The sequence below is a fragment of the Nocardia sp. NPDC088792 genome, assembly GCF_044750615.1.
Classification (GTDB): Bacteria; Actinomycetota; Actinomycetes; order Mycobacteriales; family Mycobacteriaceae; genus Nocardia.
In genome coordinates this window covers 279,541-336,945 of the sequence record NZ_JBIVKC010000007.1, presented here as the reverse complement: position 1 = coordinate 336,945, position 57,405 = coordinate 279,541, and the positions used below count along the sequence as shown (strand labels likewise).

Annotated in this window: 52 protein-coding genes (2 of these 52 cut by a window edge); 27 read left to right on the top strand and 25 right to left on the bottom strand. The window is 67.2% G+C overall.

Annotated features, from left to right (window positions below):
• Together ACIP5Y_RS41530 and ACIP5Y_RS41525 are read left to right on the top strand one after the other, a co-directional pair.
• Positions 1–82: the final stretch of an RluA family pseudouridine synthase gene (locus ACIP5Y_RS41530; protein ID WP_397014186.1), read on the top strand. The gene continues 845 nt to the left of window position 1, outside the view; only the last 82 of its 927 coding nucleotides appear in the window; its start codon lies off the left edge, out of view; it ends in the stop codon at positions 80–82.
• 30 nt (positions 83–112) lie between these two features.
• A complete protein-coding gene (locus ACIP5Y_RS41525; RefSeq protein ID WP_400358643.1) occupies positions 113–847 on the top strand; it encodes a hypothetical protein in 735 nt (244 codons plus the stop codon).
• On the opposite strand, the gene ACIP5Y_RS41520 is transcribed toward ACIP5Y_RS41525, so the two are convergent.
• Positions 802–1,410, bottom strand: a complete 609-nt coding sequence (locus ACIP5Y_RS41520; RefSeq protein WP_400358641.1) for a winged helix-turn-helix transcriptional regulator — start codon at positions 1,408–1,410, stop codon at positions 802–804. The two genes, ACIP5Y_RS41525 and ACIP5Y_RS41520, sit on opposite strands and share 46 nt — an antisense overlap.
• 94 nt (positions 1,411–1,504) lie before the next feature.
• Between ACIP5Y_RS41520 and ACIP5Y_RS41515 the strand changes: the two genes are divergently transcribed.
• Positions 1,505–2,716, top strand: coding sequence for a pyridoxal phosphate-dependent aminotransferase (locus ACIP5Y_RS41515; protein WP_400358639.1), 1,212 nt, complete (start codon positions 1,505–1,507; stop codon positions 2,714–2,716).
• A gap of 11 nt (positions 2,717–2,727) precedes the next feature.
• Here ACIP5Y_RS41515 and ACIP5Y_RS41510 read toward each other — a convergent pair whose 3' ends face one another.
• Positions 2,728–3,372, bottom strand: coding sequence for a TetR/AcrR family transcriptional regulator (locus ACIP5Y_RS41510; RefSeq protein ID WP_400358637.1), 645 nt, complete (start codon positions 3,370–3,372; stop codon positions 2,728–2,730).
• A gap of 72 nt (positions 3,373–3,444) precedes the next feature.
• On the opposite strand from ACIP5Y_RS41510, the gene ACIP5Y_RS41505 reads away from it, so the two are divergent.
• The 7 genes from ACIP5Y_RS41505 (at position 3,445) to ACIP5Y_RS41475 (ending at position 10,372) form a co-directional block, all read left to right on the top strand.
• Positions 3,445–4,092 (top strand): hypothetical protein, encoded by a 648-nt coding sequence (locus ACIP5Y_RS41505; RefSeq protein ID WP_400358635.1) that lies wholly within the window; start codon positions 3,445–3,447, stop codon positions 4,090–4,092.
• A 72-nt stretch (positions 4,093–4,164) separates the two neighbouring features.
• On the top strand, positions 4,165–5,832 hold the full coding sequence (locus tag ACIP5Y_RS41500) for a DUF222 domain-containing protein (protein WP_400358633.1): 1,668 nt from the start codon (positions 4,165–4,167) through the stop codon (positions 5,830–5,832).
• A gap of 293 nt (positions 5,833–6,125) precedes the next feature.
• Positions 6,126–6,563, top strand: coding sequence for a MerR family transcriptional regulator (locus ACIP5Y_RS41495; protein ID WP_400358631.1), 438 nt, complete (start codon positions 6,126–6,128; stop codon positions 6,561–6,563).
• A gap of 73 nt (positions 6,564–6,636) precedes the next feature.
• Positions 6,637–8,103 carry a hypothetical protein gene (locus ACIP5Y_RS41490; protein WP_400358629.1) on the top strand — a complete coding sequence of 489 codons (1,467 nt, stop codon included), beginning with the start codon at positions 6,637–6,639 and terminating at the stop codon, positions 8,101–8,103.
• Between the two features lie 302 nt (positions 8,104–8,405).
• On the top strand, positions 8,406–9,128 hold the full coding sequence (locus ACIP5Y_RS41485; RefSeq protein ID WP_400358627.1) for an aquaporin: 723 nt from the start codon (positions 8,406–8,408) through the stop codon (positions 9,126–9,128).
• 55 nt (positions 9,129–9,183) lie between these two features.
• Entirely contained in the window at positions 9,184–9,810 is a 627-nt protein-coding gene (locus ACIP5Y_RS41480; RefSeq protein ID WP_400358625.1) for a DedA family protein, read from the top strand.
• Positions 9,800–10,372: a DUF1990 family protein gene (locus ACIP5Y_RS41475; RefSeq protein WP_400358623.1), complete on the top strand. Its 573-nt coding sequence runs from the start codon at positions 9,800–9,802 to the stop codon at positions 10,370–10,372. Before ACIP5Y_RS41480 ends, ACIP5Y_RS41475 begins: the two co-directional genes overlap by 11 nt.
• Here the strand turns inward: ACIP5Y_RS41475 and ACIP5Y_RS41470 are convergent, their stop codons facing one another.
• Both ACIP5Y_RS41470 and ACIP5Y_RS41465 read right to left on the bottom strand, forming a co-directional pair.
• Positions 10,373–11,173 (bottom strand): acyl-ACP thioesterase domain-containing protein, encoded by an 801-nt coding sequence (locus ACIP5Y_RS41470; RefSeq protein ID WP_400358622.1) that lies wholly within the window; start codon positions 11,171–11,173, stop codon positions 10,373–10,375.
• Between the two features lie 92 nt (positions 11,174–11,265).
• A complete protein-coding gene (locus tag ACIP5Y_RS41465) occupies positions 11,266–11,832 on the bottom strand; it encodes a UbiX family flavin prenyltransferase (protein WP_400358620.1) in 567 nt (188 codons plus the stop codon).
• 133 nt (positions 11,833–11,965) lie between these two features.
• Between ACIP5Y_RS41465 and ACIP5Y_RS41460 the strand changes: the two genes are divergently transcribed.
• On the top strand, positions 11,966–12,877 hold the full coding sequence (locus ACIP5Y_RS41460; protein ID WP_400358619.1) for an ADP-ribosylglycohydrolase family protein: 912 nt from the start codon (positions 11,966–11,968) through the stop codon (positions 12,875–12,877).
• A 126-nt stretch (positions 12,878–13,003) separates the two neighbouring features.
• Here the strand turns inward: ACIP5Y_RS41460 and ACIP5Y_RS41455 are convergent, their stop codons facing one another.
• Positions 13,004–13,831, bottom strand: a complete 828-nt coding sequence (locus ACIP5Y_RS41455; RefSeq protein WP_400358617.1) for a PhzF family phenazine biosynthesis protein — start codon at positions 13,829–13,831, stop codon at positions 13,004–13,006.
• A 143-nt stretch (positions 13,832–13,974) separates the two neighbouring features.
• The gene (locus ACIP5Y_RS41450; protein ID WP_400358615.1) at positions 13,975–16,446 is read right to left on the bottom strand and encodes an HAD-IC family P-type ATPase; all 2,472 of its coding nucleotides are present in this window, start codon (positions 16,444–16,446) and stop codon (positions 13,975–13,977) included.
• A gap of 303 nt (positions 16,447–16,749) precedes the next feature.
• On the opposite strand from ACIP5Y_RS41450, the gene rarD reads away from it, so the two are divergent.
• The gene (gene rarD / locus ACIP5Y_RS41445) at positions 16,750–17,658 is read left to right on the top strand and encodes an EamA family transporter RarD (protein ID WP_400358990.1); all 909 of its coding nucleotides are present in this window, start codon (positions 16,750–16,752) and stop codon (positions 17,656–17,658) included.
• Here rarD and ACIP5Y_RS41440 read toward each other — a convergent pair.
• From ACIP5Y_RS41440 to ACIP5Y_RS41430, 3 genes are read right to left on the bottom strand one after another with little or no spacing between them, the layout of a single operon-like run.
• Positions 17,652–18,701, bottom strand: coding sequence for an ABC transporter substrate-binding protein (locus ACIP5Y_RS41440; RefSeq protein ID WP_400358613.1), 1,050 nt, complete (start codon positions 18,699–18,701; stop codon positions 17,652–17,654). The genes rarD and ACIP5Y_RS41440 overlap by 7 nt on opposite strands.
• 3 nt (positions 18,702–18,704) lie before the next feature.
• Positions 18,705–19,592: an ABC transporter permease gene (locus ACIP5Y_RS41435; protein ID WP_400358611.1), complete on the bottom strand. Its 888-nt coding sequence runs from the start codon at positions 19,590–19,592 to the stop codon at positions 18,705–18,707.
• The gene (locus ACIP5Y_RS41430; protein WP_400358609.1) at positions 19,582–20,412 is read right to left on the bottom strand and encodes an ABC transporter ATP-binding protein; all 831 of its coding nucleotides are present in this window, start codon (positions 20,410–20,412) and stop codon (positions 19,582–19,584) included. Before ACIP5Y_RS41430 ends, ACIP5Y_RS41435 begins: the two co-directional genes overlap by 11 nt.
• A 162-nt stretch (positions 20,413–20,574) precedes the next feature.
• Between ACIP5Y_RS41430 and ACIP5Y_RS41425 the strand changes: the two genes are divergently transcribed.
• From ACIP5Y_RS41425 to ACIP5Y_RS41410, 4 genes are all read left to right on the top strand, one after another.
• Positions 20,575–22,293 carry an ATP-binding protein gene (locus ACIP5Y_RS41425; protein WP_400358607.1) on the top strand — a complete coding sequence of 573 codons (1,719 nt, stop codon included), beginning with the start codon at positions 20,575–20,577 and terminating at the stop codon, positions 22,291–22,293.
• Positions 22,275–22,973: a response regulator gene (locus ACIP5Y_RS41420; protein WP_400358605.1), complete on the top strand. Its 699-nt coding sequence runs from the start codon at positions 22,275–22,277 to the stop codon at positions 22,971–22,973. Before ACIP5Y_RS41425 ends, ACIP5Y_RS41420 begins: the two co-directional genes overlap by 19 nt.
• 255 nt (positions 22,974–23,228) lie before the next feature.
• Positions 23,229–24,623: an APC family permease gene (locus tag ACIP5Y_RS41415; protein WP_400358603.1), complete on the top strand. Its 1,395-nt coding sequence runs from the start codon at positions 23,229–23,231 to the stop codon at positions 24,621–24,623.
• A gap of 91 nt (positions 24,624–24,714) precedes the next feature.
• Positions 24,715–26,355 carry an alpha/beta fold hydrolase gene (locus tag ACIP5Y_RS41410; protein WP_400358601.1) on the top strand — a complete coding sequence of 547 codons (1,641 nt, stop codon included), beginning with the start codon at positions 24,715–24,717 and terminating at the stop codon, positions 26,353–26,355.
• A gap of 54 nt (positions 26,356–26,409) precedes the next feature.
• On the opposite strand, the gene ACIP5Y_RS41405 is transcribed toward ACIP5Y_RS41410, so the two are convergent.
• Complete coding sequence (locus tag ACIP5Y_RS41405; protein ID WP_400358599.1) at positions 26,410–27,027, bottom strand: class I SAM-dependent methyltransferase; 618 nt, start codon at positions 27,025–27,027, stop codon at positions 26,410–26,412.
• Between the two features lie 76 nt (positions 27,028–27,103).
• Positions 27,104–27,628 (bottom strand): MarR family winged helix-turn-helix transcriptional regulator, encoded by a 525-nt coding sequence (locus tag ACIP5Y_RS41400; protein ID WP_400358597.1) that lies wholly within the window; start codon positions 27,626–27,628, stop codon positions 27,104–27,106.
• A 70-nt stretch (positions 27,629–27,698) separates the two neighbouring features.
• Here ACIP5Y_RS41400 and ACIP5Y_RS41395 point away from each other — a divergent pair, with 70 nt between their 5' ends.
• Entirely contained in the window at positions 27,699–28,067 is a 369-nt protein-coding gene (locus ACIP5Y_RS41395) for an antibiotic biosynthesis monooxygenase family protein (protein WP_397014231.1), read from the top strand.
• 29 nt (positions 28,068–28,096) lie between these two features.
• Here ACIP5Y_RS41395 and ACIP5Y_RS41390 read toward each other — a convergent pair whose 3' ends face one another.
• The gene (locus ACIP5Y_RS41390) at positions 28,097–29,488 is read right to left on the bottom strand and encodes an alpha/beta hydrolase family protein (protein ID WP_400358595.1); all 1,392 of its coding nucleotides are present in this window, start codon (positions 29,486–29,488) and stop codon (positions 28,097–28,099) included.
• Positions 29,489–29,616: 128 nt separating this feature from the next.
• Here ACIP5Y_RS41390 and ACIP5Y_RS41385 point away from each other — a divergent pair, with 128 nt between their 5' ends.
• The 3 genes from ACIP5Y_RS41385 to ACIP5Y_RS41375 all read left to right on the top strand — a co-directional run bounded on the left by ACIP5Y_RS41385 (position 29,617) and on the right by ACIP5Y_RS41375 (position 35,814).
• Positions 29,617–30,867, top strand: a complete 1,251-nt coding sequence (locus tag ACIP5Y_RS41385) for a serine hydrolase domain-containing protein (RefSeq protein WP_400358593.1) — start codon at positions 29,617–29,619, stop codon at positions 30,865–30,867.
• A gap of 115 nt (positions 30,868–30,982) precedes the next feature.
• The gene (gene dnaE, locus ACIP5Y_RS41380; RefSeq protein ID WP_400358591.1) at positions 30,983–34,531 is read left to right on the top strand and encodes a DNA polymerase III subunit alpha; all 3,549 of its coding nucleotides are present in this window, start codon (positions 30,983–30,985) and stop codon (positions 34,529–34,531) included.
• A gap of 98 nt (positions 34,532–34,629) precedes the next feature.
• Positions 34,630–35,814: a beta-mannosidase gene (locus ACIP5Y_RS41375; protein ID WP_400358589.1), complete on the top strand. Its 1,185-nt coding sequence runs from the start codon at positions 34,630–34,632 to the stop codon at positions 35,812–35,814.
• 22 nt (positions 35,815–35,836) lie between these two features.
• Here the strand turns inward: ACIP5Y_RS41375 and ACIP5Y_RS41370 are convergent, their stop codons facing one another.
• From ACIP5Y_RS41370 to ACIP5Y_RS41345, 6 genes are all read right to left on the bottom strand, one after another.
• Positions 35,837–37,825: an ArnT family glycosyltransferase gene (locus tag ACIP5Y_RS41370; protein ID WP_400358587.1), complete on the bottom strand. Its 1,989-nt coding sequence runs from the start codon at positions 37,823–37,825 to the stop codon at positions 35,837–35,839.
• Positions 37,822–39,315 (bottom strand): glycosyltransferase, encoded by a 1,494-nt coding sequence (locus ACIP5Y_RS41365; RefSeq protein WP_400358585.1) that lies wholly within the window; start codon positions 39,313–39,315, stop codon positions 37,822–37,824. The genes ACIP5Y_RS41370 and ACIP5Y_RS41365 overlap by 4 nt, the downstream gene beginning before the upstream one ends.
• Positions 39,308–40,810 carry a hypothetical protein gene (locus ACIP5Y_RS41360; RefSeq protein ID WP_400358583.1) on the bottom strand — a complete coding sequence of 501 codons (1,503 nt, stop codon included), beginning with the start codon at positions 40,808–40,810 and terminating at the stop codon, positions 39,308–39,310. Before ACIP5Y_RS41360 ends, ACIP5Y_RS41365 begins: the two co-directional genes overlap by 8 nt.
• A gap of 9 nt (positions 40,811–40,819) precedes the next feature.
• A complete protein-coding gene (locus ACIP5Y_RS41355) occupies positions 40,820–42,823 on the bottom strand; it encodes a hypothetical protein (RefSeq protein WP_400358581.1) in 2,004 nt (667 codons plus the stop codon).
• Positions 42,824–42,864: 41 nt separating this feature from the next.
• Complete coding sequence (locus ACIP5Y_RS41350) at positions 42,865–43,494, bottom strand: MspA family porin (RefSeq protein WP_400358579.1); 630 nt, start codon at positions 43,492–43,494, stop codon at positions 42,865–42,867.
• A gap of 92 nt (positions 43,495–43,586) precedes the next feature.
• Positions 43,587–43,808, bottom strand: coding sequence for a hypothetical protein (locus ACIP5Y_RS41345; protein WP_400358578.1), 222 nt, complete (start codon positions 43,806–43,808; stop codon positions 43,587–43,589).
• Positions 43,809–43,895: 87 nt separating this feature from the next.
• On the opposite strand from ACIP5Y_RS41345, the gene ACIP5Y_RS41340 reads away from it, so the two are divergent.
• The gene (locus tag ACIP5Y_RS41340; protein ID WP_400358576.1) at positions 43,896–44,333 is read left to right on the top strand and encodes a nitroreductase family deazaflavin-dependent oxidoreductase; all 438 of its coding nucleotides are present in this window, start codon (positions 43,896–43,898) and stop codon (positions 44,331–44,333) included.
• A 256-nt stretch (positions 44,334–44,589) separates the two neighbouring features.
• On the top strand, positions 44,590–45,945 hold the full coding sequence (ilvA, locus tag ACIP5Y_RS41335) for a threonine ammonia-lyase IlvA (protein ID WP_400358574.1): 1,356 nt from the start codon (positions 44,590–44,592) through the stop codon (positions 45,943–45,945).
• Positions 45,946–46,027: 82 nt separating this feature from the next.
• Here the strand turns inward: ilvA and ACIP5Y_RS41330 are convergent, their stop codons facing one another.
• Complete coding sequence (locus tag ACIP5Y_RS41330) at positions 46,028–46,894, bottom strand: helix-turn-helix transcriptional regulator (protein WP_400358572.1); 867 nt, start codon at positions 46,892–46,894, stop codon at positions 46,028–46,030.
• Positions 46,895–47,034: 140 nt separating this feature from the next.
• Here ACIP5Y_RS41330 and ACIP5Y_RS41325 point away from each other — a divergent pair, with 140 nt between their 5' ends.
• Positions 47,035–47,757, top strand: coding sequence for an SDR family oxidoreductase (locus tag ACIP5Y_RS41325; protein WP_400358570.1), 723 nt, complete (start codon positions 47,035–47,037; stop codon positions 47,755–47,757).
• 22 nt (positions 47,758–47,779) lie between these two features.
• Here the strand turns inward: ACIP5Y_RS41325 and ACIP5Y_RS41320 are convergent, their stop codons facing one another.
• On the bottom strand, positions 47,780–48,436 hold the full coding sequence (locus tag ACIP5Y_RS41320; RefSeq protein ID WP_400358568.1) for a maleylpyruvate isomerase N-terminal domain-containing protein: 657 nt from the start codon (positions 48,434–48,436) through the stop codon (positions 47,780–47,782).
• A gap of 9 nt (positions 48,437–48,445) precedes the next feature.
• The gene (locus ACIP5Y_RS41315) at positions 48,446–48,991 is read right to left on the bottom strand and encodes an SDR family NAD(P)-dependent oxidoreductase (protein ID WP_400358566.1); all 546 of its coding nucleotides are present in this window, start codon (positions 48,989–48,991) and stop codon (positions 48,446–48,448) included.
• Here ACIP5Y_RS41315 and ACIP5Y_RS41310 point away from each other — a divergent pair.
• Both ACIP5Y_RS41310 and ACIP5Y_RS41305 read left to right on the top strand, forming a co-directional pair.
• Entirely contained in the window at positions 48,934–49,230 is a 297-nt protein-coding gene (locus tag ACIP5Y_RS41310; RefSeq protein WP_400358988.1) for a TetR-like C-terminal domain-containing protein, read from the top strand. The two genes, ACIP5Y_RS41315 and ACIP5Y_RS41310, sit on opposite strands and share 58 nt — an antisense overlap.
• Positions 49,227–49,712: a nitroreductase family deazaflavin-dependent oxidoreductase gene (locus ACIP5Y_RS41305; RefSeq protein WP_400358564.1), complete on the top strand. Its 486-nt coding sequence runs from the start codon at positions 49,227–49,229 to the stop codon at positions 49,710–49,712. The genes ACIP5Y_RS41310 and ACIP5Y_RS41305 overlap by 4 nt, the downstream gene beginning before the upstream one ends.
• Positions 49,713–49,761: 49 nt before the next feature.
• Here the strand turns inward: ACIP5Y_RS41305 and ACIP5Y_RS41300 are convergent, their stop codons facing one another.
• Positions 49,762–50,493, bottom strand: coding sequence for a TetR/AcrR family transcriptional regulator (locus ACIP5Y_RS41300; RefSeq protein WP_400358562.1), 732 nt, complete (start codon positions 50,491–50,493; stop codon positions 49,762–49,764).
• A 154-nt stretch (positions 50,494–50,647) separates the two neighbouring features.
• Between ACIP5Y_RS41300 and ACIP5Y_RS41295 the strand changes: the two genes are divergently transcribed.
• The gene (locus ACIP5Y_RS41295) at positions 50,648–51,001 is read left to right on the top strand and encodes a VOC family protein (protein WP_400358560.1); all 354 of its coding nucleotides are present in this window, start codon (positions 50,648–50,650) and stop codon (positions 50,999–51,001) included.
• Between the two features lie 9 nt (positions 51,002–51,010).
• Here ACIP5Y_RS41295 and ACIP5Y_RS41290 read toward each other — a convergent pair whose 3' ends face one another.
• Entirely contained in the window at positions 51,011–51,706 is a 696-nt protein-coding gene (locus tag ACIP5Y_RS41290) for a response regulator transcription factor (protein WP_400358558.1), read from the bottom strand.
• A 218-nt stretch (positions 51,707–51,924) separates the two neighbouring features.
• Here ACIP5Y_RS41290 and ACIP5Y_RS41285 point away from each other — a divergent pair, with 218 nt between their 5' ends.
• Positions 51,925–53,121 (top strand): DUF2235 domain-containing protein, encoded by a 1,197-nt coding sequence (locus ACIP5Y_RS41285; protein ID WP_400358556.1) that lies wholly within the window; start codon positions 51,925–51,927, stop codon positions 53,119–53,121.
• On the opposite strand, the gene treY is transcribed toward ACIP5Y_RS41285, so the two are convergent.
• Together treY and glgX are read right to left on the bottom strand one after the other, a co-directional pair.
• Entirely contained in the window at positions 53,107–55,515 is a 2,409-nt protein-coding gene (treY, locus tag ACIP5Y_RS41280) for a malto-oligosyltrehalose synthase (RefSeq protein WP_400358986.1), read from the bottom strand. The genes ACIP5Y_RS41285 and treY overlap by 15 nt on opposite strands.
• Positions 55,516–55,526: 11 nt before the next feature.
• Positions 55,527–57,405 carry the 3' portion of a glycogen debranching protein GlgX gene (gene glgX / locus ACIP5Y_RS41275; protein ID WP_400358554.1) on the bottom strand. It continues 239 nt past the right edge of the window, so the window shows 1,879 of its 2,118 coding nt (coding positions 240–2,118); its start codon lies beyond the right edge, outside the window; the stop codon is at positions 55,527–55,529.

The following is a 57,405-nucleotide window of genomic DNA, read 5'->3' as shown; positions in this document are numbered from 1 at the left end:
GGCCGACGGCCGCTGGATCGAGATCACCAGCGAATACCCGGCGGATCTGGAACACGCACTGGATGTCCTGCGCGGGGCATAGGCTGCGGACCGTGGATGTGAGCGAGACCGGATGAGCGGCGCAGGTGCCGATGACACGGAGGATTCCAGCGGCGCAAGCGCTTCCGGGGTGGCGAGAGCGCTGGCGCTGGTTCGGCATCCGGCGGTCCGCAATGCCGGATTCGCGGTCGCTGCCGTCCTGGTTGCGGTGCTGATCGTGGTCGCTGGGTGGGCGGTGCCGCCCAACAATGGCGTGATCGCCACCGATCGGCTCGGGCCGGAAGACGGTGTGGCGGTGACGGATTACGTCGCGCACGCGAAGACGACGTTGCAGGGGAACGATAAGGACCAGCGCTGGGCGCTGGTCTCGTTCACCGCTGGCATTACGGCCGAGCAGATTCCGGGGTTCACTTCCGGCGTGCGCGTGTCCGAGGTTGTCTTTCACATCTACATTCCGGGCGTCGCCACCCCGATCGTGACGGTCGATGTGCCCGCCGGTGACGCGGCCGCGGTGGACTCGGAGAAAGCTGCTGCCTACCAGGTGGATTCGCTGACGGCTTATGACGATCGCAGCAGCGCCGTCAAGAAGGTCGTCACCTCTCGCCTGCGGGCCGACTGCGCGTGCGTGGTGGGCCTCGTGGTTCGCACCCCGCTGGATCAGCTGCGAAACCTGGCCGCGCACAGTGGGGTTCGTGCGGTCGAGGCGCTACCGGCGGACGCTTCGACGTTCGCTGTGGCGCCGCTGCTGCCGGAGCAGCAGGATCACGTCGGTCCCGGTACGGACGGGGCTCCGGTGCCCGACAACTGATCTTCCACGGTGAGTTCGCGTGCGCCCGTGGCTATTTCGGTCGCCGTGGCGAGGTCGAAGTGGAGTTCGGTGCCGGCGGCCGTGGCGGGGCCGTCGTGGTGGGTGATGCCGTCGGCGGTGATGACATAGTGCAGTACGGTGTCGCCGATGTGCACGGTCACGATTCCGGCCGGGATCAGGCGGGCGATGGCCCGGCCGAGGGGGAGGGCGAACCAGTGTGCGCGTACCGCGTCGGTGGCGCGGCGTTCGCCGAGTTGCGCTGTGCCCCATAGGGAGAGCGCGTCGAGGACGGGCCGCAGCGCGCGCCCGTCGGGGGTGAGTTCGTAGAGCGCGGTCCCGGCGCGGGGCCCGGTTTTGCGGCGGATGAGAATCCCGTCACGTTCCAGATCCTTGAGGCGGGCGGCGAGCATATCGGTGCTGATGCCCGGGAGATCGGCGAACAGGTCGCTGTATCGGCGTGGACCCGAACACAATTCGCGGACGACCAGCAAACTCCAGCGGTCGCCGACGAGGTCGAGGGCGCGGCTGACGGCGCAGTAGTGGTCGTAGCTTCGGCGTGGCACGCTCTCCACTGTAACCAACAACTTGGAATATCCAAGTGCAAACTTGGAAGTTCCAAGTAGAGTGGTCGGCAACCGTTCCGAGAAGGGGATGTCCATGCAGGTCAAGCAGTCGAGCAAGTTGGCGGGAGTCTCGTACGAGATCCGTGGCCCGGTAGCCGATCACGCCGCGCGCCTGGAGGCCGAGGGCCACCACGTGGTGAAGCTCAATACCGGCAACCCGCTGCCGTTCGGATTCGAGGCGCCCGCGGAGATCCTCCAGGACATCGTCCGCAACCTGCCGGCTTCCAGCGGCTACTCCTCGTCGAAGGGCCTGCTGTCGGCGCGGCGCGCGGTGGTGCAGTACTACCAGACGCTCGGCCTCACCGAGGTCGACGTCGAGGACGTCTTCCTCGGCAACGGCGTCTCGGAACTGATCATGATGGCCATGACCGCCCTGCTGGAGAACGGCGACGAAGTCCTCGTTCCCGCACCGGATTTCCCGCTCTGGACCGCTGCGACCGCCCTCAACGGCGGCCGCCCCGTGCATTACATCTGCGATGAGGAATCCGACTGGTACCCCGATATCGCCGATATCGAATCCAAGATCACCGACCGCACCCGCGCCATCGTCCTCATCAACCCGAACAATCCCACCGGCGCCGTCTACCCGCCCGAGGTCCTGCGCCAGATCCTCGAGGTGGCCCGCCGTCATCACCTCGTCGTCTTCTCCGACGAGATCTACGACAAGATCACCTACGATGGCATCACCCACACCTCCACCGCCTCCCTGGCCCCCGACCTGCTCGTCCTGACCTTCTCGGGCCTGTCGAAGGCGTACCGCTGCGCCGGTTTCCGCTCCGGCTGGCTCGTCGTCACCGGCCCCACCCAGCACGCGGAGAACTATCTGGAGGGCCTCACCATGCTGGCCGGCCTCCGCCTCTGCGCGAATGTCCCGGCCCAGCAAGCGATCCAAGCCGCCTTGGGCGGCCACCAGAGCATCCACGACCTGACGTTGCCGACCGGCCGCCTCGGCGACCAACGCGATCGCGCCTGGGAGGCACTCAACGCCATCCCCGGCATCAGTTGCGTAAAGCCGAAGGGCGCCCTCTACGCCTTCCCCCGAATCGACCTGTCCGTCTACCCGATCCACAACGACGAGCAGTTCGTCCTGGACCTCCTCCTGCAAGAGAAGCTCCACATAGTCCAAGGCACCGGCTTCAACTGGCCCCGCCCCGACCACTTCCGGATTGTCACCCTGCCGCACGCCGACGACCTCGAAGCCATCATCGAACGCATCGGCCGCTTCCTGGCCACCTACCGCCAGTAGCGGAACATTGCCTACCCGGTAGCGACAGGATCGCGCCCGAGCAGCTCACGGGAAAGCGCCCCGGCCCACCAGCTTTCGACGCGCTCGGGCGACCAGCCGCGCTCACCGGTGAGCACGAGGTAGGCGTCGATATTGCAGATCACGGCATAGATATCGAGCGCGGCAGGCAGATCCAGCCCGGGGCGCAACGTCCCCCCGGGCCACGCCGAGAAGACCTGCCGGTGTGCATCATCGGCTCCGTGCCGGGCCTCCTCGTACACCGCCGCCAGCTCCGGTTCGGTGCGCGCCGCCTCGCGCAGCAGCACGATGAGATCGCCTGCCCGCTCGAACAATCGGCGGTCATAGCCCGCCATGGCCCCGAGATGCCGCACCGGATCGGCCGACGCCTCCAATTGCCCGATCATGCGCGGCGGATCGGCGGCCAGATCCGCCGCGTCGACGAGCGCCCGCACCAGTCCCTTCTTGTTCTCGTACGCCGCGTAGACGGTCGGTACGGAGACCCCCGCCGCCCGGGCCGCATCGCGAATGGTGGTCGCCGCCCATCCTTGGGTCACGAACAGTTCCCGTGCGGCCGAGGCGATTTCGGCATGCGTCTGCTTGGCCTGTGCGACGCGGCGTAGCGAGTCGTAAGGCCGTCGCCCGGTCTGTGGCTCCACCCTTGCCCTCTAAGGTTTTCCGATCCTATATTCAATATAGCTGCCGTAAAACCAATTAGGGGAGGGATTCCCATGAGGTCTGGCTTCACCGTCTGCGCGGGTCTGTCCGGCATCGGATTCGTAGTGCTCGCCATCGTCATCAATGCCGTCTATATACGAGGCCGACTACCGATGCCCGTGGCAGGCAACGGCTTCGAAGCGGTCGCCGCCAACTACGCCGAAGTCGGTACCGCCCTACGCCGGCCGTCGGTGGCCGCCCCCGCCGGCTGGCTCTTCCTCACGATCTTCGCCGCCGGACTGCTCGCCGTCTCCTGGCACGGGGGTTCCGGCCCGCAAGCCTGGGCCCTCGTGGGTTTCGCCGGGGTACTCATGCAGAACGTCACCTTCGCCTGCGTCGAAGCGCTACGTTTCGGCCTGGCCACCGCCGCCGCACAGCACCGAGAGTCCATGCCCGCCTTATGGACCCTGAGCAACGTCCTCTTCGGCTTCAACCAACTCTTCCTCGCCACCGCCCTACTGGGCTTCACCGCCACAGGAGTCCTCACCTCACCCTGGCAAACCACCGTCGGCTATCTGAGCGCGGCACTACTCTTCCTCTCCTCGTCTGCTGCCCCCTACAACGCCACCGCCACCTCCCGCCTCGCCTTCCTCGGCGGCATCGGATGGCTCGGCTGGGCCACCTGGATCATCGCCAACAGCATCGCCCTCGTCCGACTCTGACAATTCTGAAAAGCTTTGTATCACACTGGATTTAGGCTGGATTCGAACACTCGTTCGAGATATGATGGTGGTATGGACACCGGGGGGAACCAGTTCACCGCAGACGCCACAGCAGCTTTCGCTGCCGCGGTCGACGCGCTGACCGAGTTGAACCCGACACCGTTCACCGACGACCAGATCACCGAGATCCTGCGCGAAATCGAAACCAGCAAAAGGCGCCTGGTCGCCGTGGAACACCGACTGCTGGCCGAGGTCGACGAACGCCATATCCCCGAACGAGTGGGAGCCAAGAGCACCGCCCAATTCCTTGGCACGGTGCTGCGTCTGTCCCATGCCGAGGCTGCCGCGCGCGTGAATGCCGCGAAGCTGTTGGGTCCGCGTCTGATCGGTGGGGAGGAACTCGAACCCCTGCTGGCCCATACTGCTGCCGCGCAAGCCGCCGGTGAGATCTCGGTCGATCATGCGTGGCGGATCGCGAAGATCCTGAAGCGGCTGCCGATGCATGTGGATGCGATACAAGCCGAAGCGGTCGAACAACAACTCGCCGACTACGCGCGCACCGGCTGGCCCGATGACCTGCCCAAGATCGGTGACCGCATCCTGGCGTTCCTCGATCCCGACGGGATCCTGGTGCAGGACAAGGATCGCCAACGCATGCGCGAACTGATCATCGGCAAACAACGTGTCGACGGCATGTCGGCGATCCGCGGGGAGATCACCCCCGAACTGCGGGCCCTGCTCGATCCGGTGCTGGCGAAACTGGCGCGCCCAGGCATGTGTAACCCCGAGGACGCGCAAAGCCCCTGGACCACCGGTGATTCCGTCGGTGACGGGATCGACCCGGAAGTATTGCAGGGGTGCGTGAAACGCGACCTGCGCAGTGCCGGGCAGCGTAATCATGATGCGGTGTTGGCGTTGCTGCGCCCGGAAATGGGCCCGGCCCACCTGGGCCAGCATCGGGGGATGCCGGTCAGCACCGTGGTGACCATGACCGTCGCCGAACTCGAGACCGCGGCCGGGGTCGCTGTGACGGCGTCGGGTGGGCGGGTGTCGATCGAGGAGGCGTTGAAGCTGGCGCAGAAGTCGATTCCGTGGCTGGCGGTACTCAACCACACAGGTATGCCCTTGTATCTGGGTAAGGGCAAACGAATGACGGGCAAGGTGCCTCGTATGGCGAACTCGGCGCAACGGATAGCGCTGATCGCCGCCGAGCGCGGCTGCACCCGTCCGGGTTGTGATGCCCCCGCCACCATGTGCCAGGTGCACCACGTCACCGAGTGGGCCAAGGGTGGCCCGACCGATATCGACAACCTCACCCTGGCCTGCGACGCCTGCCACGCCCGAGTCCACGACGGGCCCGGTGGCTGGAAAACAGTGAAACTGGACCAAGATTCGAAGTATGCGGGTCGCACCGGCTGGATCGCACCCGCCCACATCGACCCGAGTGGGATCGCGCAGGTCAACCACCGCCACCACGAGAAGGAAGCGTTGGCGGAGTCGGCGGCGCGGATTCGGGCACGCACCGAGCGGGAATCTCGCCGCCATCGTGAATGGCTGGCGCGCCGGACGTGTTCGGGTGGGGCGCAAAGCGATGGGCCGGATGCCGGGACATCGACTGGATCGGCCACCGTGCCAGCGGCCGGACCGCAAGCCGGACCGCAAGCCGGACCGCAAGCCGGACCGCAAGCCGGGCGGCAAGGCGGGCCGGAGGGTGGGCTAGGGGCCGGGCTAGAGGTCTAGAGAGTGTGAAAGAGGCGCGACCAGTACACCAGCGTGGGGGAATGAGACATATCCCCGCACTGGTGTACCGGTCGTGCCTGTTTCGGTTTCCTTCGGGTTCCGGGGTTTTCGTGCCTTCGGTTTTCGGGTTTGTGTCTCGAGAAGGTGATGCGTGCAGCCCGTGGGCTGGGATAGCGAGTTACGGCTCCCTAACTCGGCGTCAGCCCCGGTCCGGCAGGGCAGACGACGCAACCACACCTCCGGCTCTTAATCTTTTATCTTTTGTCTTTGAACCCGCCGGTAGCATCCAGACCATGCTCGAAGTTGCAGAAAACTCCTCTTCCGACGTCGATCGGAACGGTATGAGCATCGCCGAGGCGGCTCGGCGCAGCGGGGTCAGCGTGCATACGCTCCGGTACTACGAGCGAGCCGGCCTGGTGGTGACGGACATCGATCGGACCGACACCGGTCGGCGCCGATACCAGCAGCTGGATCTGGACTGGATTCGGGTTTGCACTCGGCTGCGAGCTACCGGGATGTCTATCAAGGACATTCGCCGGTATGCGGAGCTGGTGGCGGCCGGCCGGGGAAACGAGAAGGAGCGGCTGGCGCTGCTGGAAGAGCATCGAGCCGGGGTGATCGCGAAGATCGCGGCGTTGGAGGACAACCTCGGACTCATAGATCACAAGATCGATGTCTATCGGGAGCGGCTGGCAGCGGGAGACGCCGGTCACCTCTGGGCGCCCGCCTGACACTCGCACGAGTGTGGAACGGCTAATGTTCATCGGGTTGCTGTTGGTATGCCGGTCTGTGGAATGAGGTGTGATGCACTGGGACCAGATGACCGCCACGCCCGATGACCTGCGGACGCGGACCACGCGGCTGCGCTGCGGTGTCAGTCAGCTCGGGATACTGGAGTCGATCCTGGAAGTGGCCGACGGGCCGTGGCTGGGCGCCATGGATGCCGATGGCCGCGGCACCGCCGAACTGCGGATGCATCTCGCGGGCCAGTATCGGCTCACCGCGGTGGTGAGCAGTGCCGGGAAGCTCAATCACGTGCACATGACCGCGCCCCGGCGGCGCGGCGGCGAGCGCATCCTGTCCTCGAAGGCGGCCCTCCGGCGCGGTTTCGACGAGAACCATAAGCTGCCCAAGCAGAACGCCTGGCTCGATTACGTCCTGGACTGGGTCAGCTCGGCCAGCCAGGCCGTCGGTCGCCCCGCCGTCATCCAATGGCGACTGGTCGGCGCCGACCGTTCCCTCAGTGCCATGGACGACACCATCGAAAGCCTCCGCGCCAGCCTCCGCGAACGCGAGCAACTCCGCGAGGACCTGGCCGGCGAAATAGCCGACCTCCGAGCCGAACTCGTAGCCCTCACCACCGGCGCGGACGCTACCCGGCCCACCGGCCGATCAGCCGAGCACGAAGACACCGCCGACCACTTCGCCGGCGCCCTCGGAGCCCTGCACGACATCTGGCACACCGCAGACGACTCACCCGCCCCCGAAAACCTCATTGCAGCCGAAGAACCTGCCGCGCTGGGAGATCCGGCGACGGCGGTCGATGAATTCGCCGAGTTCAAGCCTGCAGCCGCTGTCGAGAAGTCCACCGTGGTCGAAAGTGCGGCCGCCGCTGAGCAGCCGACCGGGTCCGTGGCCACCACCGAGGTCGAGGTGGCGGCCGTTGCCGGGGAATCCGTGATGGTCGACGATCCGGCTGCTGCCACCCAGCAATCGGTGGTGGTCGAAGGGCTGATCGACGCGGACGAGCCTCCCGCAGTTGAGGACTCGACTGTCGTAGACGAGTCGGCCGCGGCAGATCCGGCCGCGGCAGACGATCCGATCGCAGCAGCAGATCCGATCGCAGCAGACGATCCGATCGCAGCAGACGATCCGATCGCAGCACGCGATGTGATCGCGGCGGCAGATCCGGCCGCGGCAGACGATGTGATCGCGACAAACAATCTGATCGCGGTAGATGATTTGCCCGCCGCCGTTGAGCAGGCCGCCGCTGTTGAGCAGCCTTTCGAGGTTGGGCGGCCCGTCGAAGTTGATCAGCCTGTCGCGGTTGATCAGCCTGTCGCGGTTGAGCAGCCTGCGGGGGTCGAGGGGCTCGTTGCGGTGGAGAGGTCCAGCTCTGCTGATCTCGCGCCTTCGGTTGTTGCCGAGTTCGTGGCACAGTCCGCTTATGGATCGGAGTTTCCGGCTGCCTATGGGGTGGAGACTCCGGCCGCTGGTGAGCCTCGGATCGCTACCGCCGAGACCGGGAACCATTCTGCTGCTTCGGCTTAGCGTGGGCACGGCGCCGAAGTGGTAGGGGCGGCGGCTGTTTCGGCGGTCGAGGGTTCGGGTGGGATCGAGTCGAGGGGTTGGGTCGATGGTTCGGGCGGCAGTGGGGTGTCGGTGAGTTTGGGCTGATGCTGTGGGGGAGCGGGAGGTTGGGGTGAGGGCCTCGGAGTAGGGTGCGGGGGGCTGGCGGTACTTCGGTTCCGGGCCTTGAGCTGGGGATTGATATCTCATATATGTTCGAGCGAGGTGTCGAGCGAGGGGTGGGGGTCTGGCACTGTTGGTGGGTGTCTGATCAGGAGCTTGCGATGTTCGGGTTCGCTGGGGTGCAGACGCCGGTGGAACGTGGGGGTGGGCTGCCGCTGGGGCGGCGGGTGCTGGCCGAATTTCTCGGGACTGCGCTGCTGGTGACCGTGGTGGTGGGGTCGGGGATTGCGGCGCAACAGCTTTCGCCCGCCGATGTCGGGTTGCAGTTCTTCGAGAATACGACCGCTACCGTGTTCGGGCTGGCGGTGATCATTCTGGTGTTCGGGCCGATCTCGGGCGCGCATTTGAATCCGGTTGTGTCGGTGGCCGATTGGTTCGAGGGGCGGCGGCGCGGCAGCGGGCCGAGCGGGTTCGAGCTGACCGGATACGTCAGTGGTCAGGTGCTGGGTGGCGTGGCGGGGGCGATGCTGGCCAACAGCATGTTCGATCAGGCGCCCTGGCAGATCTCGACTCGGGACCGCGTCACCGGCGGGCATCTGATCGGCGAGATGGTCGCCACGGCAGGGCTGATCGCGGTGGTCTCCGGGCTGGCCGGGCGTAATCGATCGCTGGTCGCGGCGACGGTTGCCGCGTATATCGGCTCGGCCTGCTGGTTCACCAGTTCGGGTTCCTTCGCGAACCCGGCCGCCACGGTCGGCCGCATGTTCTCCGATTCGTTTGCCGGTATCGCTCCGCTTTCCGGGCTGGGCTTCATTGCCGCTCAGCTGCTGGGGGCTGCGCTCGGTGCGGCCGTCATGACCTTGCTCCGGCCGGACCGCCGCTGATCGTCTTCGGGTGTGTCTGCCGAGGTCGTGCCGTGGCGGCGGTTAGCGTCGGGAAATGGACTCGCTGGTACAGCGAATACTGAGCTTTCCTGCGATCTGGACGTACGTCGTCGTGGGCCTGCTCGTCATCGGCGAGGAGGCCATGGTCCTGGGCCTGCTGGTGCCCGGCGATACCGCCGCGATCCTGGCGGGCGTGGCCGCGAGTCGAGGCCACCTCGGCATTGTCACGACACTGATCCTGGTGGTGGCCTCGGCCATTGTCGGTGCGAGCGTCGGCTATTGGACGGGCCGCTGGTACGGCTCCCGCATCCTGCGCTGGAAGATCTTCGAGCGCTACAGCAAGCAGTTCGATCAAGCGGGTGATTTCCTGCAGCGCCGGGGTGGCTGGGCGGTGCTGTTCGGCCGTTTCAGTACCTTCTTCCGCACCATGCTGCCGCAGTTGGTCGGCATGTCGCCGATGTCGTACGGCCGCTTCCTGATCGCCAGTTCGGCGGGTGCGATCATCTGGGGTTCGGCGCTGGTGCTGGCCGGATACCTGGTGGGCCAATCCTTCACCGCCATAGCCAAACGCATAGATACCGATGCGATAATCGTCATTCCGATCATCGCCGCTCTCGGTCTCGTCTATTGGAAGGTGCGGCAGCACCGCCGCGCCGCGGAAAGCGCACTCGATGACGACTGATCTCACCTACGCACCGGCCGGTGTGACCTATCCCGGCGACGCGAGCTGGCCGGTGCTGCCCGGATTCCTCCGCTTCGAGCAGACGGTGATCATCGGCCACGGCGACGAGTTCTGGAACCGCACGGCCGAGGAGGTCCTGCGCTGGGGTGTGAAGCGCCGTAGCGGATTCCGTGTCGCGCTGTGTGGCGGCGCCGAGGTCTCCCCGCGCAATGGCGCCCAGTTGCGAGTCCGTCCCGGCGCGGACTATCGCATCACCGCCAGCTGGGGCCCGTTCGCCGTGCACGAGCCCGCGCGGGTGGTCGCCGTCGTCGAGGCCGTCGACCGCTGCGGCTTCGCCTACGGCACCCTACCCGGTCACCCGGTGTCGGGTGAGGAAGCGTTCATCGTGCACCGCGATGACGAAGGAACGGTCTTCCTGACCCTGCGCTCGCTCACCCGGCCGGCGCCGAAAGGGCCGTGGCGCTGGTTGTTCCGGCTCCTGCTGGTCGCGCAGCGGTTCTATCGCCGCCGCTACCTGACGGTCATGGTGGATCGAGCCGGCAGCCCCGGCAGTCCCGCTTGACTACTCCGCCGCCGCGCCGCGCAGCTGTGCGATGGCCCGCACTTCACCCTCGACCGCGAACCACAGCGTGAGGGCATCCGCGGTACGGCTGGTATGGAGGTCGAGCGATTCGCCGTAGCGGATCGGCTTGTTGTACTCGAGTACGAACCGATGCGGACCGCGAGTGAGATCGCCTGCCTCGGAGGAGAATTCATGCACCGCATGCCAGTACGACGTGTTGGTGACGTGCTGGAAATGGTCGACATCGGTGCGCCGCAAGGGGAATCGAGTCCCCTGCGCCTCGGGCAGCGGCGCGGTGAGCCACTGCTGCCAGCGCAGCCGTCGCTCGTCGGTGGTGGTCGACAGCAGATCGAAGAACTTGTCGTCCACGCGGGACGGGCTCATCGTCTCCTTGTTCATGTGGATCCAGAAGCCTTCGGTCTCCACCAGCCCGCCGCCGTCCGAGTCGATGCGGACGCGCATATTGCACCAGCGCGGCGAAATGCCCGAACACCAGCGGCGTAGTCGTAGTTGCGCCGGCCAGGCGATGGGCCGCACCACATCGATCACGGTGCGCCGCGCGATCCAGTGCGGATGCGATTCCAGCGCCTCGCAGTGCACGAGGTGGTCCACGCCCGCGTCCTGGATCTGCCGTGCGATGCCGTCGATGCGCAGATTCTGGTTCTCGTCCATGTCCACGGTGCCGAGCCGGTGGGTGACATCGAAGATGTGGCCGCTGCCGGGTACCGGCGCCAGTGCCCGAGCCAGGGGATCGGGTGTGTTCGTGACCGATCCGGGTGGATCCACCAGCTGATTCATCATCGGGCAAGCCTCCGGATCTTCCATGCTACGGACGAGAACGGGGATGCGCGCAAACCGTTCCCGAGCGTAGTGCACGGGGTCCGGACCTCCGGTTATTCGCCCCAGCGCGGCAGGTCCGGGACGTCCACCCCGAGCAGATCGAGGGCCCGCCCGGCGGAGTGATCGACGATCTCTTCGACCGATCCCGGATTCAGATAGAAGGCCGGCACCGGCGGCATGATGATGCCGCCCATCTCGGTGACCGCGGTCATGGCGCGCAGATGCGCCATGGTGAGCGGGGTTTCACGAACCATCAGCACCAGCCGGCGGCGTTCCTTCAGCGTGACATCCGCGGCCCGCGTCAGCAGATTGTCGTTATTGGCGTAGGCGATCGCCGAGAGAGTGCGAATCGAGCAGGGGGACACGATCATTCCGGCGGTGCGGAAGGATCCGGAGGCGATGGCGGCGCCGATATCGGCGGGCCGGTAGGAGACATCGGCCATGGCCGCGAGATCGCGTGCGCTGAGTTCGGTTTCGTAGGCCCGGGTCTGCTGTCCGGCCGGGGTGACCACCAGATGTGTCTCCACGCCGGCCTTGCGCGCCAATTCCAGTACCCGCACCCCATAAGCGATGCCGGTGGCACCGCTGATCCCGACCACCAAACGCTGAACGCTACTCACCGATCGAGCATTCACCGGGGTGCATCGATCATCAATGGGAGAATTGCGGAGAATCGATAAGCGAGAGTGATCCACGATCCACGATCCACGATAAGAAGATCCGCGATCAACGATGAGAAGGGGCCCCGAGTCGATGGAGTTGACGGCGGAACAGCGGGATCGCGCCGCGGGTGTATTGCTCGGGACGGCGGCGGGAGACGCTCTGGGCGCCGGCTACGAGTTCACCTACCCGGGTCCGGACGCAGCCATCGGCATGATCGGGGGCGGCGGCTTCGACTGGGAACTCGGCGAGTGGACCGATGACACCTCCATGGCGATCGCGGTGGCGCGCGCGGCCGCTTCGGCGGGCAACCTGCACGAGGAGTCCGGACTGAACGCGGTGGCCGCGGAGTTCGTGGCCTGGTTCGATTCGGGCCCGAAGGATATCGGCAATCAGACCCGCGAAGTCCTGCAGTGGCGCAGTCCGACCGGCCGCGAGATGCAGATGCGCGCCCACGATCTGACCGGTCTGACCGCCGGCAACGGGTCGCTCATGCGCACCGCGCCGGTGGCCCTGGCCTACCTGGACGATCCGGAGAACTGCGGTAAGGCCGCCAAGGTGGTCAGCTCGCTCACCCACTACGACATGCAGGCCATGCAGGCGTGCAAACTCTGGACGCTCGGCATCCGGCACGCCGTGCTGCACGGCACCTATGACGGTGTGCGCGAAGCGCTTTCGATGGTGGACGCGGGCTTCTGGGAACCCCTGCTGGACAAGGCCGAAACCGGCTCACCCGCGGACTTCCCGAAGAACGGCTGGGTGGTGCATGCCCTGCAGACCGCGTGGTGGGCCATCACCCACACCGACACCCTGCCCGCCGCACTGGAACTCGCGGTGCGCGCGGGCGGTGACACCGATACCACCGCGGCCATTGCGGGCGGCCTGCTCGGCGCCCGCTGGGGCGCCTCGGCGGTGCCGCCGGAGTGGCGCGAACTCCTGCACGGCTACCCCGGCTGTCGCGCCGACGACCTGGTGGAACTGACCAACCGCATCGTCGACCGCTGATCCCGGCTGAACCGCGCTGTGGCCGGATTGCGCTACAGCTCGGTCGGGGCCGTGCCGCAGCCGGACTGCCGCGCGAAACCGCCGGTCCGGCCGGTGTATCCGGGAGCGCGGATGGACAGCCGGTCGTCAGTCCGGCAGCCGGACCACGCCGTCGAGATAACGCCGGCAGCGGCCCGACAGGCGTACGCGCTCACCGGCGAGGGTGCAGCGCAGTGTGCCGCCGCGACGCGACAGCTGACGGGCGACGAATGTGGTGCGCCCGAGCTCCTTGGCCCATAGCGGTGTGAGTTGCGCGTGGGCGGAACCGGTTACGGGGTCCTCGGGAATGCCCTGGGCGGGTGCGAAGAACCGGGAGACGAAGTCGGCGTCGGTGCCTTCGGCGGTGAGGATGGCGCCGCGGTTCATGTCCGGGAAGGCCGAGAAGTTCGGGTGCGCTTCGCGCACTTCGTGTTCGGCGCTGACGACCAGCACCAGATCGGTGCCGTCGAACGCGCGTAAGGGCCGCACGCCGAGGGCCGCCGCCAGTGCGCGCGGAACCTCGTCGTGCACATCGATTTCCACCGAGGACACCGACGGCAGGTCCAGCACCAGTTCGTCGCGGTCGCGGTCCACTCGTAGCCAGCCGCTGCGGGTGTAGAAGTGCACGCGGTCCGCGCCGGGATGCATATCGTCGAGAATCTGTGCCGCGGTGGCGAGGGTGGCGTGCCCGCACAGGTCGACCTCGACGGCGGGCGTGAACCAGCGCAGGTGGAAGGCGGGCGAGTTGTCCGGCGGCGCACCCGCTTCCGGCGGTAGGGCCGAGGTGTAGAAGCCCGTCTCGGCGAGATTGTTCTCCTCGGCGAGTTGTTGCAGCAGCTCGTCCGGCAGCCAGGTCAGCAGTGGCATGACTGCTGCCGGATTGCCCGAGAACGGTGCATCGGCGAACGCGTCGATCTGATGCAACAGGACCTCCATGTGGCTCAAGGTACCTGCGTTTTCAAAGACTGCCCAGGACAAGACAAATCACGGCGAGCCAAACCATGCGACCAGTTGGAATGTAAAACGGCAGCGCATCCGCCCGATGCGCTGCCGTCTCACGAATTCGAATACCGCTGGTGTCAGACCTTTTCGGCCGCGGGCGGCAGCAGCTGCGGCGACTGGCCCGTGAGCTTGGCGCTCACCCACCACGCCACCTCGACCAGCACCACGCCGATCGCGCCGCACACCACCGCGGACGTCGTCAAGGCCGCATTGCTCGGATCCAGCTTGAAGAAATGCCGGGTGAACGGCACCGCGAACAGAATCAGGTAGCCGGCAACCGAACCCGCGATCAGGATCAGTTTCCACCAGTTCCACGGCCGCGCCACGATGGCCAGCACCCACACCGCGATGACCAGCAGCGTGATCAGCGCCGTGGTGCCCGCCTGCACCTTCGCGGTCTCCCCGGCATGCGGTCCCTTATAAGCGATGAGGTACGAGATGAACGTCATCACGCCGATCACCAGACCCGAGGGAATCGCCAAACGCATGACGCGACCGACGAATCCGCTGCGCGCGCGTTCATTGTTCGGCGCCAGCGACAGGATGAACGCCGGAATGCCGATGGTGAACCAGGCCGCGATCGTCACGTGGCGCGGCAGGAACGGATACCCGATCGACTCGTAGTGGAAGATCTGCGACCCGATGCCCGCGATACCCACCAGGAACGCCAGCACCACCGAGTACACGGTCTTGGTGAGGAACAGGTTGGAGACCCGCTCGATATTGCCGATGACCCGCCGGCCCTCGGCCACCACATAGGGCAGCGTCGCGAACCTGTTGTCCAGCAGCACGATCTGCGCCACCGACCGGGTGGCCGGGCTGCCCGAACCCATGGCGACGCCGATATCGGCGTCCTTCAGGGCGAGTACGTCGTTGACACCGTCACCGGTCATGGCGACGGTGTGGCCGCGCGACTGCAAGGCGCTGACCATGGCGCGCTTCTGATCCGGGCGCACGCGGCCGAACACGGTGCGCTCCTCCAGCACATCGGCCAGTTCCTGCTGATCGCTGGGCAGGGAGCGGGCGTCGACCGGATTGTCCCCGCCGGCCAGGCCGAGCGACGACGCCACCGCCCCCACCGACACGGCATTGTCGCCGGAGATCACCTTCGCCGAGACATTCTGGGAGGCAAAGTAATCCAGCGTCTCCTTGGCGTCCGGCCGCACCTTCTGCTCCAGCACCACCAGTGCCGCCGGGGTGACCCGGCCGGGTGCGTCGGGCGCGTCGACCGGCCGGTCACTACTCGCCAGCAGCAGCACGCGCAGCCCCTTCGCGCCGATCTCCTGCGCGGTGGCGGCAATCTCGGAGTCGGGATCCAGCAGCACGTCGGGCGCGCCCATCAGCCAGTTCCCGTGTTCGCCGTAGGACATGCCGCTCCACTTCTTGGCGGAGGAGAACGGCGCGAGACCGGTCGCCTTCCAGCCCGGAGCGTCCGGCAGGGCCTCCTTGATGGCGAGCACGCTGGCATTGGGCCGTGGATCGTCGGCGGCCAGGGCGGCCAGTACTTGACTCAATTCCTTGCGGTAGCTGGGTTTTTCGCCGTCTTCGGGGGTCGTCAGACGGCCTTCGCTGACCGGCCGGATCTCGGCGAGCCGCATGCCGTTCTCGGTGAGCGTGCCGGTCTTGTCCGCGCACACCACATCCACCCGCGCCAGTCCCTCGATGGCGGGCAGCTCCTGCACCAGGCATTTGCGTGCGCCCAGCCGGACCACGCCCACCGCGAACGCGACCGAGGTCATCAGCACCAGACCCTCGGGCACCATCGGCACCAGCGCGGCCACCATGCCGCTGACGGCGGGCCGCCACGACTCCTTGGAGGACACCAGCTGGTTGTAAATAGACAGCAGCCCCGCCGGAATCAGCAGGTAGGTAATGACTTTCAGGATGGTGTCGATGCCGCTGCGCAGTTCCGATTTCACCAGGGTGAACTTGCTGGCCTCGTCGGCCAGTTTGGCCGCGTAGGCGTCCTTGCCGACCTTGGTGGCCCGGTAGGCGCCCGAGCCGGACACCACGAAGCTGCCCGACATGATCTGCGCGCCAAGGAGTTTGTCGATGGGGTCGGCCTCACCGGTGAGCAGCGATTCGTCGACCTCCAGCAGTTCGGACTCCACCACCTCGCCGTCCACCACGATCTGATCGCCGGGCCCGAGTTCGATGATGTCGTCCAGCACCACGTCCTGCGGTGCGACCGACTGCGCCTTGCCCTCGCGCCGCACCACCGGCTTGGCCTGCCCGACGATGGCCAGCTTGTCGAGGGTGTTCTTGGCGCGGATCTCCTGGATGATGCCGACCGCACTGTTGGCGATGATCAGCAGCCCGAACATTCCGTCGATGATCGATCCGGTGGCCAGCACCAGAATGAACAGCACACCCAGGATCGCGTTGATCCGCGTGAACACGTTCGCCCGCACGATATCGCGGACCGAGCGGCTCGCCCGTTCGGGAACGTCATTGGCCAAGCCGTCCCGTCGCCGTTGTTCGACCTCGGCCGAGGTCAGTCCGGTCGCGGGCGCGGGTGGGTGTGTCTCTGCCTGCGCGGTGATCGACATGCCAGACAGCCTAGATGGTAGCTGTTGAATTGCCGGTTTATGCAGGTGAGCGGCCCGCCGCGGGCGCGGTCCGGGCCTGGTCGAATCCCGTGTCCGCATTGTCTTGTTCTGCCAATTTGCTATGAATGCGTTGCCAAGCCGGCCCGGCACGAAATCGGCTGCCGGCCGCGTCGCTGCTTTCCCGGAAGATAGCCGTCTGTTCCCCGATCGATAGCTACCTGCGCGAACCGGAGATGTATGCACCGGGATACTTTCGCGGGCTAACGTTGTCCGGTGGGCGATGGACGAACGATCCCGACCGAGGTGAGCGCCGGTACCCGTCGCCGGGCAAGTGGGCGGGAGGCGGGGATCGCGTTCGGGACGGGCGCGTATTTCCTCTGGGGGTTGTTCCCGGCCTTCTTCGGACTGCTGTCGTTCGCGAGTGCGGGGGAGGTACTGGCCGAGCGGATTCTCTGGACGCTGGTCGTCGCGCTCATCCTGCTGTTGCTCGCGGGGCGGTTCCGGGAACTGCGCGGTATCGACCGGCGCACCTGGGGATTGGCGGCCATCGCCTCGGCGGCGCTGTCGTTGAACTGGGGTACCTATGTGTACGGCGTCATCTCGAAGCAGGTGGTCGAGTGTGCGCTGGGGTACTTCATCAATCCACTGGTGACGGTGGCGTTCGGCGTCATCATCTTTCGGGAGCGACTGCGCCGGACACAGTGGGTGGCACTGGCTCTCGGCGCATTGGCGGTGGTGGTGCTCACCGTCGATTACGGGCGGCCGCCCTGGATCGCGCTGATTCTGGCTTGCTCGTTCGCCACTTACGGGCTGGTCAAGAAGGTGATCCGATTGGATGCGCTGCCGGGCCTGGCCGCCGAGGGCCTGACCGCCGCGCCGTTCGCGCTGATCGCCGTGCTCGTCATGGGCCTGACCGGGCACGCGACCTTCGGTTCCAGCGTGGGCCACACCGCGCTGCTCATGGTGACCGGACCGGTGACCCTGGTGCCGCTGCTGTGCTTCGCGCTGGCGGCGCCCCGGGTTCCGTTGTCCACCATGGGACTGCTCCAATATCTCACGCCCGCACTGCAATTGACGTGGGGTGTGGCGGTGGGACACGAACCGATGCCGGCCTCGCGATGGGCGGGGTTCGCCCTCATCTGGCTGGCATTGGCCGTGTTCACCGGCGACGCGCTACGGCGTGCTCGCCGCGCCGGGCAGAATCGTCACTGACGCGGAATCTGCGCCCGCTGCGCGAACTCGTTGGTGTAGGTCGCATCCAGCTCGATGCGATCCCGGACGGGCTGCACATTGCGCGAATACTGGCCGAGAATGCGGAGCACGTTCTCGGCCCCCTCACGTTTCATCAGGCCGTCACCGTTGAACATCGTGATGGAGTCCCGGATCGACTTGACGTAGAGCTTCGGGTCGCCGCCCGCGTATTGCGCCGGCATCCGCGCGGCGATCTCCTCCGGACTGTGCGACTTCATCCACTGCAGTGTCCGCACAAAGGAATTCGCGAGTTTCTGCACGATATCCGGATGGCTCGCGACGGTGTCGCAGCGCATGTAGAGCGAGGCCGCCGGGTAGAGCCCGCCGAGCGCGTCCCGGGTGCCCTGCTCATTGCGCATGTCCACCAGCACCTTCGCGCCACCGGAGTCGACCATCTTGGCGACGGTCGGATCGGTGGTCATGCCCGCGTCGATCCCGTTGTGGTTCATACCCGCGATGAAGGTCTGGCCGGCGCCGACCTTCACCCGCGTGTAATCCGACGTCTTCAGCCCCGCCTGACCCGCGAGGGCCTGGGTCAGGAAGTCCGTGGACGAACCCAGCGATGTCACACCGAGATTGCGCCCCCGGAAATCCTTGGGGGAGGTGATCGCCGCGGCATCCGCCTTGGACACCAGCTCCACCTCACCCGGCACGTCGGCCAGCTGCACCACGGTCTTCAAGCATTGATCCTTGGCCTGCAGATCGATGGTGTGGTCGTAGAACCCCACCACCGCCTGCACATCCCCGGTGAGCAGCGCGGTCTCGGCGGTCGCGCCGGACTGTTCGCCCAGCAGCGTCACATCGATATCGCTGTCCGTGAAGTACCCGAGCCGCTGGGTCAGCATGGCGGGCAGATAGATGACCTTCTCCAGCCCGCCCACCATGATGGTGACCTGCGGCCGCCCGTTCGCCACCGGAATGCGCCGCGAGTCCCGGCACCCGGTCACCACCAGCAGCGCCGAAACAGCGAGCAGCACAACGGCAATGTGTTTGCGATACTTCACGTCTCACACCCCGTGACCCGAAGCGACCTGCGACGGACGCCATTTCAGCAACCGGTTCTCGGCCAGCCCGATCAGCCATTCGGCCACCAGCGCCACCACGGTGATGACGATCATGCCCGCGTAGATGCCCGCCGCGTCGAAGGTGCCCTGCGCATTGCTGATCAGCAGCCCCAAACCCATGCTCGCCCCGGCGTATTCGCCGACCACCGCGCCGATGAGCGCGAACCCGAAGGCGGTGTGCAGCGAGGACAGGATCCAGGTGGTGGCGCTGGGCAGCACGATCGACGTCAGCACCTTCATGCGGCTCGCGCCGAGGATGCGGGCATTGTTGATGACATTGCCGTCCACCTCCCGCGCCCCCGTGAAGGCATTGAAGAACACCGCGAAGAACACCAGCACCACCACGGTCGCCACCTTGGACTGCAGCCCCAGGCCGAACCAGATGATGAACAGCGAGGCCAGCACGATGCGCGGAACCGCATTGAGCGCCTTGATGAACGGCGCCAGCACATCCGCCCAGTAGCGGGAGCGTCCCAGCAGCACACCCAGCACCACACCGGCCACGGTGCCGATGGCGAAGCCCAGCACCGCCTCCTCGACGGTGGTGAACAGCTGCAGCCAGATGGAGCCGAATTGCGTGCCCTGCGTGAACCATTCGACCAGCCGATCCCAGATGAGCGAGGGCTTCGAATAGAAGAACGGATCGATCCAATAGGAGGCGGTGAGTTCCCACGAGCCCAGCCACAACACCACGATCAGGGCGCGCAGCCCCCAGGTGCGGGCCTTGGTCTTCCGTGCTTGCGTCCGTACCCGGTCGAGGATCTGCTGCTCGGTCTCGGTGACGATTTCAGTTGTGGCGGAGTCGTTCTCCCGCGCCAGCTCAAGCGACACGGGCGGCACCCTTCGCGCGCGCGGCCTCGACCTCATCGCGCAGCGTTTCCCAGATCTCCTTGTACAGTTCGCGGAACTCGTCGGTGAGCCGGACCTCCTCCACATTGCGTGGCCGCTCCAGGGTGACCCGGAAGTCGCCGCAGACGGTGGCGGGGCTCGCGGTCATGACGACGACCCGATCGGCCAGGGCGATGGCCTCTTCCAGATCGTGGGTCACGAAGATCACCGCGGCGTTCGTGCCGGCCCACACGCGCAGCAGTTCGTCCTGCATGAGCTGCCGGGTCTGTACGTCGAGCGCGCTGAACGGCTCGTCCATGAGAATGATCTCCGGATCGTTGACCAGCGTCTGCGCCAAGGCCACGCGCTTGCGCATGCCGCCCGACAGCTGATGCGGGTAGTAGCTCTCGAATCCGGCCAACCCGACCTTGGCCACCCACTGCGCCGCGCGGTCGCGGGCCTGCCGCCGCGGGATGCCCCGGAATTCCGGTCCGAGCGCCACATTGTCGAGCACCGACTTCCACGGCAGTACGGCGTCCTGCTGGAACATGTAGCCCACCCCGTCCGGAATGCCGCGCACATCGTCGCCGCGTACCAGGGTGCGCCCGGCCGATGCGGGTTCCAGTCCCGAAACCAGTGACAGGGTCGTGGATTTGCCGCAGCCTGTGGGGCCGACCACGGCGACGAACTCCCCTGCGGCGACCGTGAAGTTGAGGTCGCGCACGGCGGTGTGGATGCCACCGCCGGTGCCGGGAAAACGCTTCGTTGCGCCTCTGAGTTCGATCAGCGGCTCACCATGGCGTTCGGTGAGTGGGTGCGTCATTGCTAACTCCTGTTTCCGCGCCGTTCATCCGGCGTTGGACCGAAGCTACGTGTCCCCCGTCACATCGAGGGGTGTTGTGTGAGTTAGTCGCACAAGTAGCAATAAGGACGTTTTGCGCATTCTGATCGTCCGGTTTGCGGGGGGTTATCTAGACTTACGGTCGTGTTCTTGCTCGGTCCCCGATCCGTCCGGCTGCGGACGCAGATCCTGCTACTGCAGGTAGCAGTGGTCGGGCTGACCGTTGGGCTGGTCTTCGGGGTCTTCGCCTACGTGAGCTGGCAGCGGCTGTCGGACGAATACGCACAACGCGCACTATCCATCGCCCGCACCGTCGCCTCCGATCCGCAGGTGCGCACCGACGTAACCCGTTATGCGGATATGCAATTGAAGCCCGGGCCCGAACTGCGGCAGGAACTCGCCGCCGGCGCACTCGAAACCATGGCGAACGCGGCGCGGCAGCGCACCGACGCACTCTTCGTGGTCATCACCGACGAGGTCGGCGTCCGCCTCGCGCACCCCGATACGGCCCGCCTCGGCGAGAAGGTGAGCACCGACCCTTCCCGCGCCCTGGCCGGCTCCGAGATCACCATTCGCGAACACGGCACGCTCGGCGACTCCGTCCGCGCGAAAGTACCCGTCCTGCAACCCGATTCCGGTAGCCGCGTGGTCGGTGAGGTGAGCGTCGGCATCTCCACCGAGGCCGTGCACGCGCAACTGCTCCGCGATCTGATCCGGGCCGGACTGCTCATCGTCGGCGCACTGGCGGCCGGCATCGCGGGCTCGGTATTGCTCTCCCGGCGCTGGCACGGCCTGACCCTCGGCCTGGAACCCGCCGAACTGGCCGAACTCGTGCGCGAACAGGACGCGGTGCTGCACGGCATCGGCGAAGGCGTGGTCGCGACGGACGCCGAATGGCGCGTCACCGTCGTCAACGACGAGGGCCGCCGCCTGCTCGGCATCGATCCGGCGCCGGGCGCCGATATCGACGAGATCGGGCTCACCCCAAGGGTTCTGGAGGCATTCCGTGCCGCCGACGGCCGGCCCGTGCAGGCGGCGGTGGGCGAGCGCATCGTGGTGCTCACCGCCCGCAAGGTCGCGCGCTACGGCCGCCCCCTCGGTGCGGTCCTCAGTGTCCGCGACCGCACCGACGTGGAATCCCTTACCCGCCAACTGGACGCGGTCCGCTCCATGAGCACCGTGCTGCGCGCCCAGCGCCACGAATTCGCGAATCGCCTGCACCTGCTCAGCGGTCTGCTGCACACCGGCCGCCCGCGCGATGCGGCGACCTATCTCGACGAGCTGCTCGGCTCCGGCCCGCTCGGCGCGCTGCTGCCCGGTATGGAGACGCTGCGCGACCCCTACCTCCAGGCGTTCCTCTCGGCCAAGGCGGCGCACGCCCGCGAACAGGGCGTGCAGCTCCGCCTGGGACCCAATACCTGGGTCGAGGCCGCCGTTTCCGCCCCCGTGGACATCACCACGGTGCTCGGCAATCTCCTGGACAACGCCATCGAGTCCGCCAAGATCGGGCAATCGCCCGAGAAGATCGTCGAGGCCGAACTGGTGCAGGAAGGCGGAACCCTCCACATCACGGTGGCCGACAGCGGCGACGGCGTACCCGCCGACCTGGTGGATTCGGTGTTCGTCGAAGGGGTGTCGACGCGGTCCGGGGAGGGCATCGCGGGCGGGCGCGGCATCGGATTGGCGTTGTCACAACATGTGGCACGGGCGCGCGGGGGAGACGTGCGCCTCACGGACCCCGGCCGGCGCGCGCCCAGCGCCGGTCTGAACGACGATGGAAGGACGTTGCAGGGCGCGGAATTCATCGCCCGGTTGCCGGGCGTACTGAGTGAGGGAGAACCGGCGTGGGCCGAGGAGATCTGAACGTCCTGGTCGTCGATGACGACTTCCGGGTCGCCAACCTGCATGCCGGGATTGTCTCGGCACTACCTGGATTCACCGTCGGAGCGACGGTGACCACCGTGGCGGCCGCGCGCGCCGCCATCGACGAGCACGAATTCGACCTGGCACTGGTCGATGTCTATCTGCCCGACGGCTGCGGTGTCGAACTGGTGCGTGAGCTCCGCTTCGACGCCATGATGCTCACCGCCGCCATCGAATCCGATACGGTGCGCGCCGCACTGTCCTCGGGTGCGCTGGTGTATCTGGTGAAACCCTTCGACCATTCGACGCTGGCGGCGCGGCTCGCGGCGTATGCGCGATACCGCCGCATCCTCTCCGAGGAGGAGGTGTCCTCCAGCATGGTGGATGCCGCGCTGGGGGCGTTGCGGCCCAGTGGAAATCCCGTCGGCGGCTCCGCCGCGACGGCCACCTCGGCCGCGCTTTCGCCGACCAAAGACCTGGTGCTGCAAGCGGTTCAAGGCGCGCTGGAACCCATGTCGGCTGCCCAGGTGGCCGCCGCCATCGGTATTTCACGCGCCACCGCGCAGCGTTACCTCGCCGCCTTGGTCGGCACCGGCAGCCTCCGTATGCAACTCCGCTACGGCAGCACCGGCCGCCCCGAACAGGAGTACTCGGCCCCCGCCCCGGCGCGCGGCATCTGATCGGCGGTCCGGCGCAGCGGCCGGCCACCGTGGAGATACAGCTGTTACGGGCGTGAAAACGTCTGAATTTTCTGAGCGGCGCCACTGCGTGATCCGCAGTGGCGACCGCATCTGGCCTGCTGGGGATTTCGCGCCAGGGGCGTGGTGAAGGGGCGTTTACACAACTAAATCCGAAGGCAATCCGCCATTGCAGCGACGGTTATCGAAGTGTATTTGTTACCTACCTCACAAACCCGCCGCTGATCGGATCAATCCATGACAGACCTTCGGGATCCCGCCTCGGGCACCGCTCCACCTGCCGCCACACCGCCCCACCCGACGGCCCTGAAACGCACGATCGGTCCGGTCGGCGGCACCTTGCTGACGCTGAGCTGCCTGACCCCCGCCTCCTCGCTGTTCGTGATCGTGCCCGGATCGTTCGCGACCCTGGGCACCGGCACCGCCCTCGCGCTGGTGATCGCGACCCTGCTCTGCGTCGCGGTGGCCTTCTGCTACTCCGAGCTGGGCACCCTGATCCCCAGTGCGGGCGGCGAATACGCCATGGTCGGGACGCTGGTCGGCCGGTTCGGCGGCTGGCTCGCCTTCCTCCAGGCGCTCGTCGTGGTGATGATCGTGCCGCCGATCATGGCCATCGGTACCGCCCAATACCTTTCGCCGATCGTGACCGTCGATCCCAAACTGCTGGGCGCCGCGGTGATGCTGCTGTCCACGGTGATGGGCCTGCTGGATCTGCGCGCCAATGCCTGGATCACCGGATTCTTCCTGACATTGGAGGTGGTGGCGGCGGGTGTCGTTGCCGCGCTGGGCTTCGGCCACACCCAACGATCCGCGTCGGTGCTGCTCCACCCGATCGTCGGCGGTTCCGGCACGGCGGCCGCGGTGTCGGCGGGCACCCTCATCGCGGGCCTGGCCGCGGCCTTGTTTGTCACTCAAGGCTTTTCGACGGCGGTCTACCTGGCCGAGGATATGGAGAATCCGCGGCGCAATGTCTCGCGCACGGTGCTGGCCACGCTGGGGATCGGCGTGGCGGTGATCCTGATCCCGGTGGTCGCCATCACGCTCGGCGCGCCCAGTCTCGACGCGCTCACCGGCGGGGACATCGCCGCCATGGTGCAGCAGTGGAGCGACAAGGGGGTCGGCACCTTCGTGAGCCTCTGTATCGCGCTGGCTATCGTGAATGCCGCGATCGTCATGGTGATCCAGAACTCTCGCGTCCTGTTCGCCTCGGCGCGGGACAACACCTGGCCCGGTCCGATGAACCGGCTGCTGGCCGGCACCAGCAAACGCTTCGGCGCGCCCTGGCTGGCCACGCTGGCGGTCGGCATCCCGGGCGCGGTGCTGTGCTACGTGCCCGTGGCCACGCTCAGCGGGGTGACCGGCGTCGCCGTGGTCACGCTGTACGGATCCGTCGCGGTGGGTGCGCTTTTCGCGCGCCGGGCGGCGCACGGCAAGGCGGCCGCCTGGCGAATGCCATTGTGGCCCTTGCTGCCGGTGCTGCTGCTCGCCGCTCTCGCCTACGTGCTGACCCAGCAGGTCGGCCGGGATCTGGTCATCACCGCCTCGATCACGGCCGTGGGCGCCCTGTACTGGCTGCTCTACCTGCGGCCACGCCGGGCGACGCACTGGCTGATCGCGGTGCCCACGGCATAGCTCCGTCGCCGCCGACCGTCTCGTCGGCGGCACCGAGCCCCCACTATCCATGGCTCGACACGAAATGTGTTGATTTGCTAGGAATTCAGTGGTGCCATCGCCCCACACGTCACCAGGTCCTCGACGAAACGCCCTCTGGGGCATAGTGATCTGCCTGCTGCTGGCGCTCCCAGCAGCCCCGGCAGCCGCCGAGACCACAACGGATTCCTACGTGGACGGGCTCGCCGACGCGGCGCCGACACCGGCCTTGCAATGGTCCGATTGCGAGGCCGGATTCGCCTGCGCGACTGCGCGAGTACCGCTCGACTACGCGCATCCCGAATCGCGCACCATCGACTTGTCCCTGATCAAGCTCCCCGCCGGTGATCCGTCCCGGCGCATCGGCACCCTGTTCGTCAACTTCGGCGGTCCCGGTCGCTCCGGCGTGCAGCGACTCCGGGAACGAGCGCGCTGGCCGTGGTTGTTCTCCGAGGCGCTGCGCGCCCGCTTCGACCTGGTGTCCTGGGATACCCGCGCCGTCGCGAACAGCGCACCGGTGCACTGCTTTCCGGATGCGACGACACAGCAGTTGTTCCTCACCGCCTATCCGCCACTGCCCGGCACCGCCGCCGATGAACGCCCGTTCTTCGCCGCCTCCAGGAGCCTGGCCGAGCAATGCCAGGCGAATGCCGGCGACCTGCTCCCGCATGTCTCGACGGTGGACACCGCCCGCGATCTGGATCTGCTGCGCCGTGCGGTAGGCGACGAGAAGCTCACGTATCACGGCATTTCCTATGGCACCTACCTCGGCGCCCTGTATGCCAACATGTTCCCGGGCCGCGTCCGGGCCATGGCGCTGGACGGTTCGCTGGACTTCCGGGGCAATACGGGCATCGATGGTCCGGATCAGCCGATCGATACCCGCCAAGACGTTGCCACCGGCATATCCGGCACCTTCGATGCCATGCTGAGGTCCTGCACGGAGGCGGGGGCCAAATGCGCGTTCTCCGAGGGCAACCCGGTGGACAAATGGCAGCGGATCATCGAGCGCGTACGCCGGGAACCGATCGCCTGGGACGGCACCCGCTACGACTACAGCGCCGTGATCACCGCCGCGGGCGCGCTGTCGAATCCGGCCGCTTGGCCGCAACTCGCCGACACCCTGCAACATCTCTACGACCTGCGTGACAGCCCGTACCGTCCGGAAGACGCTCTCGCCGAGGCATTCTCGCTCGTCGGCCGCGCCGCGGAGATCGGCACCGGCAGCGGCAGCGCCGGCAATACGAACGCCTACGACGACAACTACACCGAGGCCTTCGACGCCATCCAATGCGCGGACAGCCGGGTGCCCCGCGACGAATCTGTCTACAGCGCACTGGCCGTCAGCGAAGACCAGCGCGTTCCCTACTTCGGGCGACTCGGTGTCCTCGGCGCCATGACCTGCGCCTACTGGCCGCAGACCGCGGTGCAGCCGTACTCCGGTCCCTGGGATCGGCGTACCGCCGCACCGATCCTCGTCATCAACGGCCGCAACGATCCGGCGACACCCCTGGCAGGCGCCGCCGCGGGCGCTGCCGAGCTCGCGGACGCACATCTACTGGTCATCGAAGGAGCCGGCCACAGCAGCATGTACGTGCACAGCACCTGCGCCGAGACGGCCAAGCGCGAATACCTCATCGCCGCGACGCTGCCACCCGCCGATGCGACCTGTCCCGTGGACGGCAATCCGTTCGAGCTGAAGCCGGCCGCCTGACCGGCGAACGACCGAGCCCCCTGGCGGTGTGCAACCCGAGGTCGTAGCCCGGGCTCAAGGCGCGACCGCGACGCCCAGTGTCAGCGCGCCGAAAACCTTCGGTGTGGCCGGGTGGTAGAAGCTGTCCACCTCGCGGAGCTCGAAGCCGGCGGCCTCGACCGAACTTCGGATCTCGCGGTCCAGGTTGCAGCCGCCGGCCAGCGCGTGCTGGATCGGGTTCAGCCGGTGCTGCCAGGTCCGGATGCCGGCGTCCGGGGCCAGGCCGTGCTCGACGAAGTGAAAAGTGCCGCCGGGCACCAGCACTCGCCGCACCTCGGCCAGTGCCGCCCCCGCATCCGGGATGGTGCACAGTGTCCAGGTGGACAGCGCCGAATCGAAGCTGTTGTCCGCGAACGGGAGTGACTGCCCGTCCAGGCCCGCGCGTTCGATGGGGATGGTGCTCGCCGCGATGCGTTCACCGGCCAGGCGCCAGCCGAGGTCGGCCGGTTCCACGGCGCTGACGGATTTCACGGTCGCGGGGTAGAAGGGCACATTGCGTCCCGAGCCGAAGCCGATCTCGAGCACTCGCCCGTGCAGTTGCGCGCATGTTCGCTCCCGGGTGTCGTTCATGCGATTCGACCCGCAGGTCAGGTCGACGAGCCGCGGCAGTACCCGGTCTTCGTAGATTCCCACGGCTCCACTCTCGCAATCGGATCGGTTGTGCGCCAGTGCCCACATAGCGGAACGCGGGCCCGATGAGTCGGGCGGCCTAGGTGCCGGAAGCGGTTTGCGCTCCCGGCGATCCGCGCAGTCCGCCGTGGCGTGAATACAGTCCGGGATGGACTCCCGAAGGCAGTTCGGCATGCCGGGCGATCCGCAGCAGCAGTGCCGCGAGCTGTTCGCGTTCCGCGCCGGAGAGCGGCGCCATGGTGTCGGCCTCGAGCAGGTCGGCCTGTTCCTCGGCCTGCCGCAGGATCGTGCGCGCGGTATCGGTCAGCTGTACCGCGTAGGCGCGCCGATCCGCCGGATGCCGGCTGCGCTGTACGAGCCCGCGGGCCTCGAGGTCGTCGATGAGCCCGACCATGGCATTGCGGTGCACATTGAGCCGGTTGGCCAGTTCCTGCTGGCTGACTCCGGGGGAGGCGCGCAGGTGGGACAGCACGCCGAAGTGGGCGAGATGCAGTCCCAAGGGCGTGAGGGCGAGCGCGAGCCGATCGGCCACGTGCTGTCCGATCTGGGACATCAGGAACACATTGCGGTCGTCGAGCTGCATGGAGATCAGGTTAGCAATCATCGAAGATTGTCATATAAGAATATTGTCTCCTCTAGTGACAATCACGATCCCGTGCAGCTACCGTCGAAGCATGGCGAAACCGATTCAGCACACGATGAGCGGCCTCGAAACGCCGGTCACCCTCATCAACGCGTTCTCCGTGCCCATGAGTCAGGAGGCACTCTTCCTGGAACACTGGAAAGCCAATGCCCGCTGCATGTCCGGCGCACCGGGCTTCCTGCGCGCCCGCATGCACCGGGCGGTCAGCGAACAGGCCGAACTCACCTATATCAATGTGGCCGAATGGGAATCCGGCCTCGCACTGGACGAGGCCCGGCGCAGCCCCGAATGGCTGGAGTCGGTCCGGGCGATGAACGAGGACCCGGGACTGACCTTCACCGCCCGCCCGATGCCCTACCAGGTCGTCGTGGACGTCGCCCCCGGCGACCCGGTGCGCTGACCGGCTGTTCTGACGTTCGGTGGGAAGCGCTAACCGTTCGGCGGGAAACGCTGGGTCAGCCAGGCGGTGATGTAGGCGAGGACCTGCGGATCGATGGTGATCTGAATCTTCGCGTACTCGTCGGGCGTGCCCTTGTCGGCGGGCTGCATCAAGTGATTCAGCCCGCCGAAGACATGCACGGTGGCGTCGGGATCCTGGGCCAGCAGCGCCCGCATGGGCCCCTCGCTCTGAGCCGGCGGCACCTGCAGATCCTTGCTCCCGTAGAACGCCAGCACCGGCATCCGCAAGGCCGAAAGCGCCGGGGCCGGATCGTAATTGGACAGCGACTGCATGTAGATCGACACCGATGCGTCCACCGCCTCGTCCGACTTCCGCTCATCGGCCGGGAGGCCGTCGTTGTACTGGTGCGCAAGCGTTTTGGCGGCATCCAGATCGCCGATGCGGAAGACGTTCGCGAGCGCGGACTCGTAGCCGATCTGCTTGCCGATCGCGTCGGGCTGCGCGCCCTGCGCGGTCAGAATGAGCTGGGTCTGTTCCTGGATCACCGCCGAGCCGGGCACCGCGGGCCCGGCCATCAGAATGGCGAAGGCCACCCCGCTGCCGGGTCGCGAGGCGTACAGCGGTGCGAGATATCCGCCCTCGCTGTGCCCGAGCAGACCGATTCGCTTGCCGTCGATTTCGGGCAGGCCGTGCAGGAACGCGACGCCCGCGCCGATATCGTCGGCCAGGTCGTCGTAGTCGGAATCCTGCAGATCCCCGCCGGTGCCGCCGACCCCGCGTTTATCGGTGCGCAGCACCACGTATCCGGCGCGCGTCAGGGTGTCGGCCAGCAGCAGGAACGGCTTGTGGCCCAGGATCTCCTCATCGCGGTCGGCGGCGCCGCTGCCGGGAATCAGCAGGACCGCGGGATGCGTGCCGGGCGTGTTCGGTTCGGTCAGCGTGCCGGCGACGGTGATATCGCCGCTGCGGTAGGTGACATCCTCGGATTTGTACGGGAACGGCGGCTCCGGCTGTTGCGGGCGCGGCGGCAGGGCCACCCGGCCGTGGGTCAGGTTGAGCGGGAACGTCTTCCCGCTCTGGGTGAGCTGCCCCAGGATGCTGTCCGAGCCCTTATCGTATTTGCCCTGGTAGGTCGGGTTGCCCGCGACTTTCGGCAGGGCGAAGGACACATTGTCCTGATCCGCCTTCACCTCGGACAGCGGTGCGGCCGCAATACCCTGCAGCGGAATATCGATGGTCGCGGTCCCGTCTTCGGCGAAGGTGACCCCCACCGCGATCGGATCGTTCGGGACCTCGACATTGCCGTGCCAGTCCCCGCTCACCCGCACCGGCGGCGCGGGCTGCTGCGCGGACGAGCAGGCCGCGGCCGCCAGCACGACCACGGCGAACGATGCCAGTACCAGAGACCGCGGCGTACGCATAGGCACAGCGTATGGGGGTCACGCCCCCGTCACCGTTCGGACACTCGAAATAACTACTGGGCCAACGGGAATAACTCTCCAAGTTACGTCATTGCCGCGGGCGACCCGCAACTCGTACCGTGTATAACGTGAGCAACGTCGCTTCGGCCCCGGAGATCGCGGCACTACCCACGGGTGTGGGCGGGATCGCCGCTCCCGAATTCGGTCCGCTGGTACGCACTTTCGCACGGCTGATGGGCGGGCGTTCCGGCGCCGGCGGCGCGCTCACGGTGCACCGCCACGGGGAACCGCTGGTGGAGATCTGGACCGGCGAGGCCGGGCGGGCCGGCGCCTGGGGGCCCGATACCGGGGCCGTCATCTTCTCCGCCACCAAAGGCATTGCCGCGACCGTCATCCACCGGCTCGCCGACCGTGGACTCCTCGACTACGACGCGCCTGTCGCCTACTACTGGCCGGAGTTCGCGGCCAATGGCAAGGAGCGAATCACGGTGCGGCAGGTGCTGTCCCATCGCGCCGGGCTGTACGGGCTGCCCGAGATCGCGAACGGTCTCGACGAGGTGCTCGACCACCGGCTCATGGAAGAGCGGCTGGCGGCGGCGAAACCCGATCATCTGCTGGGCGTTCCGACCTATCACGCGCTGACCTTCGGCTGGCTGCTGGCCGGGCTGGCGCGCGCGGTCACCGGGCGCGGCATGGCCGAGCTGTTCCGCACCGAGATCGCCGAACCGCTCGGCACCGACGGCATCCACCTGGGCCGCCCGGCCGCGGGCTCGCCGATCACCGCCGCCGGCTTCCACGGCAACCGCCTGGACTTCGTGGGCTCCACGTACATCTCGCTGTTCCTCGGCCGCGCCTACGGTCTGCCCGGATCGCTCGGGGCGGCGTCGCGGGCGTTGTTCCTGCCGGGGCTGGAGGCGTTCCTCGACGGTGACGAGCCGCCGATCCTGGACACCGAACTGCCTGCGGGCAACGGCGTCTGCACCGCCACCGGTCTGGCCACCCTCTATGGCGCGCTGGCCAATGGCGGCATGCACAACGGTCGGCGGTTCCTCTCGGCGGAGACAATCAAGGCGATGCGGCATGTGGAGAGCTACCGGCTCGACCATGCGCTGTTCTATATCCCGATGATGTGGCACATGGGGTATCACTCGCTTCCGGTGCCCGGCGCGTATTCGGGCTTCGGTCATATCGGACTGGGCGGCTCCTTCGGGTGGGCCGATCCGCGGTCCGGACTATCCGTCGGATTCGTGCACAACCGGCTCTCGCTGGGTGCGCTGACTTCCGATCAGATGGCGTCGGCGTGGGTGCTGCCGCTGGCGGTGCGAGGCGCTCGTGCAGCGCGTCGCACCGCTACCCCCGCCGAGTCCGTCGCAGCATAGGTTCCTGGGTCTCCGCGTGACCTCGAGCACGACACGCGGAGGCCGCCACGCCGTTCAGTGACACCGCCCCCGCGTGCCTTCGAAACCTGTCCGTGGGGCCGCATAGTATGTCTGCGTGTCAGCCTCGCCGGGATCATTCGTCCATCTCCACAACCACACCGAGTACTCGATGCTCGACGGCGCGGCGAAGATCACGCCCTTGTTCAAAGAGGCCACGCGGCTCGGAATGACGGCCGTCGGCATGTCCGACCACGGCAATATGTTCGGCGCCTCCGAGTTCTACAACTCGGCCAAGAAAGAGGGCATCAAGCCGATCATCGGCATCGAGGCCTACATCGCGCCGGAGTCCCGGTTCAACACCAAACGCGTGCTCTGGGGCGATCCGTCGCAGAAGGGCGACGACGTCTCCGGTTCGGGTTCGTACACGCACATGACCATGGTCGCGGAGAACGCGACCGGTCTGCGGAACCTGTTCAAGCTGTCCTCGCTGGCCTCTCTGGAAGGTCAGCTCGGCAAGTGGTCGCGGATGGACGCGGAGATCATCGCCGAATACGCCGAGGGCATCATCGCCACCACCGGCTGCCCCTCCGGTGAGGTGCAGACCCGCCTGCGCCTGGGTCACGAGCGCGAGGCCCTGGAGGCCGCTGCCAAATGGCAGGAGATCTTCGGGCCGGAGAACTTCTTCCTCGAGATCATGGACCACGGCCTGTCCATCGAGCGCCGCGTCCGCGAGGGCCTGCTGGATGTCGGCAAGAAGCTGGGCATTCCGCCGCTGGCCACCAACGACTGCCACTATGTCCACGAATCGGACTCGGCCAATCACGAAGCGCTGCTGTGTATTCAGACCGGCAAGACGCTCTCGGACCCGACTCGCTTCAAGTTCGACGGCTCGGGCTACTACCTGAAGTCGGCCGAGGAGATGCGCGCCCTCTGGGACGCGGAAGTCCCCGGCGCCTGCGACAACACGGTCCTGATCGGTGAGCGCGTCCAGTCCTACGACGACGTCTGGTCGCACCGCGACCGCATGCCGATCTTCCCGGTGCCCGAGGGCGAGACACAGGCCAGCTGGCTGCGCAAAGAGGTCATGCGCGGCCTGGATAGGCGCTTCCCGCAGGGTGTTCCGGGCGACTACATCACGCGTGCCGATTACGAGATCGGCGTCATCAACGAAATGGGCTTCCCCGCCTACTTCCTCATCGTCGCCGACCTCATCACCTACGCCCGCTCGGTCGGTATCAATGTCGGACCGGGCCGTGGTTCGGCGGCCGGTTCGCTGGTCGCCTACTCGATGGGCATTACGAATATCGACCCGATTCCGCACGGTCTGCTGTTCGAGCGCTTCCTCAATCCCGAGCGCGTGTCCATGCCCGATATCGATATCGACTTCGACGATCGCCGCCGCGGTGAGATGGTCCGCTACGCCACCGAGAAGTGGGGCAGTGACCGGGTCGCGCAGGTGATCACCTTCGGTACGATTAAAACCAAAGCGGCGCTGAAGGACTCGGCCCGCGTGCAGTTCGGCCAGCCGGGCTTCGCCATCGCCGATCAGATCTCCAAGGCGCTGCCGCCGCCGATCATGGCCAAGGACATTCCGCTCTCGGGCATCATGGATCCCGAGCACGAGCGGTACAAGGAGGCCGCCGAGGTCCGGGAGCTCATCAATACCAACCCGGATGTCAACAAGATCTACGAGACCGCCCGCGGTCTCGAGGGCCTGATCCGCAATGCCGGCGTGCACGCCTGCGCGGTCATCATGTCCAGTGAGCCGCTGACGGACGCGATTCCGGTGTGGAAGCGCGCGCAGGACGGCGCGGTCATCACCGGCTGGGACTACCCGTCGTGTGAGGCCATCGGCCTGTTGAAGATGGACTTCCTGGGTCTGCGCAACCTCACCGTCATCGGCGACGCGCTGATCAATATCAAGGCCAACCGCGGCATCGAACTCGACCTCGACACGCTGCCGCTGGAAGACGCGGCCACCTACGAATTGCTCGCGCGCGGTGACACTCTCGGCGTGTTCCAGCTCGACGGTGGCGCCATGCGAGACCTGCTGCGCCGCATGATCCCCACCGGCTTCGAGGACATCGTGGCCGTGCTCGCGCTGTACCGCCCCGGCCCCATGGGCATGAACGCCCACAACGATTACGCCGACCGCAAGAACGGGCGGCAAGAGGTCAAACCCATCCATCCGGAGCTCGAGGAGCCCCTGAAGGACATCCTGCGTGATACCTACGGCCTGATCGTGTATCAGGAGCAGATCATGCAGATCGCGCAGAAGGTGGCCGGGTACTCCCTGGGCCGAGCCGATATTCTGCGCCGCGCCATGGGTAAGAAGAAGGCCTCGATCCTGGAAGCCGAATACGAGGGCTTCGAGCAGGGCATGGTGGAGAACGGTTTCTCCAAGCCCGCTGTCAAGGCGCTGTGGGACACCATCCTCCCGTTCGCCGGTTACGCGTTCAACAAATCGCACGCCGCCGGGTACGGCCTGGTGTCCTTCTGGACCGCCTACCTCAAGGCCAACTATCAAGCCGAGTACATGGCCGGCCTGCTCACCTCCGTCGGTGACGACAAGGACAAGGCCGCCGTCTACCTGGCCGACTGCCGCCGTCTGGGCATCCAGGTGCTGCCGCCCGACGTCAACGAGTCCGAACTCGAATTCGCCTCGGTGGGCAAGGACATTCGCTTCGGCATGGGCGCGGTGCGCAATGTCGGCGCGAACGTGGTGGCCTCGATCATCGCGGCGCGCAAGGAGAAGTCGAAGTTCACCGACTTCTCCGACTATCTGAACAAGATCGACGCCATCGCCTGTACCAAGAAGGTCACCGAATCCCTCATCAAGGCAGGCGCTTTCGACTCGCTCGACCACCCGCGCAAGGGCCTGCTGCTCATCCACTCGGATGCCATCGACGCCTGCATGTCCACCAAGAAGGCCGAGGCCATGGGCCAGTTCGACCTCTTCGGCGGACTCGACGCCGACGACTCGGTGGCCAGCGTCTTCAATGTGAAGGTCCCCGAGGAGGAATGGGAGACCAAGCACAAGCTGGCGCTGGAACGGGAAATGCTGGGCCTGTACGTGTCCGGCCACCCGCTCAACGGCGTCGAGCATGTGCTCGCGGCGCAGTCCGACACCCATATCCCGGCCATTCTGGAAGGCGATATCAAGGACGGCACGCAGGTCACCATCGGCGGCATCTTCGCCAATGTCACCCGTCGCGTGAACAAGAACGGCATGCCCTGGGCCTCCGCGCAATTGGAGGACCTCACCGGTGGCATCGAGGTGCTGTTCTTCCCGCAGTCCTATTCGGTCTACGGCATGGACGTCACCGAGGACGCCATCGTGCTGGTGAAGGCGCGCGTCTCCGCCCGTGACGACCGCATCTCACTCATCGCCAATGACCTGGTGGTGCCGGATCTTTCGTCCATCGGCGTGGAAAAGCCGCTCTCGGTGATCATTCCGACCCGCCTCTGCACGCCGGACAAGATCGGCGCGCTCAAGCGGGTGCTGAGCAGCCACCCCGGCACGGCGAATGTCCACATCCGCCACGTCGGTTCGCGGGACCGGACCACCATGCTCAAGGTCGCCGACAACCTACGCGTGTCACCGTCCTCGGCCCTCATGGGCGACCTGAAGGCCCTGCTCGGCCCGGGCTGTCTCGCCAGCTAGCCTCCCCGGACTCGGCGCCCTGCGCAGGTAGGGTGCCGGGCATGGTGGGTGTGCCGAGTATTCGCCGATCCCGGGTGCTGCCGCGCAAATTTCGCGTGTTGCCAGGCAAATTCGGGATGCCGCCCAGCAAATCCGGGGTTTTATCCAGCAAGCTCGGCGTGTTGCTGTGCATCGGCCTGCTCACCGCGGTCGGCGCCTGTGACAGCGGGCCGCACCACGTCGTCAAGACGCCCACACCCTCGGCGGTGGTGAGCGCGCCCGCCGCCGAGGCGATGGTCTCGGCCGCGCCCGGCGGGTTGCTGCTGCACGGAAAGCCGTGGTGGCCCGCGGGCTTCAACGGCCCACAGCTGGCGACCCGATATTCCATCAACTTCGGCTGCGGCGCCGAGGTGGACCTGGACGCCTTCTTCCGCCGGCTGCCGGACAATGCGCTCACCCGCTTCTCGCTCTTCCAGGCCTTCGCGGTGGACAAGAACACCGGCAAGCTCGACTTCACCGCCGTGGACGCGGTATTCGCGGCCGCCGAGAAGTACGGCCGCGTCATCCTGCCGGTGCTGGCGGCGCAGACCGGCGAATGCAGCGACGAGATCTTCAAGCAGCGGCAGTGGTACGTGGACGGCTGGAAGCAGTCGACGCCGGTGGCGGGCCGCTCGATCATGAGTTTCGAGGACTGGGTGCACACCGCCGTCGATCGCTGGCGCAGTTCACCGGTGGTGGCCGGCTGGGAACTGGTCGGCGAACCCGAGACCAGCAACTGCGGCCGCAACTGCGACCTCAAGAACCGCACCTGTCCCAGCGACGCCGCGCAGGTATTGCGCACCTTCATGGATCAGGCGGGGGAGATCGTCCGCGCCCTGGATCCGAAGCGGCTGATCTACGCCGGCTACGTCGGCGGCAGCCAATGCGGCATCGCCGGCGACGCTTTCACCTTCGTCAGCCAGTCCCGCAATATCGACGTGGTCGAATTCCACGACTACACCGAGGACGGCAACCCCCTGCCCGGCGGCCCCAATAATGGCCTGGCCCGCCGGCTGCAGCAGGCGGGCGAACTCGGAAAACCTCTGCTGGTGGCGGAGATCGGCGAATACGCCGGATCCTGCGACAGCCTGGACAATCGGCGCGACATCATGGACAAACGCATCACCGGCCAGCGCGCCGCCGGCAGTGCGGGCGCACTGATCTGGGCCTTCGTTCCGGACCCGCGCCCCGACCAGTGCACCTACGACGTCGGCCCCGACGACCCGCTCTGGGGTGTGGTCGCGGCACAGACGACGGTCGGCTGAACCACACCGGCCATCGGGCGAATCAGCTGCCGATCACCCGGTACAGCCGCCAGTTCGGCTGGCCCGCACCGTCATTCGGGATCTCCAGCTCCAAGGTGGCGATCTGCGCGCCGTTCTCGTACATGGTGGGGTAGCGGCGATTGATCGCGTCGGAGGTGCCGCGGCCGGTATTCGGCACCGCCAGTAGGTATTTCACACCGCGCTGCAGCGGCTGATTCAGCGTCCGCACGAAATCGCGGTCGGACGGAATAACGAAACGGTCCGGATGCTGTGAGGCCACCAGCACCGCGAACCCGTACACGGTATCCATGACAATGGACCCGCGCGCCAGATTGTGTGCGTCCAGGTAGTCGGCCAGCCGCCGCTCGGTGGAGAAGGTGGCTGCGATCCGCGCCTCGTCGGAATACTTGGCCGACACATCGTTCGGGTTCGGGAACAACACCGCACCGAGCGCATACTCCTGCACCGCCATCAACTGACTGTTCATCCCGCGCGCCGTCACCGGCAGCGACGCGACGAGCAGCAGCGCGGCCAGCGCCGCCCCGGCCATCGGCGCCGCCTGCCGCCCCGAAGCTCGTCCCATCGGGCGGGACTGCCCCGCCTCGGTCTGCTCGCCTTGCCCTGCGATGTGCGAGTCGCCCGGTCCGATGTGCGGGTTGTTCGGTCCGGCTGGGGGTTGTTCGTCTGCGTCCCCAGCCGACCGCTCGTTGCGTACTGTGCCGGTCCGCTCGTCAGACATCATGGCGGGCCGCACGTTTCGAGCGTTGGGCGCGGTAGTTCGCTCCGCGTACCGGCCCAGCCGCAGGCTCGGCGGCATCTCGTGTGCCGCCGGGATCAGCAGCACCAGCATGGCGACCAACGGGATCACCGCGATATAGAACCGCAGGAAGGCGAAGGTGGAACCGCTTGCGTAACTGAGCATCTGGAAGGCCAGCACCGCCCCGCACAGCAGCAGCGGCACCACCACCTGCAGATCGCGGCGCCGGATGGCCAGCGCGCCGGTGATGGGCAGCAGCAGCGGCACCGCGGGCGCCAGGATCAGCATGGCCCCGATCGAATACTGCAGCGCCGCAAGAGCACGACCCGGCGCCTCCGCACCCGATTGCGCCAGGATCGCGGAATTGCCGTACTGCGAGGTGAACTGCTGGAACGCCTGCCCGGTAATGAGCCAGCTGGTCGCCGCCCACACGAGGAACGCCAGCGCCACCGGCGCGCCCACCAGCACCAGATCCATTGCCGCCCCGGTGAACCGATGCTCGTCGCGGCGCCGCCGGTAATAGCTGAGCACGAACACGAACACCCCCGCCGCGGCCGCCGGCGCCAATGCGTCGTAGCGCGTCAGATATCCGAGCCCGAGCGCAATCCCGCACGCCACCAGATCGTGTACCCCATCGGTCCGCACCCAGCGCATGAGCCGCCGCACCGCCCAGCACAGGCAGAACAGGAACAGCGCCTCGCTCATGCCGTTCCCGCCGTAGAACACCACCATCGGATTCAGTGCGAACACCGCGGTGACGATCCCGCACAACCACGGCGGCGCACCGCGATCGGTGCCGATACCCCAGATCATGACCACCGCGCCCGCCATGAATAGCGCGGTCATCAGCACCCCGGACAGTCCCCAGCGGGTGACGCCCGGCAGCCACGGCGCGAACGCCACGAACGGCAACTGCGCCAGCGAGGTCAGCGGCGTGAACACGAATCCGATGGCGGACAGATGCGGATCCCGGCTGAACAACGCCGATTCGGTGGCCGACACCCGGCTGAGCGCATCGCCCATCAGATACCCGCGCCCCGCCGTGAGGAAGGTTCCGGTGACCAGATACAGCAGCGCGGACCCGGCGAAGATCCAGCGCGGGAGGCGCACGGCGCGGGCCCGGCCGCCCCCGGCCGCGGACACCGGCGCGCCGCCCGCCGGGATCACCGGGCCGCCCGCATCGTCGGGCCTCGGGTGCCCGGAACCGGTCACCTGGTGTGCGGCGCTGGTCCGCTGGTGCGCGGCGGTGGTCACTGGGCTGCCTCCGGCTGCGGTTCGTCGTTCGTCTCCGTCGAGGTGCCCAGCCCGTGGAACGTCTTCTCCCAGTAGGACGGGTTCCGGATCAACTGCCAGCAGCCCTTGGTGGCGGCAATGGCCATGAGCAGCCAGTACAGCGGTGAGGTCAGGCAGGCCACCAGCAGATCGGGCCGCCCGTTCTCCCGGCAGGCCACCAGATTCATGTACACGGTCGCCGCGTTCCCGAGCACGAGCGCGATGAGCGCCGGGAAGTACACCACGGCCGGGAACATGCGCTCGATCACCCCCGGCTGCCCGAGCACCCACGACAGCGTGACGAACCAGAACACCAGATTCAGGCAGGCGATGATCGGCGTCCCGGCCAGGATCAGCGTGAACCGCAGGAAACTCGCCGGGCCGATCTTGCGCCACAAGGCCAGGGGCCGCCGCGCGTGCACCAGCCAGCTCTGCAGATACCCCTTGTACCAGCGGGAGCGTTGCCGGATCCAGTTGATGGCGTCCGGGTTCGCCTCTTCGAGGGTGATGGAATCGATGACGGCCGTGGAGTATCCGCGCGCCGCGATCCGCACCCCGAGGTCGGCGTCCTCGGTGACGTTGTAGGGATCCCACGCCCCGATGGCCGTCAGTACATTGCGCCGGAAGTGATTCGAGGTGCCGCCCAGCGGAATCGGCGCACTGCTGCGCATGAGCCCCGGCAGCAGGAAGCTGAACCACAATCCGTAATCCATGGTGAACCAGGCGGTCAGCAGATTCTGTCGCGGATTGTGGAAGGCCAGCTTGGCCTGGATGCACACCACCGACCGCGGCAGCGTCCGGAACGCCGCCACCACGCGGCGCAGTTGCAGCGGATCCGGAATGTCCTCGGCGTCGTAGATGGTGACGATATCGCCGGTGGCGGCGTGCAATCCGTAGTTGCAGGCCTTGGGTTTGGTGCGCGGGTCCGCGGCCGGCACCAGCACGATGGTGATGTGCTCGCTGCCCGCGGTGCCGATGCCGGCCCTGCGCGCCGCCTCGATGGTCGGGTCGTCGTCCTCTTCGAGCAGCAGCAGCGCCTGCATCTTCGCCCGCGGATAGTCGATGCCGTTGAGCGCCGCGATCAGATCCCCGACCACCTCGGGCTCGCCGTAGGCGGGGACCAGGATGGTGTAGGGCGGTAGCGCGGATTCCGGTACGGCGCGGGCGGTTTCGTCGTCGACGGTGAGGATGGCGTCCCGCGACATGCCGCGCGCGAAGATCATGACCCGGTCCACCATGACCGCGGCGTAGCCCAGCGTGCACACCGCCATCACCGCGATCAGCGTGGGCATGGGAAAGAACACCGCGCACACGACGGCCACCGCCACCACGGCCAGCGCCGAATTGCGCTGCCACGGCAGGAAAGCCACCGAGGCGGAGGCCATGGGATCGTTCTCGCGCAGCCCGTTGACGGCGGCGTGCAGGGCCGCGGCGCGCTCGTCCGGGGTCGCGAGGCCGGGGAGTTCACTCATCTTGGCCCGCTCCCGTCCGTACGATCTCGCGCGCTATGCCGGTGAGCATGTCGCGGTCCTTGTGCTCGGATTCCGGGTCGCCCGCATCGGATTCCGGGTCCAGCACCACCGCATTGCCGCGCAGAATCTGGTTCATCAGGTTCTCGAAGGTCGCGAGTACCGAGGGTTCGGGTTGCGGGAAGGCCGCGTCCGGCAGGTGATTGTCGGCCGAGATCAGGCTGATCCGCTGCGCGCCGCCGGGTCCCTGCCAGTACCAGCTCAGCCAGGTCCAGCTGAGCAGTCGCCGATCGTCGAGCACGGTATTGAGCCGGGCGGTGATGCCGTGCCCGAGGTCGATGCGAATGGGCGGGCTGACCCGCGGCTGGTTCAGCCGGTACAGCATGAACTCCGGATACCGCTCGATGGTGTGCGCGCTGTCCGACCGGACGATATCCACCATGATGCGGCGACGCCGGGATTCCTTGTCCCATGCCGGATTACCGCGCTGCGCCTGCCACTGCTGCCGCACCCAGGTGGTCCGCGACCCGAAGAAGCGTTTGGCCCACGGGTACTCCCGGGCCGAGAGCTGCTGCCAGCCCGGCACGACTTCGGGGGACCGCGCCACCACCAGCCGCGGCATCTCGGGCGACGAAATGAGGTACTCGTGCGGTACCGAGATGAGCATCAGCAGCCCCGTCGAGAAGACCACCGCCGCGGCCGCACTCCACGATCGCTTCGCGGTATGCGGCAGCACCGCCCGGTCGAGAGGTTTCACCGAGGTCCAGCCGCGCTGATTGAAATACATAATGGTGGTCGCCGTATAGGTCCCCGCGATCGGCGGTATCAATTCGTAGGTGAGCAGCGGCGCATCCCGGAACCAGGTCCGCATCACGAACACCGCCACCCCGCCCGCGATCAGCGCGAGGATGCCGCCGGCCAGCGCCCGCCGCCGGGTGCGGCCGGTCGCGATGGCCGCGGCCACCGCCGCCGGCACCAGCATGGCCACCCCGTGCGCGGGCCGGCTGCCGCCCAGCGTGATGACCGCATAGCGATACAGCACCGGTAGGCACATGAGCATCACGAGCAGCCACACCGGCCAGAACCGCAATACCGGCCGCAGCCCGAACAGCAGGATGGACATGCTCAGCAGGAACAGCGGCGCCGCAACGATATCCAGGTGCAGCACCTCGTATTCGTAGCGGTAGCGCTGCACCAGCAGGCCCAGCAGCGCGGCCGTCGACAGCAGCCCGAGCAGGCCCACGATGATGTCGGTCTGCCGGTCGTAGATCGGCAGTTCCGCGCCGCGGCGCAGGGCCATGCCGACCGCGGCGAGAATGCCCAGCACCGGTATCGCGAACACATAGCCGATATCCGAGCCCTGCTGCACATCCTCGATCAGTTCTGCCCGCAGGTGCCAGAACGCGACCACCAGGCTGGCGATGACGATGACGAAGCGCGTCAGCGTCAGCCACGGCACGGTCCGCCCCGGGGCGCGGGATCGGGTGCTGGCGGTCATCGGCCCGGGTCAGCGATTACGTCGTCGCTGCAACAGGATTCCGGCCGCCACCACGATTCCGGCCGCCAGCGCCACCCCGCCGCCGAGCGCGAGCCGCCGCGCCAGCGGAATGGGGGAGTCCCCGGCGCCGGCCGCGCTCACCTGCTGCGCGAGGTCGGCGGCCGGGTCGAAGAACTCCGGATCCCGATCACCCGCCTGCAGCAGCACCGGGCCCGCCAGCCGGAAGGAGCGATCCGGATCGGCGAGCAGCCAATTCAGCAGGCGGTCCAGATGTTCCGGCGCCTGCGTGGAGGTGCCGACCACCACCATGCGCTTACCGGTCCAGGTGGCCTGCAAGGAACCGAACGAGAGCGGCGGCTTCAGATCGATCTTCGTCTCCAGATCGGCGTCGTCGCCGTAGACGATGAGGGTGTCGCCGCTGCGATCCAGCGGCAGCGTGATCGAGTTCGGCAGCCCGCCGTTCGCCGCCACCAGCACCGCGGGCTGATCACCGCGCACCGCCGTATCGAAGGACACCAGCTGCGGTCGCAGCGGCACCGCGGTCAGCCGCTGCACGGCGACCAGAATCTGCGCGGCCCGGACGGTATCGGCGAAGCCCGGCGTCTGCAGACCTACTTGCACCTGCGGCATCAGCGCTTGCGGTACGGCGCCGAGCCCGCCCGGCACCGGCGGCTTCGAAAGCTGGCCCTGCACTTCGCCACTGGGATCGATGGTCAGCGTGACCGGCTGTTCCAGCCCGCAGCCATGCGTGAGGCCCGCCTGTTGCAGGGTCACCGAGACGGTGGTGAAACGGGTGAGCAGCTCATTGGGAATGGTGACCCACTGGTCGAACTGCCCCGACGGGGTGACCGGCCAGGCGGCGATCTGCCGGTCGCCCACCGTCACGGCCACCTGCCCGTTCAAAGTGTCGGGCAGCGGAGTGTGGTTGCCGTGCAGATTGATTCGCACATTCTTCGAAGGGCGGCCCAGCCGGGTCATGTCGATGGCGAAGTCGACCTTCACATAGCCGATGGCGGTCGCGCTCAACCGGCTCTGCCCGAGCTCCTGCAGGGTGGTCGTCTCGGGCGCGAGCTGCGGGGCCACCGGCAGGCCCTTGGCGGTGGCTGATCCGGCCATGGCCGCGCGCGAGAGATCGCTGGTGAGCAAACGGATCTGGGTGGGCAGCGAATCCTTGTCACCGGAGACAATGAGAGACGGGGCCGGTCCACCGGTGACGCGCAGCCCGGTATCGGAACCTTCCTGGATCACCACCTGCCGCTCCAGGAAGGCGGGCGGATGATCGGGCGGCGTCGCGCCGGACTCGATTCGGCGAATGTCCACCGCGACAGGCTGATTCGCGTAGCGGGCGGTAGCCGCCGCGCTCAGGGCCAGCACCGCGGCGCTCTCGGTATCGGACGGGTTCGCGGGCAGGTACATGGTGAGGCGGTTCAGCACCGGCGGCAGGAATTCCGCGACCGTGGTCGGTTGCGTCTCCTCGCCGAAGTAGACGACCGACGCGTCGGTGAGGGTCAGCGGCTGCCCCAGCCAGTCGTCTGGGCAAATACCGGGCTCGGGCAGCAGTGACGAAGTCAGTGACACGCTCACCGCATTGCCGGTCACCTCGGCCCCGGCCAGCGAGATCCGCACGGGCGCACGCGGATCCAGCGGCAGGTTCACCCGATCCAGCAGCCACTGCGCGGACCGCGCTTCCAGCGTGCCGTGCGCGAGGGTGGGCGGCAGCTGCACGGTCCCGGTGATCGCCGCGGGCGCGAGGCCGGGCAGCAGCGGAAGCGTCAGGGTCACCTCGTGTTCCCGGCCCGGGAAGAGCAGCGACTTACCCAGTCCCAGGCTCTGCAGCGGGATCGGGTTATCCGCGGGCGCCGCGTTCGCCGCGGGTGTTCCGGCGATGGGCGTGCCCAAGGGCAGCAACCCAGCCGTGGCCGACAGTGCGGCGAAGGCGACGGTGAAGGTGGCGGCGGTGACCCGTCGCCCGGATCGCCCGCGGGCCGCGGCGCAGAACGTACGCAGGATCATGGGTAGGTCCTCTCGAACGAAGTCGCGGCTGCGGGACGGCGCTATAGCCAGCTGGGGTCGCCGAAGACAGCGCCGCTGTCGTCGACGGTCGCGGATTTGGCATAGACGTAGGTGTACTGGCGGATGGCGACCGGCCCGGCACACCCGTTGACGGTGATATGGAAGTCCCGCACCACGATGGAGACCGTGTTGCCGGGGAGTAGATCCTTGTCGGCGACCGGGACTTCCTTGATCTCGCCGGGCGCGAGATTGAGGTTGATGCTGGGGGTGATGTTCCAGGCGTTGCCACCGCCGAAGGTCTGAGGATTGGGCGGAATGCCCACGCCCCACGGCGGTGAGACGAACGCCTGTCCCGCGAGGCCGCCGGTTCCGTTGTTGAGGTTCACCGAGCAGCCCACGTGATAGCCGGTCTTCAGGCTGCCGCCGGCGATGCCGTCGACCTTTCCGTAGGCGACATTGCTGACCAGGGCTTCCCGCGAGGTGCCCACCATGTTCAGTGGCGCGATCCGGTTGAGGGTCTCGTTCCGGTTGCCGACGGTGAAGGAGCCGAATGCCGACTGAAAGGTTCGCTCATGCGGAGCGAGATTGATGACGTCGGCGTGCGCGGGGAGCACGCGGCACAGCACGGCACCGATGGACAACAGGAGAATGCCGAGGTAGGACTGCCGCATGCGGTTAAAACTAATAGAAGAATCGCATGAATCCCCTGCAAGACACGGGCTGACCGGTCGGTCTTAACTGAGTGGAAACCCTGGCGAGAGGGTCAGCGGCGCACGAGGGCGAGGATCCAGCGCAGGGCCGCGACGGTTGCCCCGGCCAGCACCGCGGTCTGTACCGAACCGACGATCAGTGCCACCAGCAGAGTGGTGACCAGAGCGGCAGCCAGGGCTTCGAGCTTGTACACCGGCCACGCGGTACCGGCGATATCCACGGTCGCGACTCGCGACCGGGTGCGCTGCTCCTGCGTAGGGTGAACCACTGCCATGATCACAGGGTACCCGGGCAAAGAAAGTTCGGGCAAGCGAACTTTTCTGTCGGGAACATTACAAGATTTCGGGCTGTTGACCCGTTCATGCCACTAACCGGAGAGTACGCACCCAGTCCCAGCGGCTGGGCTCGAGAGCAGGCCGAACAGCTCGAGGCATCCAATGGCGCCGAGGGTGGCACCCACGAAGGGGTGCCCATCATCCTGTTGACCACCGTCGGCGCGAAGACCGGGAAGCTGCGCAAGACCCCGCTGATGCGAGTCGAGCACGAAGGCGAATATGCCGTCGTCGCTTCGCGGGGCGGCGCTCCCCAGCACCCGGTCTGGTACCACAATCTCGTCGCGAACCCGCACGTCGAACTGCGTGACAGCGACGTCGTGAAGGATTACGACGCGCGCGAGGTCTTCGGCGACGAGAAGGCGCTCTGGTGGGACCGCGCGGTCGCGGTCTGGCCGGATTACGCGAACTACCAGACCAAGACCAACCGCCAGATCCCGGTTTTCGTGCTCACGCCTCGCCCCTGAGCTGTGCCCGTGAGCAGGCATGTGCCCGTGAGCAGGCGCTGCCACTGAAAGAAGGCGTCGCCCGCCGCGCGACCGGGAGTCACGGCGGACGGCACGGGAAATGCCCCGGTCACCTTGTGGCCGGGGCGTTTTCGCTGCGCGCCCCCGGCGTGCCGGTGAGACCCGCCACAACGGCCGCGCGGTGCCAAACGGATGATTCGCCCGGTTACGGGCGCTGCCGCGAGGCGGCCGCGAGCTCCCGGCTAGCATGATCCGGGTGTCTGATCCGCTTGTAGTTGCAGAGAAAGTGTCCGGTCCGCTGCCCGAATTGACGGCGGACGAGATCGATGCTGCCGCCAAGCGAATTTCCGACATTATCGAGCCGACGCCGCTGCAACGGATTCCGCGGCTGTCGGCGCTGACCGGGGCCGAGATCTACCTCAAGCGCGAGGATCTCACCGCTGTCCGCTCCTACAAGCTGCGCGGCGCCTACAACCTCATCGTCCAGCTGACCGCGGCCGAACGCGCCGCCGGCGTGGTCACCGCCAGCGCCGGAAACCACGCGCAGGGCGTGGCTTTCGCCTGCAAGGCCATGGGCATCAAGGGCCGCATCTACGTCCCGCGCACCACCCCCAAGCAGAAACGCGACCGAATCCGCGTGCACGGCGGCGAATTCGTGGAGCTCATCGCCATCGGCGACACCTACGACGCGGCCGCCGCGGCCGCCGCCGACGATGTGGCACAGACCGGCGCCACCATGGTGCCGCCGTTCGACGATCCGCGCACCGCGGCCGGGCAGGGCACCATTGCCGCCGAATTCCTCGAACAGCTCGGCCGCGAGCCGGATCTGGTGATCGTGCCGGTCGGCGGCGGCGGTTGCCTCGCCGGCGTCGGCACCTACCTGCGCGCCCGGTCGCCGCGCACCGCCATCCTCGGGGTCGAGCCGGCGGGCGCGGCCTCCATGACCGCGGCGCTGGTGGCCGGGGGACCGGTCACGCTGCCGGAGATCGATCCGTTCGTGGACGGCGCCGCCGTGCGGCGCATCGGCGCGGTGCCCTATCAGGCCACGTCGCGGTTCGGCGGGCACGTGCGTTCGCATGCCTCGCTGCCGCTGCTGGCCTCGACCGAATCCGCCACGGGCACAGCGTCTTTCCGCATGATCACGGTGGACGAGGGCGCCATCTGCACCGCCATGCTCGAGCTCTACCAGAACGAGGGTATCGTGGCGGAACCCGCGGGCGCCCTGTCGGTGACCGCGCTGCGTGAGGTGAACATCGAGCCCGGCATGACCGTGGTGTGCCTGCTCTCCGGCGGCAATAACGATGTCTCCCGCTACGGCGAGGTCATCGAGCGGTCGCTGGTGCATCAGGGGCTGAAACACTACTTCCTGGTGGACTTCCCGCAGGAGCCCGGCGCGCTGCGCCGCTTCCTGGACGAGGTGCTCGGCCCCGATGACGACATCACCCTGTTCGAGTACGTCAAGCGCAACAACCGGGAAACCGGCGCCGCGCTGGTCGGTATCGAACTCGGCTCACCGGACGATCTGGAAGCCCTGATGAAGCGGATGGACGAATCCCCGATCCAGGGCGAGCGGCTGGACCCGGGCTCGACGGCGTACCGCTACCTCACCTGATCGGTCGGCGGATTGCTGATCGACCCGTCGGCGCAGGGTGCGAGCAGGCGGGCTGGTCGGCGCATCAGCGCGACCAGCCTGATCAGTGGATATGGTCGGCCTGATGCGCGTCGGGGTGGGCGATGAGCCACTCCACGCGCTTCAGGTCCTCGTCCGTCGCAGGTGTGTAGACGACCATCCGGGTTTCCGGGGCCCCGAGTAGCGCGAACGCGGTGACCGAGACCGCGATATCGCCCGCCGAGGCATGCCGGTACACCTTGATCCGATTGACCGGGGCCGCCACATCGTGGACCGACCACATGGCGGCGAATTCCGGGCTGGCCGCGGACAGCCGATCGATCAGGGCCGCCCATTCCGGATCCTGTAGATGCCGGGCATACCCGGCACGGAAGGTCGCCACCATATCGGCCAGCTCGGCCTCCCGGTCGGCGCCGAAAGGCGTGCAGCACAAGGGAATCAGGAAAGCCTGCCACAGTACGTTCCGCTCGGCGACGGGGGTGTCGAGGGTGCGACTCCACATGACGGCGTAGGGGGCGTTCCAGGCCAGTACGTCGTAGCGGGTATTGAGCACGCAGGCCGGGTAGGGCGCCAGCTGATCCAGCACGCGCTGCACCTCCGGCTCGACGGCCGGGGCGTCCGTGACCGCCGGAGTCTCGACCGGTTGCGGGACATCGGCCAGCCGGTACAGGTGGGCTCGCTCGATATCGTCCAGTCGCAGTGTGCGGGCGACCGCGTCGAGAACCTGGCCGCTCACATTGATCGGCCGGCCCTGCTCCAGCCACGTGTACCAGGTGATGCCGACACCGGACAGCAGTGCGACCTCCTCGCGGCGTAGGCCCGGCGTGCGGCGGTTCGGGCCCGGCGGCAGTCCCGCCTGCGCGGGGGTGACCCGTTCGCGCCTGCTGCGCAGGAAGTCCGCCAGCTCCGAGCGGCGTGCTGTCCGTGTCATTGCGCTCCTGATAGATCCGGCGCTCCTGGTAGGTCCGGCGCTCCTGGTGTTCGTAGTACCAGTGTCATCGGGCTCTCCCCACGGTAATCCGGCCGCATCGAAGCTGAAGAGCGTCAACACCACTCACGAAGGAGAAACCCATGCGAATCGAGGGTGTCACGGCGCTGGTCACCGGCGCCAACCGGGGACTGGGCCGCGCCTTCACCCGCGTCCTCCTGGAGCGGGGCGCCACCGTGTACGCCGGCGCCCGCAACCCGGAAACAGTCACCGAGCCGGGCGTGATTCCGGTCCGCCTCGATATCACCGATCCCGATCAGGTCGCCGCCGCGGCGGCCCGCTGCGGGGAGGTCGCGCTGCTGATCAACAATGCCGCCTACGCGACCCAGAGCCCGCTGATCGCGACACCCACCCTGGACGCCGCGCGACTCGAGATGGAGACCAACTACTTCGGCACCCTGTCCATGTGCCGGGCCTTCGCGCCCGTGCTGGCCCGCAATGGTGGTGGGGCAGTGGTCAATATGGGCTCCATCGTGTCCTTCTTCAACAATGGCGCCATGGGTTCCTTCTGCTCGACCAAGGCCGCACTGTGGTCCATGACGAATGGTCTGCGAGTGGAACTCCGCCCGCAGCGGACGCTGGTCGTCTCGGCCCATTCGGGCTTCATCGACACCGACCTGGCCGCCGGTTTCGACGGCCCCAAACACGATCCGCACGCGGTCGCCGCCGCCATCCTCGATGCCGTTGAAACCGGTCGCGAAGAAGTCCTCTACGACGAGGCCACCCGCGCGATGAAGGCCGCCCTGCCCGACGACCTCGAACTCATCTACCCGGAGGTGGAACGCCAATGGCTCGCTCGCACATAGCCATCGGCCTCGAGGTAGGCGGTCAGCCGAGGTAGAGCGGGAACGGCGCGGGCAGGCCGTCGAGTACGGTCTGCTCCGCCGCGGTGGGCGCGCGCCGGCCGGTGGCGACCAGCAGCACGTCCTTGTCCGAGAACGAATCCGGAAACCGCTGCCCGACAATCTCTTCCAGCATTTCCCGGGTGCGGGCCATGGTCTCCGCGGGCGGATCCTCCGCCTCCGGCAGCTGCGCGATCAGATCCAGATGATGCAGCGTCCACTCCAGCACGTAGGCGCCGAGATAGTCACCCACGGTGAGGATTTCGTCCCGCGTCCCGACCCGCATCTCGGGATCGGCGAGTACCGCCGCCCGCCCGGCCGCCGACCCGACATCGTCGAGATGGAACTTCAGCAATTGCGGATCGCGGTACGCGGTGGCCAGCCGCACGATCAGCGCATCGAGCTGATCGCCCCCGGTGGGCGCCGTCTCGGTGACATTCCAGTAGGTCACCGCGTCCCGGGTCGGTTCCTTCTCGACCGGTGTGACCAGTGTGATCAGCACATCTTGCGCGTCGATGATCAAGTGGCACACGAGATCCCGCACCAGCCAGCCGGTACATCCGGACGGCAGTGCGAAGTCCTCGTTCGGAAGTTCGGCGACCGCCGACCGCAATGCTGCCCAAGACCGTGCGAAGAGATCCACACCCCTAACCTATCCGGCGGCGACGGGTTCGCAATCAGGAAGGGCCGCAAGTTGATCGGTCAGCTTGGCGCGGATCGCGGTGACGGCGTCGAGGCCCAGCGGCAGGCGCAGGGGCGGGGTGGCGGATTCGGCGGCGGCGATGATCTGCCGGGCCGCCTCGTCCGGGTCGCCGTACGCGCTCGGGTCGAGCCCGGCCAGCCGTTCCCGGGTCGCCTCGACGCTGGCGTGGTAATCGGGGTGCTCGACCGGTGTGATCCCCAGTGTCGCAGCGAAACTCGTCCCGAACATGCCCGGCTCCACGATGGTGACATCGATGCCGAGATGCGCGACCTCGCGGGCCAGCCCGTCGTTCAGCCCCTCGACCGCGAACTTGGTGGCCGCGTAGACGCCCAGTCCGGGTGAAGCGCCCGCCACCCCGGCCACCGAGGAGATCTGCACGATGTGCCCGCGCCGCTGCGCCCGCAGCACCGGCAGCGCCGCCCGCACCACATTCAGCGATCCGAAGACGTTCGTCTCGAAGATCGCCCGCACCTCGCTGTCCGGGATCTCCTCCACCGCGCCGAAGTACCACCGGAATCGACAAGGGCGAGCTCCCCGCCACCCTGACGCCGGACCTCCTGATCGACCTGATCTACGGCGCCCTCTACTACCGCCTGCTCATCAGCGGCGAGCCGATGGACCCCGCCTACGCGGATCGGCTCATCGACACCCTCGCCCCCGCGCTCCGGCCTCCGCGAACCGATCAGGAATCGAGAAGCGCAGGTCAGTGCCTCGCGCCTACCGTAAGTACATGACTTCGAACCGGCAGATGAGCGACCGGAAATCCCGCGGAACCGCCAAGCCCAAGGGTATTTCGCGATGGTTCATGCGAAAGATGAACGCCCGCACCAGCTCCCGCATCCGTCGCGGCCTCGGCACCAATATGGGCATGAACCAGCTGATCCTGCACACGGTGGGCCGCCGCTCCGGCGAACCCCGCCAATCCCCGATCACCTGGTTCGCCGACGGCGACGCCCGCCTGATAGTCGCCTCCGGCGCCTTCGGCTTCGACCAGCAAGCCCATCCCGAGTGGTACCTCAACCTCATGGCCCATCCCGGCGACGCGTCAATTGAACTGTCCACCAACGAAACAGTCCCGGTGGCTCCCCATCTCCTCGCGGGCGCCGACCGTGATCGAGCCTGGCAACTCATCGTCGCGGCCCAGCCCCGCTATGAGAAGTTCCAGCGCAAGACCACCCGCGAATACCCCCTCATCCGCCTCACCCCGCGTGACTGACGGCGTGCAGGGCCAGGCCGGCCGGTCCCGTGCTCCAGGCAATGGACTGTCAGGCCGGTGGCCGGGTGCGGGTGAGGTTGTCGACGATCAGGCCGAGGGTGAAGTCGAAGCGTTCGTGTCCGGTGCCGGATGTCAATTCGTTGGCGTAGCGCCGGGTCTGGGGGAACTGGTCTTCGGGTAGCGCGGTGAACCGGCTCACGAGTTCGTCGCGGCTGAGGACCCAGTCGTCGCCGGCTTTGCTCTGGCGCTGTGTGACGAGGGAATGCTCCAGTGCGTAGGCGCTGACGTAGAGCGAGAGGGCGTCGATCGCCCAGGCGGCCGTCTGCGGTTCGATGCCGCCGGCGAGCAAGATGCCGAGCATGCCTTCGCTGACGCGCATGACGTCGAGGTTGGTGGAGACCATGGCCAGTGCGGCGCGGGAGATGCCGGGGTACTGCAGGTACTGGTCGCGGATCTGGGCGCAGACGTCGAGGATCTGCTCGCGCCAGGCCGCCGGATCGGGTTGCGGCAGTACCAGTTGCGCGCAGAGCCGGCCGATGATCAGTTCGTCGATATCGGCCTTGTTGACGACGTGCGCGTAGAGCGAGGCGGGTCCGGTGTCGAGCATGCCGGCGACACTGCGCATGGTCAGGGCGTCGTAGCCCTGGGTGGCGACGACCTCGAGCGCCGCGTCGGTGATCCGGTCGACGGTGATCGGGGCTTTCCGGCGGGTCTGCTGCGCTGCAGAATCGGCTGGTTGAGCGTGCCGGGCAGCGCGGCGTTGTTTCGGATCCACTGGCATGCGGTCGAGCATACCTGGACTAGAACATAGTTCGATGATTGGAACTTAGTTTGCATTCGACGAACGTGATTCGCTATTCGATAAGCCGCGGCGCCGATGAGTTCCCGGGGGCTGCGGCGTCTGCTCTCTTATGACGAAGACGATTTGTACTGCCGTGATCACTGTTGCTGTGCCGGTGACCGATCAGGATCGCAGCAAGGCGCTCTTGGAGCAGCTCGGCCTGGAGACGCGCTTCGATGCCGAGTTGCAGCCGGGGTTCCGGTGGCTCGAACTGGGGATGGCGGGGGCGGAGACGACCTTGTCACTGGTGCAGGCGCGGCCCGACCTGCCGGCCGGTATCGATACCGGAATTCGGCTGGCCACCACCGATGCCCGGGCCGCGCACGCCGCGATCGGCGAACTCGGCTGCACGGTCGGGGAGCTGCTGGATTGGGAGACCGCGCCGTTGATGTTCAGCTTCGCGGATCCGGACGGCAATCGCTTCTACGTGACTCAGGTGGATAAATAGCCGGGGGCCTCATCCGGCACGCGAGCCGCTGAGTTCTCCCGTGTGCAGCAGGTAGCCCGCCGGTGCGGCGTGGATCATGCTGGGGTGTCCGAGTTTCCGGTCCACGCGGGTGATGACGTCGTCGAGGCCGCCGGAATCGTCGCAGTAGGTGGCGAATTCGACGGGCGTGACTACCGTGCCCGCATGCGCGGCGAGCAGTTCCAGGGCGCAGAATTCGCGACCGGTCAGCGTGAGCAGGATGCCGCCGCGCTGCACCCGGCGGCGCAGGCGGTCCACCACGAGATCGCCGATGGTGATGACCGGGCCGTGTGCGCGTGCCCGCGATCCGCAGAGCGACCGGACGCGGGTGGCCAGTTCGCGCAGCGAGAACGGTTTGGTCAGATAGTCGTTCACGCCGCCGGCGTAGCCCTCCGCGCGATCACGGGGATTGTCGCGTGCGGTCATGATGAGCACCGGGGTGGACTGCCCCGATTCCCGTTGCCGCCGTACCAGTTCCAGTCCGTCGCCGTCGGGCAGGCCGCGGTCGAGGACGAGGCAGTCGTATTCGTGGGCGCCGGTCTGCTCGCGCGCCTGCGCGAGGTTGCGGGTGAGATGCACGGTGAATCCGGCGTCGCGCAGCCCGGCCGCCACCCGCTTGCCCAGCGCCTCGTCGTCCTCGCACACCAGGACCCAGATGTCGCGGGAGCTGCTGTCGTCGTCGGGCATGCCTCCACCGTGCCACAGCGATCGTGAACGAATCGTGAGCGATCGCGGAGCGACCGCTCCGCGTTAACACTTCGTGCGAAAAATGTACGGGGGCGGCCCGACGGTTAACGGACATGCGTGTGGCGGGCGATGAGACGCGTAGTGGGTGGCGAAGGGGGACAATTCGAGTAGTCCGCTACCCATGAAACCGAACGGTCATTAATGGGAGGGTGACGTTCATGAAAAGGCTGGTGGTGTGCTGCGACGGCACTTGGAAGGCCGAATCCAGCACGACAGTGTCGAACATCGTGAAGATCGCGCAGACGGTCTGCCTGACCGGGGCGGACAGGGCGGGGAACTCGGTCGGGCAGCGCATCTACTATGTCTCGGGTCCCGGCACCCTGGGGTTCACCGCGGACCGGGTGCTGGGCGGGGCCTTCGGTCTCGGCCTGGAAGCCAATCTGGCGGCGGCCTACTGGCAGCTGGCCCTGAACTGGGAACCCGGCGACGAGATCTACATCTTCGGTTTCAGCCGCGGCGCGTACACCGCCCGCAGCCTGTCCGGGATGATCAACCGCCTCGGCATCCTGACCTACCGGGCCATGATCGACGGCAAATATCCGGACGCGCTGCGGATCTACCGCACCCCGAAACCCGATCCGGATGCCCCCGATCCGCCGGAATGGGCCGAATTCCGCAGGCAGCACAGCTATCCCGATCCGGTGACCATCAATTTCCTCGGCGTCTTCGACACCGTGGGCGCCATGGGTGTCCCGGGCCTCACCGCCCGCCGGCACCGCTTCCACGATGTGAACCTGTCCCGCATCGTGCTGTGCGCCCGCCAGGCGCTGGCCATGGATGAACGCCGCCGCGTCTTCGCCCCCTGCCTGTGGGAGGTTCCCGCCGGCGAACAGGAACTCTATGACCGCCCCGATCGGGTGAAGCAGGTCTGGTTCGAGGGCGTGCACAGCGATGTCGGCGGCGGCTACGCCGATTGCGGCCTGTCCGATATCACCCTGCGCTGGATGATCGCCGAGGCCGAAGCCGAGGGGCTGGCCTTCGACCACGATCGCCTGGCCGCCCTGCTCAGTACCTGCCCGCGCGATTCGGTGGATCTGCACAACTCATTGAGCACGGCCTACCGCGTCCTGAACTTCCTGCGCATGCTCCGCAGTCCGCGCAGCATGCGGTTCTACTGGGATTCGTGGCGCAAGATACTGCAACCCCAGGATCAGGACAGCTATCTGGCAGCCACGGTCCAGAATCGCGTGGGCTACCGTCCGGCCAACCTGCGCCGGTGGGAGGCGGACCACCCGGGCCCGGTCCCCGCCGAGCTCATCGTGCCCACGCAGGAACCGGTGACCGTGCCGAACCCCGCGCCGCCCGGCACGTCGCGGCCCGACACCCACCTGGCAGGAATGTCAGCGCACCAGTAGCGCGACGGGCAGCCGGGCGAACAGCTTCTCCAGCCGGGCCCGTCCCGAGAAGGTGTGCCCGGTGAGCCGGTCGGTCCAATGTCCCTGCGGCAGATCGAGAACCGTGTCCGCCCAGCCGCCGGCCTCGTCGAGCCGGATGCTGTGGCGGGTGGCGGCGACGATCACTTCCGGATTCTCGCCGACTCGCCCGCGCGCGTAGGAGATGAGGTGGTTGGCGTGGTCGCCGGACGCGAAGAGCGGCGTATAGGTGCCGCCCACGAAGCAGTCCGGGCGTTCCCGCCGCAGCCACAGCGCATAGGCCACGATCCACATCTTCACCGCGCCGGTCGGGTCGAGCTCCGGTGTGCCGGTGAGTGATTGCAGCAGCAGCGTGCGGTGGGTGAAGTCGACGGGCCGCCGGTTGTCCGGGTCGACGAGGGCGTCCTCCCACAGCTCGCACCCCTGGTAGATGTCCGGCACGCCGGGCCCGCAGAGTTGCAGCAGTTTCTGGGCGAGCGAATCCGACCAGGCGTGCGAGGCCAGGTCGGTGACGAATTCGCCGAGCTCCGCGCCGACCGGTCCGTCGATCACCGCGTCGATCCAGCGGTGCACGGCCGTCTCGAACTCGGTATCCGGTTCTTCCCAGGAGGATTGGGTGCCGGCCTCGCGAACCGCCTTCTCCGCGAACCGATGGATGCGTTCCCGGAAGCCGGGTACGGTCGCGGCGGTGCGCCCGTCGGCGGGCCAGACGCCGAACATGTTCTGCAGCAGGAACAGTGTGGTCGAGCCGTCGGGTCCGGGTGCGATCTCGTTCCACGCGCTGACCCCGCGCGCCCAGATGTCCGGCACCTGCGAGAGCATGCCGATGCGGGCGCGCACATCCTCGCCGCGTTTGGTGTCGTGGGTGGACAGGGTGGTCATGGTGGCCGGCCAGCGCGTCGCGCGGGCGGCATTGGCGAGATGGAATTCGATGAGCGAGCGCCCGAAGCGCATCGGGTCCGCGCCCATCTCCTGCAGCGACACCAGCCGCGCGGCGCGGTAGAACATGGTGTCCTCCACGGCCTTCGCGGTAATGGCCCCGCCCACCTGGTGGAAGCGCGTGGTGGCCTCGCCGTTCACCGACAGGGCGGTGACCAGCACCTGGAGCGGTGCGGTGAGTTCGCTGTTGCGCCTTGCCACTTCGGCGACGACCGCGCCGATCATGCCGGCGAGGGGTGCGTAGTCGGTGCGGTACACCGGCATGAAGGACAGCACTTCGATGGTGGCGTTGGTGAGGGCCATGGTGTCGAAGGCGTCGGCGCGGGCATCGCGTTTCACCGCGGCCACCAGCCGCCGCACCTCGGGCACCAGCATGGTTTCGGCGACGGCCCGTTTGATGCGGTGCTCGTTCTCGGTGAACCAGGCGCGGTCGCTGCCGTGCCCGGTGAACTGGCGCGAGAGTTCGGTGAGCTGTTTCTCGCCGTCGGGGTCGATGAGGACGCCGCCGAGGTCGGCGAGCGCGTCGTAGCCGGTGGTGCCGTCGATGGGCAGGGTGGCGTCGAGGGGTTCGCGGTCGGACAGCACCTTCTCCACCAGCAGCAGGCGCCGCGGCCCGATGAGCTTGCGCAGTCGCTGCAGGTAGTCGGCGGGCCGGGTGAGCCCGTCCGGATGGTCCACGCGCACACCGTCGATGAGGTCGTGTTCGCACCAGGCGGCGAGTTCGCGGTGGGTGGCCTCGAAGACCGCCGGATCCTCCTGCCGGAGCGCGGCGAGGCCGCCGACGGTGAAGTAGCGCCGGTAGCCGCACAGCCCGGATTTCCAGTTGACCAGCCGGTAGTGCTGTTTGTCGTGGATGCGCAGCGCGTTGTCGCCCTCGGTGCCGGGTGCGATGGGGAAGCGCAGATCGTGCAGTGCCAGCATGGGTTCGGGGCCGGTGCGGTCCACGCTGAGTGCGGCCGGATCGTTCTCGCCGGCGAGCACCGGCAGCGCGATGCGCCCGCCCGCGCCGTTGCCGGGACTCCAGTCGAGGTCGAAGAACTTGGCGTACTGCGATTCCTTGCCGTTGCGCAGCACATCCCACCACCACGGGTTCTGTCGCGGGTCGGCGACGCTCACATGGTTGGGGACGATGTCCACGATGAGTCCCATGCCGCGGCTGCGCACTTCATCGGAGAGGGCCTTGAGCCCGGCGGGCCCGCCGAGGGCCGCCGACACGGTGGTCGGGTCGATGATGTCGTAGCCGTGCGTGGAGCCGCGGGCGGCGGTCAGCACCGGTGACAGGTACAGGTGCGAAATCCCCAGTTGCTGCAGGTATTCCGCGATGGCGCGGGCGTCGGCGAAGGTGAGCGCGTCGGGTCGCAGCTGCAGTCGGTAGGTGCTGCGCACGGGCGTCTGCCGGGCAATGGGGCCGGTGTGGTGTTCGATCGAGACGGTCATGGCGGTATCGATCATGCCGTACGACGGAGCACGAGTAGGCAGCGTGCGGCGACATCCACGCGCGCGGCGGCGGGGCGGGCGGCGGTGTCGGCGGGCGCGCCGGTCGGTGTGGAGCAGTCGAGCTCCACCGACCAGGCATTCCCGTACCCGGAATCGGGGAGGATGAACGGCAGTGTTCGGTCGTGTGCGTTGAAGCACAGCAGGAACGAGTCGTCGCCGATGTGCTCACCGCGCGGGCCGGGTTCGCGGATGCCGTCGCCGTTCAGGAACACCGCGAGGGAACGGCCGAACCCGGTTTCCCAGTCGGTGTCGGTCATGGCCGCGCCGTCGGGGGTGAACCAGGCGATGTCGAGGGGATGGTCCTGCCCGGGCGCGGGGCGGCCGTCGAAGAATCGGCGCCGCCGGAAGACCGGGTGCGCGGTGCGCAGAGCGACTGCGCGGCGGGTGAATTCGAGCAGATCGGCGTGGGTGTGCATACCCGACCAGTCCATCCACGCCAGGGCGGAATCCTGACAGTAGGCATTGTTGTTGCCGTGCTGGGTGCGGCCGATTTCGTCGCCGTGCAGCAGCATGGGGGTGCCCTGCGACAGCATGAGGGTGGCGAGCAGATTGCGGGATTGCCTGGCGCGCAGGGCGAGTATCTCCGGATCCTCGGTCGGGCCTTCGACCCCGCAGTTCCAGGAGCGATTGTAGGTTTCGCCGTCGTGATTGCCCTCGCCGTTGGCGTCGTTGTGTTTGTCGTTGTAGGAGACCAGGTCCGCGAGCGTGAATCCGTCGTGTGCGGTCACGAAGTTGATGCTGGCGCTGGGGCGGCGGCCGGTGACTTCGTACAGATCGGAGGAGCCGGTGAGCCGGGATGCGAATTCGCCCAGGGTCGCGGGTTGCCCGCGCCAGTAATCCCGCACGGTGTCACGGTATTTGCCGTTCCATTCGGTCCAGGCGGCGGGGAAATTGCCGACCTGATAGCCGCCTTCGCCGACATCCCACGGCTCGGCGATGAGTTTCACCTGGCTCACCACCGGATCCTGGTGCACCAGATCGAAGAAGGTGGACAGCCGGTCGACATCGTGCAGTTCGCGGGCGAGGGTGGCGGCCAGATCGAAGCGGAAGCCGTCCACGTGCATGTCCAGCACCCAGTAGCGCAGTGAATCCATGATCAGTTGCAGCGCGTGCGGATGCCGCATGTTGAAGCTGTTGCCGGTGCCGGTGTAGTCCATGTAATGCTGCGGATCATCGTCCACGAGACGGTAATACGCGGCATTGTCGATGCCCCGGAACGAGAGTGTGGGCCCGAATTCATTGCCCTCGGCGGTGTGGTTGTAGACCACATCCAGGATCACCTCGATGCCCGCCGCGTGAAAGGCGCGCACCATGGCCTTGAATTCGGTGACCGCCGCGCCCGGTGCATTGCTGGAGGCGTATTCCCGGTGCGGTGCGAAGTAGCCGAAGCTGTTGTAGCCCCAATAGTTCCGCAGTCCCCGATCGAGCAGCATCCGATCGTGCAGGAATTGGTGCACGGGCATGAGTTCGACCGCCGTGATCCCGAGCCGCAGCAGGTGTTCCACGATGGCCGGATGCGCCATGCCCGCGAAGGTGCCGCGCAGTTCCGGCGGCACCTCCGGATGCGTGATGGTCATGCCTTTGACGTGTGCCTCGTAGATGACGGTCCGGTGATACGGCTGCCGCGGCGCGCGGTCGTCGGCCCAGTCGAAGAACGGATTGATGACCACGCCGGCCATGGTGTGCCCGAGCGTGTTCTGCCCGTAGTTGTAGGGCGCCGCCGACGCCCCGTAATCACCCACGAAGGCTTTGCCGTACGGATCGAGCAGCAGTTTGCTCGGATCGCAGCGCAGGCCCAGTTCCGGCTGGAATTTGCCGTGCACCCGGAAT

Coding starts and splice junctions, on each gene's coding strand:
- ACIP5Y_RS41525 (WP_400358643.1), top strand. CDS start 113: ATGAGCGGCGCAGGTGCCGATGACACGGAGGATTCCAGCGGCGCAAGC.
- ACIP5Y_RS41515 (WP_400358639.1), top strand. CDS start 1,505: ATGCAGGTCAAGCAGTCGAGCAAGTTGGCGGGAGTCTCGTACGAGATC.
- ACIP5Y_RS41505 (WP_400358635.1), top strand. CDS start 3,445: ATGAGGTCTGGCTTCACCGTCTGCGCGGGTCTGTCCGGCATCGGATTC.
- ACIP5Y_RS41500 (WP_400358633.1), top strand. CDS start 4,165: ATGGACACCGGGGGGAACCAGTTCACCGCAGACGCCACAGCAGCTTTC.
- ACIP5Y_RS41495 (WP_400358631.1), top strand. CDS start 6,126: ATGCTCGAAGTTGCAGAAAACTCCTCTTCCGACGTCGATCGGAACGGT.
- ACIP5Y_RS41490 (WP_400358629.1), top strand. CDS start 6,637: ATGCACTGGGACCAGATGACCGCCACGCCCGATGACCTGCGGACGCGG.
- ACIP5Y_RS41485 (WP_400358627.1), top strand. CDS start 8,406: ATGTTCGGGTTCGCTGGGGTGCAGACGCCGGTGGAACGTGGGGGTGGG.
- ACIP5Y_RS41480 (WP_400358625.1), top strand. CDS start 9,184: ATGGACTCGCTGGTACAGCGAATACTGAGCTTTCCTGCGATCTGGACG.
- ACIP5Y_RS41475 (WP_400358623.1), top strand. CDS start 9,800: ATGACGACTGATCTCACCTACGCACCGGCCGGTGTGACCTATCCCGGC.
- ACIP5Y_RS41470 (WP_400358622.1), bottom strand. CDS start 11,173: ATGATGAATCAGCTGGTGGATCCACCCGGATCGGTCACGAACACACCC.
- ACIP5Y_RS41460 (WP_400358619.1), top strand. CDS start 11,966: ATGGAGTTGACGGCGGAACAGCGGGATCGCGCCGCGGGTGTATTGCTC.
- ACIP5Y_RS41455 (WP_400358617.1), bottom strand. CDS start 13,831: ATGGAGGTCCTGTTGCATCAGATCGACGCGTTCGCCGATGCACCGTTC.
- ACIP5Y_RS41450 (WP_400358615.1), bottom strand. CDS start 16,446: ATGTCGATCACCGCGCAGGCAGAGACACACCCACCCGCGCCCGCGACC.
- ACIP5Y_RS41430 (WP_400358609.1), bottom strand. CDS start 20,412: ATGACGCACCCACTCACCGAACGCCATGGTGAGCCGCTGATCGAACTC.
- ACIP5Y_RS41415 (WP_400358603.1), top strand. CDS start 23,229: ATGACAGACCTTCGGGATCCCGCCTCGGGCACCGCTCCACCTGCCGCC.
- ACIP5Y_RS41400 (WP_400358597.1), bottom strand. CDS start 27,628: ATGATTGCTAACCTGATCTCCATGCAGCTCGACGACCGCAATGTGTTC.
- ACIP5Y_RS41395 (WP_397014231.1), top strand. CDS start 27,699: ATGGCGAAACCGATTCAGCACACGATGAGCGGCCTCGAAACGCCGGTC.
- ACIP5Y_RS41390 (WP_400358595.1), bottom strand. CDS start 29,488: ATGCGTACGCCGCGGTCTCTGGTACTGGCATCGTTCGCCGTGGTCGTG.
- ACIP5Y_RS41365 (WP_400358585.1), bottom strand. CDS start 39,315: ATGAGTGAACTCCCCGGCCTCGCGACCCCGGACGAGCGCGCCGCGGCC.
- ACIP5Y_RS41360 (WP_400358583.1), bottom strand. CDS start 40,810: ATGACCGCCAGCACCCGATCCCGCGCCCCGGGGCGGACCGTGCCGTGG.
- ACIP5Y_RS41355 (WP_400358581.1), bottom strand. CDS start 42,823: ATGATCCTGCGTACGTTCTGCGCCGCGGCCCGCGGGCGATCCGGGCGA.
- ACIP5Y_RS41350 (WP_400358579.1), bottom strand. CDS start 43,494: ATGCGGCAGTCCTACCTCGGCATTCTCCTGTTGTCCATCGGTGCCGTG.
- ACIP5Y_RS41345 (WP_400358578.1), bottom strand. CDS start 43,808: ATGGCAGTGGTTCACCCTACGCAGGAGCAGCGCACCCGGTCGCGAGTC.
- ACIP5Y_RS41340 (WP_400358576.1), top strand. CDS start 43,896: ATGCCACTAACCGGAGAGTACGCACCCAGTCCCAGCGGCTGGGCTCGA.
- ACIP5Y_RS41330 (WP_400358572.1), bottom strand. CDS start 46,894: ATGACACGGACAGCACGCCGCTCGGAGCTGGCGGACTTCCTGCGCAGC.
- ACIP5Y_RS41325 (WP_400358570.1), top strand. CDS start 47,035: ATGCGAATCGAGGGTGTCACGGCGCTGGTCACCGGCGCCAACCGGGGA.
- ACIP5Y_RS41305 (WP_400358564.1), top strand. CDS start 49,227: ATGACTTCGAACCGGCAGATGAGCGACCGGAAATCCCGCGGAACCGCC.
- ACIP5Y_RS41300 (WP_400358562.1), bottom strand. CDS start 50,493: ATGCCAGTGGATCCGAAACAACGCCGCGCTGCCCGGCACGCTCAACCA.
- ACIP5Y_RS41290 (WP_400358558.1), bottom strand. CDS start 51,706: ATGCCCGACGACGACAGCAGCTCCCGCGACATCTGGGTCCTGGTGTGC.
- ACIP5Y_RS41285 (WP_400358556.1), top strand. CDS start 51,925: ATGAAAAGGCTGGTGGTGTGCTGCGACGGCACTTGGAAGGCCGAATCC.
- treY (WP_400358986.1), bottom strand. CDS start 55,515: ATGACCGTCTCGATCGAACACCACACCGGCCCCATTGCCCGGCAGACG.